Below are 57,671 nucleotides of genomic sequence, written 5' to 3'. Positions count from 1 at the left end.
GAGATCAGGGATGGTTTCCTGAATATACGGATGGAATCCATCATTTTAAGACAGTGAATCATATGATTATTACAAGAGGACTTGGAAGTGATAAGGAAAAACTACCAAGATTTCACAATATTCCAGAGATTGTAGTGATCCGACTTGAAAAACGTTAGAACGAAGAGGGTGAGAGTATGAAGAAATATCAGATTGCAGATTTTATTTTTGGAATTCATATGGAAGAATCGTTAGAAATTCCAGAGAATTTTAAAAAATTTGTGATTGATACCGATGAAGAAGTACAAGTGGAATATTTCCTTGAGGTTGTGGATAAATTACCAGAGTTGGATGGGGAATGTGTATCACAAAGAATTGATCTGAAAGTATATAAGAAAGACAATTTGGAATACCGCCGGATGAATTTTATGGGAATGGAAGAATCCTACGGACAATATGAAGAAATTTCACAAGATCAGGTAAAATTGTACTTAAAACGGGAATTTGTGCATATGATAAATGTTGATACAGTCTTTGTATCTCTTTTTGCGATGGAAAAAAGAATGTTGGCAAAGGATGCGATGGTATTGCATTGTTCTGTACTCAAAGTGAAATCAGGAGTGATCTTATTTAGCGGACCAAGTGGAATTGGTAAGTCAACGCAGGCAGGATTGTGGACGAAGTATCGGAAGGCAAGAGTTATCAATGGTGATAGAACTTTATTAAAAAAAGAGAATGGCAGATGGATGTCTCTTGGATGGCCGATCTGTGGTTCTTCAGAGATCTGTTATAATGAAGCTTATCCTGTGAAAGCAGTCATTTTTCTTGGACAAGCAGAGGAGAATGATGGAAGGAGACTTCGTTATTTTGATGCGATCAAGGCAATGATCAGTCAGATCACAGTGAATGGATGGAATCCGCAGTTCGTGGAGAAAATATGGAATCTTACAGAAGATTTCGCGGCTCAGATCCCGGTGTTTGAGTATGGATGTAACATGGAAGAAGCGGCAGTAGATACTTTAGAGAATCTGCTTTTGGATATTTTAGAATAAAGGAGCATGTGAAGATGAACTTAACCAATGTATTTATAGATATATTAAGAAGTGCTATGACGCAGACTTCCTGTGATATGATAGAGGGACTTTCTACACAAGACTGGGAGAAAATCTATGATATTAGTCAGAAACAGCAACTGGCACCGATGATCTATCAGCAGATTTTTTCAAATGAATCATTTCAAAATAGTGATCCAGGGTTTCAGCAGTTCTGGAAGGGAGATACGATCGATCAGGCAGGAAATCAGGCAAGAAAAAGTATTCTGTTTTTGATGTTGTTTGATAAAATGCGCCAGAATGGATTGACCCCATTAATCGTGAAAGGAATTGTTTGCAGAGATCTATATCCGAATCCAGATCTTCGAACATCCAATGATGAAGATCTTTATATCCCAAGAGATCAGTTTGGGAAGATGGATGAATTTTTGCAGGCAGAGGGATTTATGAGAGAAGAACTGATCAAGGATAAAGTTTATCAGGAAGTTCCATATCAGAATCCAAGGAATGGATTATATTTTGAACTGCATATGGATCTGTTTCCTCAGGAATCCGGAGCGTATGGGCATTTTAATCAATTATTTGAAGATGCGTTTGATACTTGTATGGAAACAGATATTCAAGGGAGTAAAGTATTGACGCTGAATCCAAAACAGCATTTTTTATATCTTGTATGCCACAGTCTGAAACATTTTCTTCATAGTGGATTTGGAGTCAGACAGGCATGTGATCTATTATACTTTGCGAAGAAATACCACGATCAGTTAGACTTTCATGAGATCAGGAATATCATGAAAGAATATCATATGGATTCTTTTGCTATGAATGTATTGGATATTGGAGTCTGCTATCTTGGATTTACTTGGGAGGAGCTAGGACTTTCAAAACCGTCTGATGTAGAAATTGACTGCACAGCATTATTGGATGATATGTTAGATGGTGGTATTTTTGGACAAAATGATATGAATCGTGTACATAGTGCAAATATTACGTTGAATGCAGCAGAGAATGAATCAGTCAATGCAGCTTCCGGGATCCTGGCTTCTTTATTTCCAGAGAAGGAATATATCAAGACGAACTATCCATATTCAAGGAACTATCCGTTTTTACTGCCAGTGGCGTATTTACACAGGATATTTAAATACTTAACTCATCGTAACACAGATGCGATCAATACAGGAGAAAAAAGCAGTGCACAGATTGGGATGGAACGTGTCAAATTATTAGAGAAATATAAGATTGTAGAGAAATAAATATAAAAGTGAAAAGAGGTGATTCCTCATGCTGGATCAGGAGAAATTTTTTAACACATACAAAGTACAGGAAGCATTTGAGGATTCTGGACTTTCCTGGGATACGCTTGAGAAGATTTATGAGGATTATACGAGACGTTTACCAGAGATGAAAAAGATTGCAGATCGTTTACAGGATGAGATATCAAAAGTAATAGATTTTCATGTACATTCAATTCATAACCGATGTAAGGATCCAGAGCATTTGATTGAGAAGATCATACGGAAAGTTGGAGTTGAAAAACGTCAGAAATATAAAAATATTAATGAACGGAATTATCTGAGGATCGTGCGTGATCTTATGGGTATCCGAATTTTGATCTTATCAAAAGAAGAATGGCGTACGGTACATGATTTTTTGCTGAAAGTTGATGAAGATTCCAGATATGATATGCATATGGCGGAGATGCCAAGGGCTTATATCCGTTATGGGGATCGTGACATTTTTAATTATACGATTCATAAAGAATATACAGATAAGGGATATCGTTCACAGCATTATATTTTTAAATATGGGAATTATTATTTTGAAGTACAGGTACGAACGATCGCTGAAGAAGTATACGCAGAATTTGACCATTATGTAAAGTACCCATATCGTGAGAATAATCATTTTCTAAAGCGGTATACAAGTGTTGTGGCAGAATTGTTGAATTCTGTGGATGAGATCATTTCGACATGTTTTCAGTTTGGAGAAGCAGGCTGGCTTGACATTGAGAAATATTTTGCACAAGACAGCTACAGTGACTTGCAGAGAATGTCGAAAGAACCGCATAAGAGAGAACAAGAACAGATTCCAAGAGCCAATGACGGAGTGATCGATGCTCAAAGTTATATGAATCGGATGATCTTAAGAAAGGGATAAACCAGATGGAGAGATATGACGACGGATTCGCAGAAGAAAGACAACGGATCGAACGATTAGTAGAGGAGATCATTGCTGGAGAACATAAGATTGATAAACTGCCGAATTCTTCCGCAGGATTTAGTGGAGCTGCACAGGCAGAATATTTTTCGAAGGCAAGATATCATTTAGAATCGGATGTAAGTAATCTGATCGTGAATCATAAACAGCAACTGGATGAATTACAATTGTTAAAGATGATAAAGGGGCAAGAATGATAGAACACAATTTATTTGAGATGGAAAATTACAGAGAGCTGATTGATGAGGTCGGTGTCGATAAATTCCGTGAACGGTTTGAGGAACTGCAGAAGACAGCGATGGAATTTATTGAAATGGCAGGATTTTCTGAGACATCTTACTGCAATGAAAGAATTTTAATGCAGGTGATCCTTGATTATTTTATGGATGTGATGCGGTTAAAGGAATTTCATAGTATTGAGAGGATCCGCACAGAAAAGCTGTTTGCATACACGATTTCCTGGATCGTTCGGAGAAAACCAATTCAGTTTCGGGATTATTCCGAAGAAGAGAGAGATATTTTTATCAATGAACGTTTTGCTGCATATCTGCTTATCAATGAATGTCTGATGTGTGGAACGAAACATTTTGTACAGGAGGCTTATGCGGAAAAATTAGTAGAATATACAGAAATGCTGCTATATTATTTCAAATACCGTCAGTGCGATCCAAAGACATTAGAACTTTTGATCGAATCATTTAAGATGGGCGGACTTGTGCATTAGAAGGAAAGAAACATATGCTCGTAGCAGCAGAAAAAGTAAACCAGTGCCGTTTATATGATCTTGAAGGAAATCAGGAAGAAGTAATCTGGGAAGGACCGGGAGGAACCATGTCAATGGTTCAGGTCCCTGGTTCCGACGGACAGTTTTTAGCGACACATAAATTCTACTCTCCAAATGATTCTAAAGAAGCAAAGATCATCTTAGCTTACCCGGAAGACGGAGAATGGAAGGTAAGAACACTAGCAGAGCTTCCATTTGTGCATCGTTTTGATATTATTTCAAGAAATGGAGTAAACTATGTGATTGCATGTACTTTAAAATCAGGACATGAATACAAAGAAGACTGGAGAAGCCTCAGGAAAGATTCAGGTATGCGTTCTTCCAGAAGATTTAAGTAGTATTGATGAAGAACATCCATTAAAGTTTGAAGTATTAAAAGAAGGTTTGTTAAAGAACCATGGATACTGCAAAGCAGAAGTTGATGGAGTTTTAAGATCTTATGTTGCAGCAAATGAAGGTGTTTTTGAATGTATACCACCAGAATCAGAAGAAGGAACATGGGAAATCAAACAGATCTTAGATGAAGCAAGCAGTGATATGGCATTTGCAGACTTTGACAATGATGGTGAATTAGATATGAAAAAGATGCTGAATTCGTTCATGGAATCTGGGGTGGAGAGATCGCAGGAACTCAGGGTGTTTTAATTGGACACAGAAAAGGGGAGAGAAATCTGTTATTCTTCCGATGTACAGATCCTGAAAAATTAACATTTACAGCAGACCTTTTAGATAGTGATGTCGGACCAGTAAATGTACTTCATTATACGAATGATGGTGAAGATTATATCTTATCTGCAAACAGAGAAATTGATGAAATCGCATTGTATAAAGTGGAAAAATAACTACAACTGCAGGAAATCTGAGAATGATAATTAACAGATTGTGTACTGGACTGATATATAGCGATGCGGTATAATAAAAAGTGCTTTGGATAATGAATGGGAGGTGGAAAACAATGAAGGAATATGATTCACTTAGCGATAACGAAAAGCGCAACATGTTTGCCAGTGTTGCAAACCTCTATTATAATGCGGAAATGACTCAGAATCAGATTGCGGAACGTTTTTTTACCTCACGTTCTAAGATTTCAAGAATGAAATAATACGATGGTCCTTCAGAAATTGGGTGAAGTTGCAGCATACTATCTAGATAATCTGTTAAATGATAATATGATTCTTGGAATTTCATGGGGGAATACGATGTATCATACTGTCAAAGCGGTCAAGACAAGTAAGAATATCCCGATTACAGTCGTACCGATCATGGGAGCAGCCAATGTAAGGACTCCAGAGAGAGATTCCTTGGATCTTTCGAAAGAACTTGCCTATGCATATGGTGGAACGTATCACTACATTTATGCTCCGCTTTTTGTGAATTCGGAAGAAGTCAGGGACAGTCTTGAACAAGAGCCGAATATTAAAGGATGTTTAGAGCTTGCAAGGAATGCAGATATCATTCTAACCAGTGTTGGTTCTATCGTATATAAGAGTTGGAAATCTTATTTAAGTACCAGAGATTTATATAATCTTGAGAAGAAAGGTGCGATTGGACATATCGGAGGACATTTTTACGATATGGAAGGAAATGAAGTCATAACACCGTTTGTTAATAAGATGATCGGTCTTGGTATTGAGGATATCAAGAATACAGAAAATGTGATCTGCGTTGCAGGACTTGAGATGAAAGCAGAGGCGATTCTTGGAGCTGTGAGAGGCGGGTATATTAATACACTGATCACAGATGAAGAGGCAGCGAAGGCAGTGCTGGCATTATGTAAATAATATTTATATTAAGATGAGGGTGTCAAAAGTATTAATAAAAAAAGACTGTAAAATAAGTTTTTAGTTAGACTTATTTTACAGTCTTTTTTATTACAATTATTTAGCTTTTACACCTTTAGAACCAGACCAGTTAGAATAATAAGTTTTACCATCAGATTTCAATATTGTGCGGATTCTTACATAATATTTTTTCTTGGATTTTAGTTTTTTTATTGTTACACTTGTTTTTTTGTATCCAGAAACTTTCTTGATCTTACTCTTAGAAAAATTAGGTTTTTCACTGTACTGAACCTGATAACCAGAGATTCGTTTTGTTGGCATTTTGGTGGAAAGCTTTTTCCAACGGACAGTGAATGATTTTTTCTTAGCTTTTACAGATTTTAAGCTGCAGTTTTTAGGAAGAATCTGATAAGAAATCATTTTACTTCCCGTATAGTCACCACGGAAATTAATCTGAGCCTGATAGGTACCAACATTTTTTCCAGTTTTCTTATAAATGATCTCATAAGAAGAAGGAGAAAGCTTTTTGCCATTGCGATCTGTGATCGTGACAGATGGTTTTAGAACTTTTCCATTGTAGGTGTTTTTGGTAATTGTATAAACAGCAGGCTTTGCAATTGTCTGTATAAGCTGGCTGTCATTACAAATACTGCATCGTTTTATGATACTTCCATCCTGAGTTGGTGTAGCTTCGGTTCGTATATTTTTATAGTGATGAGATTCACATTTTTCAACATGAATCTTGATGACAGCGGTGGAAGCAAGCTTATCATTTGTCATAAAAATATCTGGTTTTGAAGCTGTTGCATAGCAGTTTTCGTCAATCACATATTCAAGGTAAATCGTTCCAGGTGCTGTTGCATTTAAACTCACTTTTCCAGTACGGTCTGTTGTGAGTGTTGCAATTTTTCCAGAAGTATCTTCATGACCAGTGGCATCGGTTAAGATCCAATGACCCCGATTCTGGTTAAATCCGATATAATCAGTACCAGCAGCATTGATTCCTTTTAGTTTGATATCAGAAACATTCATAGAGGTACCTGCGGGTAAGTTTTTATGATTTGTATTATCAGCAGTCTCAATCCGTGATAATGCGCGTGTAGAGATCAGACCGTCATAAGTAATGTTGATCGTCTTTAAATTAACACTGTAAGTAGCACCTGCGGATGACATAGGAATATACTGGGCAGTATTTGATAAAGCATAATGAAATGCCTGTTTTGTATCAGCATTTGAGGCAAAACTGCTCCATGTAACTCCACGGTTTGTATCTTTGATATTTAAGTTATCGGTAAGATAAGTTTTTAAATCTTCCCTGGCACTGATACTGCTGCTTCCAAAAGTACCTAAAGTTGCGGTTGCAGCATCAGCTTCATCATTGCTTGCATTGAGAACATGTTCTAATAACATCACTTTATAAGTAAGGATCACAGGACAGTTGTAAGTTGTCACTTCTTCGCTGTCAGAAGTGGTTCTCTTCATTTTGATCGCACTGTAAGCAGGAAGGGAAATGGATGATTTGTCTTCTTTTTTCTCTGTTTTGCTGACAGAATCTTCTTTGGACCAGCCTTTTTCTACGGTATTGGAATAATCAAATGTGTAATCCACAGAACCACTTGCAAAGGCTCCAAAGTTTACATTTGTTCCGACAGTTACGGAATGTCCCATTGTGTAAGAAGAACTTCCGCTGATATTACTTGTATGGGATACTGTATTTTCTGTACTTCCGGTATATTCAGCATTGGCACTCTGAGGAGTATCATTCGTAAAACTAGAAACAAAAGATTCGTTTTTATCAGAACCATCACTTCTTGTACGGATATAAGTAGTTCCAGTGTCTTCCTGAAGAACAGGGCTTACCTTGAAATCATAAAAGACAGCGATCAAGGCACTTCCATGTCCGCGTCGCCTGTTATCACCTTCAGATCTGTTCAGGCTCAAAATAGACCAAAAGACATCCTGCGTTGTATTATTTTCAAGAGACTTGAAGCTGTGAGTTGCACTTTTATCACTCCAATCCCAGCCTTTTTTATTGCTGCTGCTTGTATGCTGAGCCAGATAATATTCATATAATTTTTTACGGATATCTGTATTTGCATTACTAAGTGAATTACTATAATTAAAGCCGTTGCGATGAATATGCCATACATAACCGCCCTTATATTCATTATTGGATATTTTACCAGTGTTATTATATTCAGCGATCGTAGAATAACGCATAGCTTCCATTCTTGAGCTGTAATTGCTGGTACCAGACTGCGATTGACGATTTCGGTGAAGTATATAAGCGATGTCAAACCAGTCTTCTGCCGAAGTTGCATTTGGTGCACCAGATTTGGTGGAAGCATTTGTCTTTGTATGACTGCCACTAAGCATATCCTGATAAAATTTCAGCTTACTGGAGTTGAACGCATTCGATCTTACATTAAATGCGACAGAGTTTCCACTACATACTCCAGCAGATTCTTTTAAAGTTAAAGTATCAGGAACAGATGCAGGAGAAGCTGCCGATACATTAAATGCAGGGGAAATCCCGCTTAATAAAAATGATATGGAGAGAAAAGAAGAAAATATCCTCTTACCCCATAAGTTTTTCAGATTCTTTTTCATATATAAGACCTCCTTCACATAAAAATACCTTATTATCTCTGGTTTTATTTTATGAAAAAGATTGTTTGAGAAATAGTAACCGATAGTCACATGTTGATTTTGGAGTTTCGATGAAAAGACGTGACTCTAAGACACTATTTCATAAGGAAAAAAGATTATAAAATAAGATCATAAATAACAACGACGTAAGTATTATATTCAAAAGAATAAGATGCTTACGTCGTTTGTTTTAGGATTTTATCGGAATTTCCTATGCAATAAAATTTATTAATTTGAAATTTCCTGATAAGTATTCAGATCGTCAGGTAAGGTCACAGTCACAGATTTTCCAGGATTATGATAAGTCAGGTTCATTTTTAAAGTGATCGAACCTGTCTCATTGTCACCGCTTTCCATAACCATCTGGATGGATTCTTTCACAGGAAGATCTTTGTCATTCAATGTTTTTGTACCGGTCAAAGAAGAAACCTTAATAGAATTACTTCCACCAGTTACAGTTGTCATCTGGGAGGTAACATCTTTGACGTATTGATTCAATCCATCATTATTGATACTGTATTTAAGAATGGTATTTCCATCCTTTTCACTAAGTTTCAGATCTTTGTAATATTTTGCAGGCAAAGAAGTCTGACCTGTGGTTGACTGAATCTGTTTTTGAAGACCTGCGATATCCATTTTTATTTTCTGCTTTGTTCCATTGGTGTTCATGTAATAATAACCATCAGAATAATACATATTCATATCCATAGTCTGCCCAAGCATGTTTAAGGTAGAAGTCATAGACATTTTTAACTGATCTTTATCAACAGTCTGTAGTTTTGTGTCAAAATTCATCTTGATCGTAACGTTTGAGGATGAAGAAGCCTCACTATTTGCGATCTTATAAGAAGCTTCTCCACTGAAATCAGCATCTTTTAATTTGGAACTTTGTTTAAGACTTGATTTCAAAACTTCTTTCGCAGTACGTTTCTTCTGACAGCCGCTGATCGAAAAAAACAGCATACAGGAAAGAAGCAAAGCAGTCACTTTTTTTATTCTAATTTTCATAATGAATCCCTCCATGAAAGAGTTAATAGTTATTAAGTTTAGTTTACCATATAATCATAATTTTGTGTTAAACTAAAAATAAGAATAGGAACGGAGGTACTTGAAATGAAAAAAACAGTATACCTGACATCAAAACAAGATGGATTAAAGCTACATGTACTGCTTATGGAACCAGAACAATCTCCAAAGGGAATCGTACAGATCTGCCACGGTATGGCAGAACATAAAGAACGCTATGAGCCTTTTATGCAAATGTTGTGTAACAATGGCTATATCAGTGTGATCCATGATCACAGAGGTCATGGTAAGAGTGTCAAAGATGCGGTAGACCTTGGATATTTTTATGATGACAGTGGAAAAGCGATCATAGAAGATGCTCATCAGGTAACAACATGGATGAAAGAACGATATGGAGGAGAACTTCCATATCATTTGTTCGGACATAGTATGGGATCCTTGGTGGTTCGTTGTTATCTGAAAAAATATGATGATGAGCTGGACTCTCTGATCGTATGTGGAAGTCCAAGTGAAAATAAAGCAGCAAAGGCAGCAGGATTTCTTGCAAAAACTGCTTGTAAAATGGGAGCACACAAAAAAGGAAAGTTCTTCCAGAAGATGGCACTTGGCTTATATGGAAAGGCATTAGGAGAAGATGAATCCGAAAATGGCTGGATCAGTTATAACAAAGAAAATGTAAAAGCTTATGATGAAAATCCATTGGATGGATTCGTATTTAGTAATAATGGATTTTTAAATCTGTTTTTACTAATGGATGCAACTTACAACAAAAAAGGATGGCAGGTAAAACATCCGTCACTTCCGATCTTGTTTATCGCAGGAGCAGATGATCCATGCATTGGTTCAAAGAAACAGTATGCACAGGCAATGACAACTTTAAAAAAGCGAGGGTATAATCAGGTACGTGGAATGTTATTTTTAAATCGGAGACATGAGATCTTAAATGAAGATGATGTAGAGAAAGTTTATGATGCGGTATTGCATTTCTTAGAACAGCATTCCAAAAGAGATGACTGATAGTAACTAGGGAGATAAGAAAGAGCGTGATAAACTAGAAGCAAGATCATGAAAGGGGAGGAAAGTTCGTGGAAAAATGGTTTCGTCAGATATTGCAGGGAGAACATTCACTGTTTCGGTTATCTCTTCCATTTCGGGTAAGATTATTTAATGTGCTTGCATTAGTTGGTGGAATGATCAGTCTGATCAATGGGATTTCATCATATGCGAATAATCAGGATAGTGTGATTCTAGGATTGAATTTTGGGATTGCAGTGTTGTCTTTCGTGTTGTTGTTTTATGCATACAAAAGTGGCAGATATCAGTTTTGTTATGTTGTTACGATCATTACGATCTTTCTTGTGATGTTCCCATATTTATTTTTTAAATCCGGCGGTTACAAAGGAGGGATGGTTTCTTTTTATATTTTTGGAATCTTATTTACAGTCTTTATGTTGGAAGGAAAGGCAATGTTTTTTACAGCATTTACGGAAATGGTCGTATATATAGCAACGATCATGATCGCTTATCAAAATCCGCAGATGGTTGTATGGTTCTCCTCTGAAAAAGAAGTTGTGATGGATCTGTTGATAGGATTTTGTGCATCTAGTATTTCGGTGGCAGCAGTGATGTATCTGCATTTTCGGATGTACAACAAACAACAAGAGATCTTAGAAGAAGCAAGGATCGAAGCACAGTCAGCGAACAAGGCAAAGAGTGCATTTCTTGCTAATATGAGTCATGAGATCCGGACTCCGATCAATGTAATGCTTGGAATGAACGAGATGATTCTTAGAGAAAGTGAAACCAAAGAAATCCGTCAATATGCAAAAAGCATTGAACGTTCTGGAGGTTATCTGATCTCATTGATCAATAATATTTTGGATATTTCAAGGATCGAATCCGGAAAAATGGAGATTGAAGAAGGAAAATATGAACTCAGGCAGCTGCTTGATGAAGTGATGTTGATCGCAGAGAAACAGGCGGAACAAAAGTCATTAAAAATGAATCTGATATTTGATAAGACCTTGCCAGCGTATCTGATCGGTGATGTGATACATATCAAACAGATTCTTTTGAACCTGATCAATAATGCAGTAAAATACACTAAAGAAGGTCAGATTGATATTAAAGTCAGTAAAAATGAAGAAGAAACGAAGCTTATTTTCGAGGTAAAAGACACAGGAATCGGAATCAAAGAAGAAAATTTGCCCGTTTTGTTTGATGCATTTATGAGAGTAGACTCTAAGAAAAATAAGAAGATCAAAGGAACCGGATTAGGACTTGCGATCGCAAAACAGCTGGCAGAACAGATGGACGGTATGATCTGGGTAGAAAGTGTATACGGCAAAGGAAGCAGTTTTTTTGTGCAGCTTCCAATGAAGAAGGTATCTGATGGGAAGATTTCAAATGTTGAATGGAAGGAAACGGATGAACGAAAGAGAAGATCATTTGTTGCACCGCAGGCAAAGATTTTAATTGTAGATGATAATCCGGAAAATCTCATGGTGACAAGATCACTTCTGAAGCGTACAGCTGTGTTTGTGGATACAGCAGCCAGCGGAGAGGAATGTGTCCACAAAGTCAGGCAAAATATATATGATCTGATATTACTTGATTATATGATGCCGCAGATGGATGGGATCGATACGATCAGGGAATTAAAGAAAGATGTACAATTTCATATTCCAGTGATCGCTTTAACTGCTGATGTGACGAAAGGAATTGAACAGACATTTTTAAGAGAAGGATTTTGTGCGTATCTTTCAAAGCCGGTGATGTGGAGCAAATTAGAAGACCTGCTGATGAAATATTTGAGAGATGATCTTGTATTTATTCGTGAGGATCTGAAAGAAGAACAAAAGATCAAAGATGAAGAATTTAAGCAGCTGAAGGGGCAGCTAAAAGAAAATGATATAAAGATTGAAGAGGGGCTTAGACTTCTGGATGGAGACTTTATGCAGTATCGTAAACTGATGGAATTCTTTACGGAGTACCAGGAAGAATATATGAGACAGATGCAGCAGTTGATGACACAAAAGGAAGTAAAAGTCGATGAGATCACAAGGATGATGCACACCTTAAAGAGCAATGCAAAAGCGATAGGTGCGATTCATTTGTATGAGATCGCAAAAGAAATGGAAGATAGAGGGAAACAAAAGGATATGGAATACATCATGTCTGCATATAATCTGCTTAAATTGGAGTGGGGACGAGTATTTAAGGCATCACGGGAATTTATTGAACAGACGAAAAATGTTCTGTTTGATAAGAAAAAAGAGGAAGAAAAAGACAAGCAAAGTAAAGAAGAAATCAAAGAAAAATTAAAAATATTTATCACCAGATATCAGGCGAAAGAAGCGAAAGAACAGATTCAGTATTATCGAAAAGGCAAGATATCCGAGGAAGAAAGAAATATCTTGAAAGAGATGGAAATACGGATCGATCAGCTCGATTTTGATGAAGCAGAAATCCTTATGAAACGATGGGAGGGAATGGAATGAGAGAGAATCATATTTTGATCATAGATGATGATCTTATGCTTCTAAAGACAGCAGAAGAGATTTTATCTGACCAATATAATGTCAGTGTCGCAAAGAGTGGAATACAGGCATTAAATCTGTTAAATAAAAATATCATTCCAGATTTGATCTTATTAGACATTGATATGCCACAGATGGATGGATACGAAACATTAGAAGAAATCAAAAAAATCTCAGGATGTGAACTGATTCCAATCATATTTTTGACTGGATTTTCAGAAATGGATTATGAAGTAAGGGGCTTGAAAGCAGGGGCAGTTGATTATATCGTAAAGCCATTTGCAAAAGAAATCTTACTTGCCAGGGTTGAACGGCATTTGGAACGATATCAGCAGAGACAGCACAAAAAATCCATGGAATTATCAGATTATGCCAAGCAGATCAAAAGCCAGTTAACACCAACAGAATGGAAGATCGCAATAGCGATCGCAGAAGGAATGGAAAACAAGGAAATTGCAGAGTCTATGCATTATTCTTATGGGTACGTGAAAAATCTTGTGGCAAGGATCTTCTCAAAATTAGAGATTGAAAAACGACGGGAATTAAAAAAGCTAATGGTCAAGGAATAAATTTTAAGTTGTAGTTGGCTAACTGTAGATTTTGAGTATATGATAAAAAATAAATAAGCAACCGAAAGCACAACGGTGGAATTTTGCTCACATTTTGAACAAATCGCTGATCCGCCCAATTTCCTACGAGAACTCGCTCTGAAGTTTTGTTTCAGACAAAAGTCTTTGAAGCTCAGACACTCGTCCAATTGGGCTGCGAATTTGTTCAAAATATGGCAAAATTCCAATGCTGTGCTTTCGGTTGCTTATTTATTTTTTATCATATACCAGAAGTCTAGAGTGTGGACAATTACAAGATTGATAATTTAAGTAGTTGTGTATGTTGAACGTTATTTGTTTTCAATTTTTGTAGTGATAGACAGAAAGTTATAATATTCCACCAATAATTTCCGTCATTCAAATCAACGCTTTAAAGTTGCGTATCGTCAGAAATTTTGTTATAATTATTAATTATTACGAAAAGGAAAGGAAATTATTTACTATGAAGAAAGAGAATAACAAAAAAAGTGCAAGCGCTTTGATCGGTGCGGCATTTCTTATGGCAACTTCGGCAATTGGACCTGGATTTCTGACACAAACTGGTAAATTTACAGATAGTCTGCATGGAAGCTTTGGATTTGTAATTTTAATCTCCGTGATCTTAGCAGCGATCGTGCAGTTAAATGTATGGAGAGTTCTGTGCGTATCTGGAATGCGTGGACAGGATGTGGCGAATAAGGTACTTCCTGGACTTGGATATGTGATCGCATTTTTAGTTGTAGCAGGTGGTCTTGTATTTAATATCGGTAACGTTGGTGGAGGTGCTTTAGGTTTTAATACACTTCTTGGAATTCCTACTACTGTTGGATATTTTATTGCGGGAGCAATTGCGATCATCGTATTTTTATCAAAGAATGCATTAAATGCTATGGATAACCTTACAAAGATCCTTGGTGGGATCATGATCCTTGTCATCTTTATTGTGATCCTGATCGTACAGCCGCCAGTTGGTATGGCAGCAAAAGAAACAATCATGCCAACAGCATCTATGGGAGATATTTTCCCAGCGATCCTTACATTACTTGGAGGAACAGTCGGTGGATATATTACATTTGCAGGTGCACATCGTCTGATTGATTCAGGAATCACTGGAAAAGAGAACTTAAAAGAGATCAATAAGAGTTCTGTTATGGGAATGGGAATTGCAACGATCGTACGTATCTTCTTATTCCTTGCAGTTTTAGGAGTGGTTGTAGCAACAGCAACTTCACCAGCTCATACATTAGATGCAGCGAACCCAACAGCGGATGCATTTTTACAGGGAGCAGGACAGATCGGTTATAGATTCTTTGGACTTGTGATCTTATGCGCAGCGATCACATCCATCGTTGGATGTGCTTATACATCTGTGTCTTTCCTTAAGACATTCAGCAAAACGATTGAGAAGAATGAGAAATGGTTTATTGTAGGATTTATCGCGATCAGTACTGTATGTATGGCACTTGCTGGACAGCCAGCGGTATTATTAGTACTTGCAGGAGCATTAAATGGATTGATCTTACCGATCACATTAGGAGTTTGCCTGATCGCATCTCAGAAGAAATCTGTTATGGGAGAAGATTATCATCATCCAGTATTATTACTGGTTCTTGGAATCGTGGTAGTTGTTGTTTCAGGATATCTTGGAATTACATCATTAAGCAGCTTAAGTGCATTATTTGCATAAGCAAAATTGTCTGGATAAACAGATAAGTTTAAAACATAGAAGCACAGACTGACCGAAAGGAGTTATGTGAAAAAACATGGAAGAAGTAAAGATTAGTACTGCGGGAGATTCTGCCTTACTCATTGAATTTGGACAGGAAATTTCCCCAGAGATCAATGCAAGGATCACAGCCTTTGTACATCTTTTAAAAGCGCAGCGTATCGAAGGTGTGCAGGATATGATCCCGGCATTTACCAGTCTCTTGATCAATTATGACCCGAGGGTGGTAAATTACAAAACATTAACAAAACGTCTACAGAAGTTACTAAAACTGGATGTCAATGAAGAGACATCGACATCCAGAATTTTTGAAATCCCAGTATGTTATGGAGGAGAATACGGACCAGATATTGAAAATATCGCAAAAAATGCTGGTTTAACGGAAGAAGAGGTTATAAAGATTCATTCTTCCAAAGACTACTTGATCTACATGCTTGGATTTTTGCCAGGATTTTCATATCTTGGAGGACTTGATGAAAGAATTCATACACCAAGACTGGCGAACCCAAGAATCAGAATTCCGGCAGGAAGTGTTGGGATCGGTGGCTCTCAGACAGGAATTTATCCGCTTGATTCACCAGGAGGATGGCAGTTACTTGGTCTGACACCAGTAAAAACCTATGATCCAGAACGAGAGAATCCAATTCTTTTTGAAGCTGGAGATTATATCCGTTTTGTACCTGTTTCAGAAGAAGAGTATTTAAAGATCAAAGAACAGGTTGAAAATGGAACATATGAATGTATCATTCATACAAAGGAGGTGTAGATTATGGGAATTCGTGTATTAAAAGGCGGAATGATGACAACGGTGCAGGATCTTGGAAGAACAGGATACCAGAGTCAGGGATTTAGTGTATCCGGAGTTATGGATGTTCGTTCTTTTAAGATTGCAAATCTCCTGCTGGATAACCCGGAAAATGAAGCAGTTCTTGAATTTACCTTAATAGGACCAACACTTGAATTTACATCCGAGACGATCATTTCAATCACAGGTGGAGATTTCCGCCCGCAGATCAATGGAAAACCTGCCAAGATGTATACAGCAATTTATATGCATCGTGGAGATATTTTGACATTTGGCGGAGCAAGAACTGGAACAAGAGGATATATTGCATTTTCAAGTTATCTTGATGTGCCAGTAGTCATGGGAAGCCGTTCTACGAATATCAAATGTCAGATCGGTGGATATAAAGGCCGGAAACTAGAAGATGAAGATTATATTGCGTTCAGGGCAAAGCGAAGATATCTGCCATATTATTTATCAAGAAGTCTGGATCTTGATGAATTTGATCAGGAAAAGATAACATTAAGAGTTGTCATGGGACCTCAGGAAAAGATGTTTACAAAAGAGGGCCGAGAAACATTTTTAAATTCAGAATATACAGTAACAAGTGAATTTGACCGCATGGGATGCCGATTAGAAGGACCATTTATCGCATATAAGACGACTTCAGACATCATATCTGACGGAATCGCCTTTGGATCTGTTCAGGTACCAAGTCATGGAAAACCGATCATCTTATTAGCAGACCGCCAGACAACGGGTGGATATGCGAAGATCGCGACAGTTGTTTCTGTAGATATTCCGAAACTTGTTCAAAGAAAAACAGAACAAAAAGTAAGATTTCAGGCAGTATCCGTAGAAGAAGCCCAGAAGCTGTTAGCAGATGAGATGAAAGAGCTGAATGACTTCAGAAGCCAGATTTATACACCTTGTAAAGAAGTATTAGATTGCAGACTCGTTGCAAAACGAATCAGCACACTATTTAAATAGAAAAGGAGAATGAAACGGTGAATTTAGATAAAATTGAGAAATTAGTAAAGATCATCGAGAATTCCTCTATGCTTGATTTCAGCATTCAGGAAGGCGATGTAAAGATCAAAATGAGCAGAAGAGGAAGTGTTGGAGCGCCTGCTGCACCGATGTCAGTTTCCACACAGGGTGTTGATACAGTAGAAAGTATTGATTCCGAAGATGAATCATACATCACATCTCCGATCGTAGGTACCTTTTATTCGGCTCCATCCCCAGATGCCAAGGCATTTGTGAAGGTTGGAGACAGAGTCAAGGCAGGACAGACTGTATGTATCCTTGAGGCGATGAAATTAATGAATGAGATCGAAAGTGATTATGACTGTGAGATTGAAGCTGTCTTAGCAAGCAACGAACAGAAAGTTGAATATGGACAGCCATTATTTAAAGTAAAAAAACTTGAAGACTAAAGGAGGCATTGTATGTTTCGAAGTATATTGATCGCGAACCGTGGTGAGATCGCAGTGCGCATTATTCGTGCTTGTCGTAATATGGGGATCAAGAGTATCGCGGTTTATTCAAAAGAAGATAAAGACAGTCTTCATGTACAATTAGCAGATCGAAGAGTATGTATCGGAGAAGGACCTGCAAAAAACAGCTACTTAAACATGGAACGTATCATTTCTGCAGCAAAGAATACGGACGCAGATGCGATCCATCCAGGGTTTGGTTTCTTATCTGAGAATGCTGATTTCGTTCGCTTATGTAAAGAAAATGGTATTGCATTTATCGGACCGAGTGCAGAAGTCATTGACAGCATGGGAAATAAATCAAACGCAAGAAAAACAATGATGGAAGCAGGAGTTCCAGTTGTTCCAGGAACCAAAGAACCTGTCTATGATGCAGCTACAGGGGAGAAATTAGCAGATGAGATCGGTTATCCAGTTATGATAAAAGCATCTTCAGGTGGTGGTGGAAAAGGAATGCGAGTTTCCAGATCCAAAGAAGATTTTGAATTCAATTTCAATACTGCTCAGAGAGAATCTGCCAATGCATTTGGTGATGATACGATGTACATTGAGAAATTCATCGAGAATCCAAGACATGTGGAGATTCAGATCATGGCAGATGGACATGGGAATGTCGTAGCCTTGGGAGAACGTGATTGTTCTGTTCAGAGAAATCACCAGAAACTGATCGAAGAATCACCATCCCCAGCGATCACGGAAAAGATCAGAAAATCTATGAATCACGATGCGATCCTTGCAGCGAAAGCAGTAGGGTATACCAATGCTGGAACCATAGAATTTATCCTTGATCCAAAAGGAACCTATTATTTCATGGAAATGAACACACGTATTCAGGTAGAACATGGGGTCACAGAGATGGTTACGGGAACAGATCTGATCATTGAACAGATCCGAGTGGCTATGGGAATGGAATTAAGTTTTACACAGGAAGATGTGGAGATCAACGGACATGCAATCGAATGTCGTATCAATGCAGAGATTCCAGAGAAAAACTTTATGCCAAGTCCAGGTGTGATCAAACATTTGCATTTGCCAGCTGGAAATGGAGTTCGTGTAGATACCGCAATTTATACAGGGTACTGTATTCCATCCGAATACGATTCTATGATCGCAAAAGTTATCGTACACGCACCAGACCGTGATGCAGCATTACAGAAAATGAGATCAGCTCTTGATGAGATGGTGATATTAGGAATCAATACAAACCTTGATTTCCAGTATCAGCTGATGAATAACCGTGAATTCTGTGAAGGAAAAGCGGATACAGGATTTATCGAGAGACTCTTGAAATTAGATTAAATTCGATAAAACGGAAGAAATGGAGGTATAAATTAAATGTACCAGATAGATTTAAATAGTGACCTTGGAGAAAGTTTTGGACGTTACACGATCGGGAATGATGATAAGATCATTCCATTGATCACATCAGCGAATGTTGCATGTGGTTATCATGCATCCGATCCAGTGGTTATGATGGAGACGATCCAGAGAGCAAAAGAAGCCGGGATCGCAGTTGGAGCTCATCCTGGACTTCCAGATCTGATGGGATTTGGACGAAGAAGCATGGCGGTTTCCAACGAAGAAGCGAAAGCATATACACTATACCAGATCAGTGCGATAGGTGGAATGTGTAAAGCGGCCGGAGTGAAATTACAGCATGTAAAACCACATGGAGCATTATATAATATGGCGGCTAAGGATTATGATCTGTCTAAAGCAATCTGTGAAGCAATTTATGAATATGATAAAGACCTGATCGTTATGGGATTATCTGGAAGCGAGATGATCAAAGCAGCAAAAGACTGTGGATTAAAGTCAGCCAGTGAAGTATTTGCAGACAGAGCTTATGAAGAAGATGGAACACTGGTGAATCGAAGAAAACCAGGAGCTATGATCGAAGATGAAGATGAAGCGATCAACCGAGTTATTCGTATGATAAAAGAAGGAAAAGTGACTTCGATCACTGGAAAAGATATTGATATTAAGGCAGACTCAGTATGCGTTCACGGAGATGGAGAGAAAGCATTATTATTTGTGGAGAAGATCCGTAAGACATTCGGTGAGAATGAGATAGAAATCTGTCATTTATAATGGAGATATTTTTAAGATAATGAAGAAATGGTAGATGGATCTAGAGATGAATTCATCTGCCATTTTTTCATTTCATAGCAATTTGTGACTCTATTGATGCCATGTCATTGAACTGTTGTTATCGAAAAGCAGTACTTGAACATTGGGATTATGTTGTTGGAAATGAGAAAGAGAAGTATAAGAAAGAAGGAGACAAATGCAAGATAAAGTAAGAGATTTAAGAAGTGCATTAAAACGCTTGAAACAAATGGAAGGGCAGTACATAGAAACTGATGTAGAAGTTGATCCAATGGCAGAACTTGCGGGAGTTTACCGCTATGTAGGTGCAGGTGGAACTGTAAAGCGCCCGACAAAAGAAGGTCCAGCGATGGTATTTAATAATGTCAAAGGACATAAAGATGCCAGAGTAGCCATCGGTGTATTAGCAAGCAGAAAGCATGTGGCAGCGCTCTTGGACTGTAAACCAGAAGAATTAGGAAAGAAACTTTATCATAGCGTAGATAATCCGATAGCACCAGTGGAATATCAGGGAGATGCACCATGTCAGCAGGTTGTTCATAAAGTGGAAGATCCAGACTTTAATTTGTATGATCTGGTACCAGCACCAACCAACACACCAGATGATGCAGGCCCATATATTACATTGGGTATGTGCTATGCAACGCACCCAGACACAGGAGTTCATGATGTAACCATCCACAGATTATGCATTCAGGGAAAAGATGAACTTTCTATTTTCTTCACTCCTGGAGCAAGACACATCGGAGCAATGGCAGAACGTGCAGAAGAATTAGGACAGAAACTTCCAATTTCAATCAGTATCGGAGTGGATCCGGCGATCGAGATCGGTTCTTGTTTCGAGGCACCAACAACACCTCTGGGATACGATGAATTATCTGTAGCAGGTGCATTGAGAAATGAACCAGTAGAGCTTTGTAAATGCTTAACAGTTAACGAAATGGCAATTGCAAATGCCGAATATGTCATCGAAGGGGAAGTGATTCCAAATGTCCGAGTACAGGAAGACCAGAACAGCCACACAGGCTATGCAATGCCAGAATTTCCAGGATACACAGGACCTGCAAGTTCACAGTGCTGGCTGATCAAAGTCAAAGCGGTAACACACAGAGAAAATCCGATCATGCAGACATGTATCGGGCCAAGTGAAGAACATGTATCCATGGCTGGAATCCCAACAGAAGCAAGTATTTATGGAATGGTAGAAAAAGCGATGCCGGGACGTCTTCAGAATGTATACTGCGGCTCCGCAGGCGGTGGAAAATACATGGCAGTCTTACAGTTTAAGAAACGAGAAGCCAGCGATGAAGGAAGACAAAGACAGGCAGCACTTCTTGCATTTTCAGCATTCAGTGAACTGAAACATGTATTTTTGGTAGACGAAGACGTCGACTGTTTCGATATGAATGATGTATTATGGGCAATGAATACAAGATTCCAGGGAGATGCAGATATCATCACGATTCCAGGGGTAAGATGTCATCCACTGGATCCATCAAACGATCCAACATGTTCTTCAAGTATCAGAGATCATGGGATTGCATGCAAGACAATCTTTGACTGTACTGTTCCATATGATCAGAAAGAGCGATTCAAGAGAGCAAGATTTATGGAAGTTGATCCGGAACACTGGTTATCATAAAATACAGAATATAAATAGGAAAAGGAAATTTATTTGAATGAAGAAACGACTGATCATAGGAGCAACAGGGGCAAGTGGAATTCCAATCTTGATCCAGTGTCTAAAATTGGTGCAAGAGCAGAAGGATTTTGAATCTTATTTGGTTATGACAGATAGTGCCAAACTGACCTTGGAACATGAAACAAAAATGAAGGTGGAAGAGGTTGAAAAACTTGCTGATCATGTTCTGGATTCAAGAGAGATCGGTGCAGGACCAGCCAGTGGATCATTTCAGACGGAAGGGATGCTCATTGTCCCATGTAGTATGAAGACAATTGCAGGAATTCACAGTGGATATGCAGACAATCTGATACTTCGTGCAGCGGATGTAACGATCAAAGAGCAACGGCCATTGGTGCTTGCAGCAAGAGAGACACCACTGAGTGCGATTCATCTTAGAAATCTTCAGGAATTGGCAATGATTCCGAATGTGCGGATTATTCCACCAATGATGACTTTTTATCATATGCCAGAGAGCATAGAAGAAATGATGTATCATATTGCAGCAAAACTATTAGAACCATTTGGGATAGAAGCAAAAGAATATCGAAGATGGAGCGGATTGTAGAAAGAGAGGTTTCTATGAAAATATTATCATTTGGATCATTAAATATTGACTATGTATATAAAGTTTCTCATTTTGTGAAAAAAGGAGAAACATTGTCTGCAGAAGAGTTGAACGTATATACAGGCGGAAAAGGATTAAACCAGTCCATTGCACTTTCACGTGCAGGAATGGAAACATATCATGCAGGAGCGATTGGCATGGATGGACTATTTTTGTTAGATCAATTAAAAGAAGCAGGAGTAAATACAGATCTTGTTAAGATCCTTGAAGACGTAAGAACAGGAAATGCGATCATACAAAATGATGAAGAGGGCGATAACTGTATTATTCTATTTGGAGGAGCTAATCAGGCAATCAGTAAGGAACAAGTAGATGAAGTCTTTGAACATTTTAAAAACGAAGATTATTTACTGATCCAAAATGAGATCAATGAACTTCCATATATCGTAAAGAAAGCAAAAGAAATTGGAATGAAGATCATTTTAAATCCATCTCCAATGAATGAGAAGATAAAAGAACTTCCACTAGATCAGATCAACTATTTTCTTTTAAATGAAATAGAAGCAATGCAGATTCTTGATATGGAAGAACCAAAAGAAATTGATGGGAAATATATTAGTGGTCTGTTACATCAGAAATTCCCAGAAGCAACCATCGTATTAACTTTAGGAAGTGAAGGATCTGTATGTATATCTGGTGATGAATATGTGGAACAGTCAATTTATAAGGTAAAGATAGTCGATACAACGGCAGCAGGAGATACCTACACCGGATATTTTATTGCAGGTATCTTAAATGGAAAAATGATCAAAGAAGCAATGGATACCGCATCCAAAGCATCAGCAATTGCAGTAAGCAGACAAGGGGCAGCCCCATCCATTCCATGTCTGGAAGAAGTAGAAGAATATAAAAATTAGAAGAAATGAAGGCAGATTTTCTAAGGTATCATATAGAAGATCTGCTTTCATTTTTGTTTGAAAATAAAATAAACGAAAAAATTAAAAATATTAGCACTCACCTCTTGACAGTGCTAATAATGAGTGTTATATTACGAATAGAACAAAAGATAAATGGATATCTTAATATAGATAAATACCCATTCGTAAAGGAGGAAAGAGTATGAACATCAACAAATTTACACAGAAGTCCATTGAGGCAGTCAATCAGTGTGAGAAGATCGCCTACGATCATGGACATCAAGAGATAGATCAGGAACACTTCTTATATAGTTTGCTTACAATCGATGACAGTTTGATCGCAAGCCTGCTTGAGAAGATGGGAATTAACAAAGAAACATTTTTAAGCCAGGTACAGGAGTTATTGAATAAGAAACCGAAAGTATCCGGTGGTCAGGTATATATGAGTAATGACTTGAATCAGGTACTTCTTCATGGAGAAGACGAGATGAAAGCCATGAAAGATGAATATGTATCTGTAGAACACCTATTCCTTGCAATGATCAAGCATCCAAATAAAGCAGTCAAAGAATTATTCCGTGCTTACGGAATTACAAGAGATCGTTTCTTACAGGTGTTATCACAGATCCGTGGTGGACAGAAAGTCACAAGTGACAATCCAGAAGAGACATACGACAGTCTTGAAAAATACGGATATGACCTTGTAAAGAGAGCCAGAGAACAGAAACTAGATCCAGTCATCGGACGTGACAGCGAGATCCGTAACGTTGTTCGTATCTTATCAAGAAAGACAAAGAATAACCCAGTATTGATCGGTGAACCGGGTGTAGGTAAGACAGCCGTTGTTGAAGGATTAGCACAGCGAATCGTTCGTGGTGACGTGCCAGATCAGTTAAAAGATAAGACAATTTTTTCACTGGATATGGGATCACTGGTAGCAGGTGCCAAATACCGTGGTGAATTTGAAGAGCGTTTAAAAGCGGTTCTGGAAGAAGTTAAGAAAAGTGATGGACAGATTATCTTATTTATTGACGAACTTCATACGATCGTCGGTGCAGGTAAGACAGACGGAGCCATGGATGCGGGAAATATGTTAAAACCAATGCTTGCCAGAGGTGAATTACACTGCATCGGTGCAACAACCTTAGATGAATATCGCCAGTATATCGAGAAAGACCAGGCATTGGAACGTCGTTTCCAGCCAGTTATGGTCGATCAGCCAACCGTAGAAGATACAATTTCTATCTTAAGGGGTATCAAAGACAGATATGAAGTATATCACGGTGTTAAGATCACAGATAGTTCCCTGGTAGCAGCAGCAACTTTATCAAACCGTTATATCACAGATCGTTTCTTGCCAGATAAAGCCATCGACTTAGTCGATGAAGCATGTGCCATGATCAAGACAGAGATGAATTCCCTACCAGCAGAACTGGATGAAGTTCAGAGAAAGATCATGCAGATGGAGATTGAGGAAGCCGCACTTAAGAAGGAAGATGACAGATTAAGCAAAGAACGTCTGGAAGAATTACAGAAAGAACTTGCCGAGATGCGAGAAGACTTCAAAGCAAGAAAGGCAAGATGGGAGAATGAGAAAGCTTCCGTTGAGAAAGTCTCCAAATTAAGAGAAGAGATCGAATCTGTAAACAGTGAGATCCAGATTGCCCAGAGAAATTATGATTTAAATAAAGCAGCCGAATTACAGTATGGTCGCCTGCCAGAATTGAAGAAACAGTTAGAAGAGGAAGAAGAACGCGTAGCGAAAGAAGACCGTTCTATGGTCAGAGAATCCGTCACAGAAGATGAGATCGCCAAGATCATTTCCCGTTGGACAGGAATTCCAGTAGCGAAACTTACTGAAAGTGAGAGAAATAAGACCTTACATCTTGATAAGATCCTTCATGAAAGAGTTGTTGGACAGGATGAAGCAGTGGAACTTGTTACAGAATCCATCATCCGTTCCAAAGCCGGAATCAAGGACCCAAGCAAACCAATCGGTTCTTTCTTATTCCTTGGACCAACAGGTGTAGGTAAGACAGAACTTGCTAAAGCACTGGCAGAAAGCTTATTTGATAACGAGCAGAATATCGTGCGAATCGATATGAGTGAATATATGGAGAAACACTCCGTGGCAAGACTGATCGGAGCGCCTCCGGGATATGTTGGATATGAAGAAGGCGGACAGTTGACTGAAGCAGTCAGAAGAAAACCTTACTCTGTAGTCTTATTTGATGAGATCGAGAAAGCCCATCCAGATGTATTTAATATCTTATTACAGGTATTAGACGATGGACGAATCACAGATTCCAAAGGTAAGACGGTAGACTTTAAGAACACGATTTTGATCATGACATCCAATATCGGATCTTCCTACCTGTTAGAAGGAATCGATGAAGATGGCAATATCAAACCAGAAGCACAGGATATGGTTATGAATGACCTTAAGAATCATTTCAGACCAGAATTCTTAAACCGTCTGGATGAAACGATCATGTTCAAGCCATTAACAAAAGCAAATATCACAAATATCATCGACTTACTTGTGAAAAATCTGAACCGCAGATTAGCAGACAAAGAATTAAGCGTTGAATTAACATCAGCAGCCAAGAATTATGTTGCCGACCATGGTTATGAACCAATGTATGGAGCAAGACCATTGAAGAGATATCTGCAGAAGAGTGTTGAGACACTGGCTGCAAGATTGATCTTGAGCGATGGGGTTGATGCAGAAGATACGATTTTGATCGATGTAGAGAATGATCAGTTGATTGCGAAAGTGAAATTTTAATTTGTAGTTGGTCAACTGTAGTCTTTCAGTATATGATAAAAAATAAATAAGCAACCGAAAACGCAGCGGTGGAATTTTGTTCAAAATATGGCAAAATTCCAATGCATCGCTTTCGGTTGCTTATTTATTTTTTTATCATATACCTGAAGTCTATAGAGTGGACAATTACAAGATTGAAAAATTCAAGTGGTGTGTATGGAAGACAGCATTTATCCCACCGATCAAAGCTTTCTTTTTATTCTCTACAGCCGTTCCACAACCACTTTACATTTTTTCTTGCAAAAAGCAATTCCGTATGCAAGAATATCATTTCGTCCTTCATTTCTTAACCGTTCATCATACCTGCGTTCCCTAATCTGCCGCATTGCATTTTCGCAAGCTTTAGAAAGTCCCTGAAATGTTTGGGCATATTTTAGTTCTATTATGATTCCTGCATCTGGATCCTCTGTCTCGATCAGAATGTCTACCAGTCCATCTCCAGATTCTATGTTTGATTGAATCAGCCATTCAGATTCACATCGTAATAATCCTAAAACAATTCCATGATAAAAAATTTCTTTTTCTTCTTTTCTGGATTTCGTATCAAAGATGCTGATCGTATTTACAAGAATCTTCGTTAAGTCTTTTTCAACTGTATCGGCATCGCCTTCTTTGATTGCTTTTAAAAGCTGGTTTATTGGTTCTCTGTTATGCAAAACGCTGTCCTTAAACCATTCTTGAATCTGTAAAATATAAACTTCTCGGATTTCTTTATTCGGAATCACCAGACGATATACTCCTCGTTCTGATTTTCCTTGCTGTGTTAAATATCCTGTTGTAAGTAAAATACTCCAAAGATTATCAATACTGTTATCAATCTCATCATAAGTCAATTCCATTCGAATTGATTTTTCTATCATATCACCCGCAATCAATCGTTCAATTTCATTTCTGGTTGTCTTATCAGCTTTATCAATAAATCTTTTTACAAGATCATTTCCACTTGTGTTGATCCAGTAGGATTGAGGCTCTGCATTCGGATCTTCCAGAAGGCAGTCTACATGATTGACAACATCCCATGGACAGTATACATCGGTATCTCCAAAATGATAACCATCATACCATTCTTTCGTTTCTTCTATATGATCTTTCAAATGATAATCAGCTAATAGCCTTTGAACTTCTTCATCAGTAAATCCAAATTGCTCATCAAAGCGTGAATCTGTAATAGATACGACTTTAAAATTATTAAGTCCTGTAAAAATACTTTCTTTTGAAACACGAAGACAGCCTGTTAATACTGCAAATTGCAAAGAATCATTTGTCTTAAGTGCCTCTCCAAACATTCCTCGGATCAATGTTGTCATTTCTTTGTAATATCCGTTCTGAAATGCCTTATCTAAAGGTACATCATACTCATCAATTAAAAGGATGGTTTTCTTCCCATAATGCTTATATAGCAATTCTGATAATATCTTTAGGGATGAGATCAATACTTCTTCATTCATCGAATACATTCCATCACTCAAAGAAATCATTGCATGATATATTTTTTTATCATCTTCTGTCAGTCGATCACTATCTGATAAAAAATGAAAACGATTAGCTTCCCTTCCAACTAGCTGCATCAATCGATATTTTGCATTTTCGAACGTAAGACCTTCGACTCCTTTTAAAGAAAGAAATATGACTGGAAATTTTCCCATGTATTCTTCTTTTAGCTGCGGATTATCTGAAATATAAAGTCCATCAAATAATGTTTGATCGGTCCCAATCTCAAAGAAATACTTCAGCATACTCATATTCAATGTTTTTCCGAAACGGCGTGGTCTTGTAAATAGATTCACTTCTCCCCATCGTTCAAGAAGTTGTTCGATCAGCTTTGTTTTATCTACATAATAGAAATTTTCTTTTCGAATTTTTTCAAAATTATCAATTCCTATGGGCAGTTTCAGCTTCCTATCCATTTCTGTACACGCTCCTTTCCATTGCCTGTTATGTTGATTTTATCATTTGCATTTATAAATAGCAAGAAATCGATTATAATAGGAACTATCAAGGGACGATGGTTCCAGTTGTAGTATAAAGACAAAGATAACAGATACAAGGAGGAAGACATGAATGTAAGTTCAACGTTTAAATTAAACAATGGAAATGAAATACCAGTGATGGCACTCGGAAGCTGGGACAGCCGCGGGGACGAAGCATATCAGGCATGTCTTGATGCATTATCATCAGGCTATCGTCATATAGACACAGCAGCCTATTACGAGAATGAAGCGCTGGTTGGAGCAGCTGTCAGAGATTGCGAGATTCCAAGAGAGGAAATCTTTGTGACAAGTAAGATGTGGTACGAAGATATGGTAGAAGGAAAACAAGAAGCTGCATTTGAAAAGACATTAAAAGAGCTTGGACTTGAACATGTGGATATGTATTTATTACACTGGCCGATAAATGATGTCAAAGGTTCCTGGAAAGTTCTTGAGAAATATTATGAACAAGGACTGATCAAGAATATAGGAGTCAGCAATTTTCGTCCAAAACATTTAAAACAATTAGAAGTAACAGCTAACATTGCACCAGCGGTTGATCAGATTGAAATCTGCCCATTCCTTGTGCAGGAAGAGACCGTAAATTATTGCCAGGAACATGATATTGTTGTAGAAGCATGGGGACCTCTAGGCAAAGGAAAACAGCTTTCAGAACCAGAAATCGTAGCTATTGCTAAAAAATACAATAAAACACCTGCACAGATCATCTTACGCTGGCATTTGCAGAGAGGGATCGTAAGCCTTCCAAAATCTGTCCACAAAGAACGAATCATACAGAATGCGGATATCTTTGATTTTGAATTATCAAAGGAAGACATGCAGATCATGATGTCGATGGACTTGAGAGAATCAACAGGCAGGGGATATCCTGAACAATACGAGTATTGATTTATGATGCAAATATAAACAAAATAAGAACGAGAAAATCAAGTTATATGGAGATTTTCTCGTTCTTATTTATTTTTATAATTATCTAAACCTGAATTCTTCCAGCAATTTCATTCCCAACAGCATACCGTTTTGATCCAACGCCGATGATCATATAATCGCTGCTTTTACAAACAACTTGCAGTTTACTTCCCTGTTCAATCTTTAGTTCGCGGAGCTTTTCAACAGTTTCAGGTAAGCCTAATGCCCACTTGACAGTGCAAGTCGCTCCCTGCATGACTTTTGTTAATGGTTGCATGATAATCCCTCCTTCGAACTTATATGATGTATTTCTTTCTTATATTTTATTAGTCAAAAGTAAGGTTAGTCAATCGCAACATATAAAAACTGAAAACTTTCTCAATAAAAGTAAATTGAATATAAAATTATTCAGGAATGATCTCACCGCAGATTAGCTGAATGCTTTCCGTGACCATTCCAAGATAATTATCGTCGATCAAGGCAATGATCGTATCGCCAGCATGAATTTCAGTGCTTCCTCGAGCAATGATCTCTTCATCGCCACGATTTAAAGTAACGATCAAGCAATGTTCTGGCCATGGAATATCTTTTACAAGCTGTTTGGCTGCAATGGAACCAGTGCCAACGGCAAATCCACGAAGAACCTTATGATCAGCATCTTCGCTTTCTTTAAAGCCATTTTTAGCAAGAATTCGTCCTAGCAGACTTTCGTAAATTGGTTCACTCTTTAACAGATGTGCAACAAGATAGCTGATGATACAAACAACTGCCAGTGAAAGGAAGTGTTCAAATGTACCAGTCATCTCAGCGATCAGCAGGATACCTGTGATCGGTGCACGTACGATCGCTGTAAAGAATCCAGCCATGGAGATCGTAATAAAGTTCACTAAGTAATAAGAAGGAATTCCACTTGCCTGAATCACCAGTGTTCCATAGATCGCCCCAAGGTATGCACCGAGAATCAACAGTGGAAAGAAGATTCCACCAGGAGCCCCGGAACCAAAACAGAAGGCGGAGAAGAAAAACTTAGCAACTAATAATAATAACATCGTAGAGACAAGTAAAGTATGTCCTGTGATCAGAGAGATCATAGCATGTCCACCTGCTAAGATAGAAGGCAGCGTGTAACAAACGATCCCAGATACTACAAAAGGAAATACGATACGGTATTTTGCTGGGATTTTTTTCATTGCTCCAAATAAATCCTGTCCTTTCAACATGATAAAGTTATAAAAAGCACCACAAAGCCCAAGCAGGATTCCAAGAAGTATTAACATCCAATAATGTACAAGAGGAAGAGCAGCCTTTAAATGAAAATCAAAAACTGGAGATAATCCAAAGACATTTTTTGAAATAAAATCGGAAGTTACACATCCAGAGATGATGCAGACTAACATAGAGCTGTTAAAGTTCTTCTGTAATTCTTCCAGTGAAAACATCACACCTGCAAGCGGTGCATTAAAGGCAGCGGCAAGACCGGCACCTGCACCACAAGTCATCATATAGCGTTCTTTGGTTTGAGATTTTTTTGTAATCTTAGCAATACCCTTTGCAACCATGGCACCAAGCTGTACGGAAGGGCCTTCGCGTCCCAGAGATAAACCTCCAAGAATACATAAAGTTCCACCAATGATCTTAGAACAAAGAACACGGTGCCAGTTCTGATTTAAATAACCTTTCATCTCTCCTTGAACCTGTGGGATACCACTTCCAGAAGCCATGCCTTCCCAAGACATGAGCCATCCAACGATCAGTCCCATAACGATCAAAACGATAAACCAGACAGCTATCCAGAAAGGCCTTGTTTTAGTAAATGCAATGATCGTAAATAATAGTTTTTCAGCGTTATTTAAAAGCAGGCGGTAAATGACAGAAATGCATCCGGCAAAGATTCCGACAAACAGTCCGTCAAATACAAGTGAGACAGAAAATCCGTGGGGATTTTCCAGTAAGCTTTTCATTTGCTTCAAAATAATACCCTCCTTTTCTTTTCATATTCATATCGAATTTTATTTTACTACAAATTATGATATAATGGGAAAAGATTTTAAAAAGGAGGTCGAAAAATGCCGCCAATTACGAATGACTGGGCAGATTATTTAAAAGAAGAATACAAAAAGCCATATTATAGGAAATTATACCAAAAAGTTATGGATGAATATCACACCAAGCTGATTTTTCCACCAGCTGACGATATCTTTAATGCATTTCATTTTACTCCAGTAAAGGATGTAAAAGTTGTGATCTTAGGGCAGGATCCATATCATGGAGATGGACAGGCACATGGATTGTCATTTTCTGTGAAACCTGGAGTGGAAGCGCCCCCATCATTGGTTAATATTTATAAAGAATTGAACGAAGATCTTGGATGCTATATTCCGAATAATGGATATCTAAAGAAATGGGCAGACCAGGGTGTTATGATGTTAAACACAGTATTGACTGTACAGGCACATCGTGCGAATTCTCACAGAGGTATTGGATGGGAGGAGTTTACTGATGCGGCGATCAGAGTGTTGAATCAACAGGACCGTCCGATCGTATTTATGCTTTGGGGACGTCCAGCACAGAGTAAGAAAGCATTACTTGATAATCCGAATCATTTGATATTAGAAGCACCGCACCCGAGCCCGTTATCAGCGTATAGAGGATTTTTTGGATGCCATCATTTTAGTCAGGCAAATGAATTTTTGAAAGAACATGGACTAGCGCCAATTGATTGGCAGATAGAGAATATTTAATGGAGAACAAGGAAAACAATGAGTAAGATAATATTTTTTGACATCGATGGAACATTATATGATTCTAGAATCGGAATTCCAGAATCAACAGTTAATGCATTGAATCAGTTGATCGCAAATGAGCACAAGATCGTTATGTGCACGGGAAGAAGCAAGGGAATGATTCCAGAAGAATATTTCCATATGGGATTTGATGGAGTGATCTTAGGGGCAGGAACTTATGTAGAGTATGAAGGCAAGATCCTGCATCAGGAACTGATGACACCAGAAGAAGTACAGACAGTGATCGACTGGGGAAAGAAACAGAAGATTGGAATCATCTTAGAAGGAGAAAAATATGGATATTATGATCCGGAGAACACAGATGATTATTATATTGCGATGAAGAATAAAACAGAAGCAGACTGTAAAACAATATTATATCCATTAAATGAAGCAGTGGATGTTCCAAAATGGACATACCATCATATGGAGCTTTCAAAGAAACCAGAGATCGAAGAGATCCTTGGACACAAATACAAAGGAACATATCATGAGCCTGTAAATTCAGTAGAATTTGTACCATTAGGTGTTAATAAGGCGAAGGGAATAGAAGTGATCCTTGATCATACAGGAATTTCAAGAGAAGATTCTTATGCATTTGGTGACAGTGCCAATGATATCGATATGATCAAATATGTAAAATATGGTGTTGCAATGGGTAATTCTGTACCAGAATTATTAGAAATCGCACCATATCAGACAGCAAGAGTTGATGAAGATGGAATTGAAAAAGGCTTGAAGAAATTTGGTCTGATCTAACATACAAAGGAGAGAAAATCATGAAAAAGATCATCAAGAAAATTACTGTAATGGCGGTCATGTCATTGTTTGCAGCGACACAACTTCAGACACCACAGGTGAATGTTCAGGCAGCAGATGGTGTTGCAACAGCAGAAAAAACAACGGCAAAACAGCCAAAGATCTATGGAAGATCAGGAATCGTCATTGATGCGAAATCAGGAAAGATTTTGTATGCAAAGAAGGTAGATGACCGTCATTATCCAGCAAGTATCACAAAGATCCTAACAACATTGGTTGCGATTGAGAATAACAAAGATTTATATGATGAAGTTACATTTTCAAGTTATGCAGTTAACAGCATTGAGCCAGGAAGTACACATATCGGAATTAAGGCAGGAGAGAAGATTCCATTGATCGATGTACTGAATGCGATCATGTTAGAATCTGCGAATGAGGCATGTAACGGAGCAGCAGAACATACAGCAGGAACTACAAAGAAATTCGTAGAACTGATGAATAAAAAAGTAAAAGAACTTGGATGTACAGGTTCTCATTTTGTAACAACCAACGGATTGCATGATGATGATCATTATGTAACAGCAAGAGATATGGCAAAGATTTCAAAAGCAGCACTTGAAAATGAAACATTCCGTTATGTTGCATGCAAACCTAATTATTATATTGCACCAACGAACAAAGATAAACATGGAAAAGAGCTTTGGAATCATCATAAGATGGTGAAACGAACAATGTTTAACTATGATGGTGTTGAAGGTGGTAAAACAGGATATACAACAAAAGCAGGAGGGACTCTTGTAACATTTGCCAAGAGAGGAGATCAAGAACTGATCGTAGTAGATCTTTGTGCACATGGATATGAGTTATATGAAGATACGATCAAGATGTTAAATTATGGATTTAACAATTATAAGACAATCGCACCATTTAAGACAATGAATACAGTACTGAAAGATGATACATATGGTTTCTTAAAAACAGGAAATGAATTATCTCCATATAAGATTCCATTAAAACATTTAAATGACGTGACAGTGATGTTAGAAAAAAACCAATCTGCTTCCAAACTTACATATAAATGTAAAGATAATAAATATATCATAAGTTATGATGGAAAACAGATTGGTTCTGTGAAACTTCATTAATTATTAGTACAGATTAATTAGTTGTACGTAAAATGATCAGATTAAGGGCTTCTGGTACGATAGAGATATCGACTGGGAGTCCTTCTTCTAATATTTCACCATCATAATCGATGGCGATCCCGGCAGTTTGTTCTGTTGGAAGAACAGATAATTCCTTCGTCTGGAAATATTCGATAGAAGGATGCTTTGGATGTTCTCCCTGGAATAATTTAAAGATTAGATCTGGTGCTTCTGTAAGAAGTGCCATTTTCTTGATGATCATAACATCTAAATATCCGTCAGAAACAGATGCAAGAGGGGCCGCGTCTGCAAAACCTCCGACACTCTTTGAGTTTGCGACCAAGAACAACATGATATCTTCAGTTCCAGAATACTCCTTACTGTTAAATGTTAAAGTCATATTTTGTGAAAGCTGTTTTGGAAATTCTTTTACACCTTCCAGATAATAGGCCATCTTACCAAGAACGGCTTTCTTATCTTTTGGAACTTTGTAAGCGATATCTGTTAACATACCTGCAGCCAGAACATTGATGAAGTATTCGTTATTGACACGTCCAACATCAACCTTCTTTGTCTGGAAGTCTTTGATCATCTGACAGAAACCATCCGCAGTCTGAGGAAGTTTCATATATGTAGCAAAATCATTGACTGTTCCAGCGGAAATGATTGCCATAGGAATATTACTTTCACTTAAAATCAGACCGTTCGTAACTTCATTTAATGTACCGTCACCACCAACAGATACAATAAAATCATAATCTCCTGGTTTTAATTCGGCAGCACGATTTTTCGCATCATCCTTGCCTTTTGTGTAAAAAACATCAACATGGGAACAAATTTGATCAAGGATCAATGTTGCCATGATCTCTCGTAACATAGAATCAATATTTTGTTTACCGGATGATGGGTTGATAATAAATAAACCTTTCATTGAGATTCCTCCTTATAAACATAAAGTGCCGGAAACGAGGCATAAGTCTCCGGCACATGAAGTGTTCCCGAGGTGATTCGAACACCCGGCCTACCGCTTAGGAGGCGGTCGCTCTATCCAGCTGAGCTACGGAAACATACATATAATTTATCGAAATCTATTTTACCGATTCTTAACGAAAATGTCAATTGAAAATAGAAAAGAAATACCAGTAAGGCTAAGACGGGTTGACTTTTTACCATTTTTTCTTTAAAGTTATTGTAATAATAAAGAAGAGGAAGAAAAGAAGAACGATGTTATAATATAGAAAGAATAAAGGAGAAGAATTATGATGGGAAAAGTTTTTGTATTTTTAGCAGATGGATTTGAAGAAATCGAAGGTTTAACTGTAGTTGATATGCTGCGACGTGCGGAGATTCCAACAGTTACAGTCTCTATCGGAAGTTCCAGAAATATCATTGGTGCACATCGTATTGAAGTAGAAGCAGATATCATGTTTCATGAAGTATTAGAAGCGGAGGGAGCAATGTATGTACTTCCAGGAGGAATGCCAGGAACGCTTCATCTAAAAGATCATGAAGGACTTGGAAAATTACTTCAGAAGGCGTATAAGAACGAGAAGTATCTTGCAGCCATCTGTGCAGCACCAACAGTATTTGAAAAATACGGATTTCTAGAAGGAAGAAAGGCAACTTCATATCCAGCGATGGAAGAAGAATTAAAATCCGCAGATTACCAGACAGATAAAGTTGTAGTAGATGGAAAAATCATTACAAGTCGTGGAATGGGAACAGCGATTGATTTTGCAGCCAAATTAGTAGAAATCATCAAAGGAACAAAAGAGAAGGACGAATTACTGAAAAGTATTGTATACGGAGAATAATCATTTATGGACAAATCAGAGAAAATCAGCTGGTTTGAGCAGTTTAAGATCGCCTGCTTAAAACCAAGCCAGTACAAAAGACTTCTTAATCTTGCAAAAGGGAAAGTTATTTTATTTCTTGCAGCGATCACATTGATCACAACGATTCTCGGATATGGAATGGATGTTGCAGGATTTACAGTCAGTGTTGGTGGATGGAAGAATTTTATTTTAAACAGACTGCCTGCATTTGAATTAAAAGATGGAACATTATCTGTTGATCAGGAGATGGATTTTGAGATCGGCGGTGTACATTTTGTGGCAGATACATCCAAGGATAAAGTATCAACTGAAGATTTAAGCAATAAGTATCAGATGGAACTGGTATTTGCTAAGAATGAGATGGTGGTAAAGAATACAGCTGTTGGAAACATGATGAATACTTTTTCATTTAAGAATATGAAGAATGTTGAATTCAATAATCAGGCAATGCTATCTATGGTGCCGATGATCCGTATTTTTATCGTGATCATGTTCTTTACACAATGGATCGCAAATATTATTTCTTATTTAACAGTCTGTATTTTTATTACAATGCTCACATATTTTAATCAGAGAACAAGAATGGACCGTAAGAATCGAGAAGATGTATCCTTTGGAAAGATCTTTAAGCTGTCTATTTATGCCAGAGTTATATTTGAGCTGGTGGAAACGATTGGTGTTACTGCCGGTTCTGCGATATTTACAGGAATGGCGTGGATGTTTATTTCTTATTTTGGAAGTTATCAACTTTTACTCGCAGGATTTATGCGTCCGGAAGACCGTCAGAAACCAGACGAAATGCTGTAAAACAATCGGAATTGATCTAAAAATGTATACAAAGAGAAAGGCCTCGGACATTTGTCCGAGGCTTCTCTAATGTCATATGTAGTTTGGGTATTGTGCTGGGTCTTACTTTTAAGTTTCAAAACTAGTCATTATGATTCGTCTCATTCTAGTCTCGTTCTAGTCGCCATTGTCAGTCTCATTCTAGTCGTCATTGTTAGTCTCATTCTAGTCAACATAGCAAGTCTGTGTTCAAGTCAATGATGTGTCCGTTACTCTTGTCTGCAAGATGCCAAAAACTTGTCAAAAACTAGTACGCGGTTATGTATAAAGTCTTAAGAAAGAATTTCGTATATCGATGGAGAAGACCCAAGGAATTACCATTGATATACAAAAAAAGGCGCTCCAATCCTATGATCGGAACGCCTTTGTTCTTGAACAATCTTAATTATACACATACTATAGAAAATGTCAATAAAATCATTTGTACATTTTCAAAAACATTAAAGATAAATAGTAAAAAGAGCAGATAGAGAAATCTGCTCTTTTTGAGGGGAGTATAAATAAATTAATAAGGGGTTATAATCGAAAATAAACATATCCTCGATAAGTTCATGATATATGATTGGTTGAAAAAAATCAAGTGATTTTTTTAAAAAAAGTAAAATAAAAGTAAAATAATTTTTTTTGTGTATATATGAAAGAGATTTCGCACAAAATAATGCTGTACTAAAAAGAAAGGAGAATGAACATGGCAAAGAATTGTTCGAATTCAAGTAACAAAAATCAGTCTTCCAATACAAGCAATAGCGGAGGATCTAACAGATCAAAGAACCAGAATAAAAACAAAAGTCAGAATAGTTCAACAAACAGCAACAAAAATGCAAATGATGAGTACTAATTAGAAGAGAGGAATCCTTGTGAAATCGGCATAAGGATTCCTCTTTTCTATAGAAAATACTTGTTAGTTCCAAGAGTCTGTGATGTGCATATGCTAACAAAAAGAGGACTTTTATGGAATTTGAAAATATATCATTAAAAGAAGGGATCAAGCTTTCAAAAGATAAAAAGCATTATATTTTGATGGATGTCAGAGAGGAAGAACGGTACAAAGAAGGGCATTTAGAAAATGCGATCAGCTGTCCCTATGGAATCTTAAAAGAGTGTTATGAACAGATGGATGGGAAAAAGATCATTGTGTATTGTGATTTCGGCGGACAGAGTATGATGGCAGCCAGACACTTGAGGAAAGATGGATTTGAAGTTTATAATATCATCGGTGGTGTCTATTATTATATGAAAGAAAAAGAACAAAATAAGTCAGAGGCTTAGCATGTTACAAAAGTTGACAGTTGACGAAAAATAAGGAAAACGGTAGAATAGGAACAGAATAAAAATACAAAGGAGAATTGAGTGAAGACAGTTGAACTGATTGCACCATGCCATTTTGGGCTGGAAGCAGTATTAAAAAGAGAGATCCTGGACTTAGGATATGAAATTGTTAAAGTAGAAGACGGGCGAATAACATTTCGTACAGATTTAGATGGGATTGCCCGTGCGAATATATTTTTAAGAACAGCAGAAAGAATCTTATTAAAAATAGGTTCTTTTAAAGCATATACATTTGATGATCTGTTTGAAGGAACAAAGAAACTTCCATGGGAAGATTATATTCCAGAGAATGGACGTTTCTGGGTAAAGAAGGCATCAACAGCGAAGAGTAAATTGTTTAGCGCACCGGATATCCAGTCAATTGTCAAGAAGGCTATGGTTGATCGTATGAAGTCTAAATACAAAGTATCATGGTTTAATGAAGATGGAGATGATTATCCGGTCCGCGTATTTATTTTAAAGGATCAGGTGACGATTAGTTTAGATACAACAGGTATACCGCTTCATAAGAGAGGATACCGTAAGTTGGTCAGTGAAGCACCGATCCGTGAGACACTGGCAGCAGCTCTTCTTATGCTCACACCATGGCATAAGGATCGAATCTTAGTCGATCCATTCTGCGGAAGTGGAACATTTTTGATCGAAGCGGCAATGATGGGGATGAATATGGCACCAGGAATGAACCGTTCTTTTGAATCTGAACATTGGAGCAATTTCCTGCCAAAGAAAGCATGGTATGATACCATTGATGAGGCAAATGATCTGGTCAATCATGATATAGAGATGGATCTTCAGGGATATGACAAAGATCCAAGAATGTTAAAGATCGCAAGACAGAATGCTCAGGATGCAGAAGTTGATCACTTGATTCATTTTCAGCAAAGAGAGGTCAAAGATTTACGACATCCAAAGCCATATGGATTTATCATTGCTAACCCTCCATATGGAGAACGACTGGAAGATCAGGAGACTCTCCCACAGCTATATACAGAGATGAAAGAAGCATTTGACCGCTTGGATACATGGTCTAAGTATGTCATCACTTCTTATGAGGATACAGAAAAATATCTTGGAAAACCAACAAAGAAACGTAAAGTTTACAATGGAATGATCCGAGGAGAGTTTTACCAGTACCTTGGACCGAAACCGCCAAGAAGGAGAAAATAATGAAACAGAGATTAATCTTTGCCACGGGCAACGAACATAAGATGAAAGAGATCAGAGAGATCCTTGATGAATCCAAATACGAGATCATTTCTATGAAAGAAGCAGGAGTAGACATTGACATCGTAGAAGATGGAAAAACATTTGAAGAAAATGCGTTGATCAAAGCAAAAGCGGTGATGGAAATCACAGGACAGTTAACACTTGCAGATGATTCAGGATTAGAAATTGATGCACTAAATGGAGAACCTGGAATCTATTCTTCCAGATATCTTGGAGAAGATACTTCTTATGTGAAGAAAAACAGTGTGATCCTTGAAAGATTAAAAGATGTACCAGAAGAGAAGAGAAGTGCAAGATTCGTTTGTGCGGTCGCAGCTGCATTTCCAGATGGACAAACGAAGGTGATTCGTGGTACTATGGAAGGGATTATAGGATATGAGATCAAAGGAGAGAATGGATTTGGATATGATCCGATCTTCTATTTACCACAATATGGGAAGTATAGTGCCGAACTGAGCAGTGATGAGAAGAATGCGATCAGTCACAGAGGCGAAGCACTGAGACGTATACGAGAAGTTTTGTAAATAAAACAAGGAGAAAGTTTATGAGGATATTGGTGATCAGTGATTCCCATGGACGCAATGATGATATCGAGGGAGTTTTAAAACAGGTAGGCGACATCGATATGATGATCCATTGCGGAGATGTGGAACGTGGAGATTCATACATACGAGAAATAGCGGACTGCCCAGTAGTTATGGTCGCAGGCAACAATGATTACTACTTAGATCTGCCAAGCGAAGAAGAAGTGAGAATTGGCGATTATAAAGTATTAGTGACTCATGGACATGGCTATTATGTAAACTCAGGTGTGGATTATTTAAGAGAACATGCTTTGGAATATGGATATGATGTTGTAATGTATGGACATACTCATGTGCCATATATTGAGATTGGGGATGATGTAACGATCTTGAATCCAGGAAGTATATCTTATCCTCGTCAGCCAGGAAGGAAGCCAACATTTCTTATTATGGAGATTGACGAAGAAGGACAGGCACATTATGCCCATGGATATTACAAAGAACAGTTTGACGAATTAATGCTATAATATGAATGATGGAAGTATCGTAGGTGGTATTTCCATCTTTTTTCTGCGATAGGTTTGATTTGATAAGATAAGAAAGGGATGACAATGAAGAAAAAAGATATCATTGAAGGAAAGATCATAAAGACAGAGTTCCCAAATAAGGGAACATTTATCTGCGAAGATCAGAAAGTTACAGTCAAAGGTGTCATTGATGGGCAGACGATTAAAGGGCAGGTTACCAAGAAGAGAAAAAGTGGCTGTGTGGTAAGATTGTTAGATGTATTAGAGAAATCTCCATTAGAAGATGCAAAACCAGTCTGTCCACACTTTGGAATATGCGGTGGATGTTTTTATCAGACGGTATCTTATGAAAACCAGTTAAAGATCAAAGAGGGAATGGTACGTGATCTGTTAAAAGATTATGTCAATGATGATATATGGGAAGAAATTAAAGGAAGTCCCAAAGTGCATGGGTATCGCAATAAAATGGAATTCTCTTTTGGGGATGAGGTAAAAGACGGTCCATTAGCATTGGGAATGCACAAAAAGAACACATTCCATGATATTGTAAACATCACAGACTGCCAGATTGTAGACAATGATTACAATCTGATCGTAAAATGTGCATTAAATATCGCACAACAGATGGAGCTGCCATTCTATCATAAGATGCGTCATGAAGGATATTTCAGACATTTAGTTGTAAGAAGAGCAGAAAGTTCTGGAGATATTTTGGTAAATATTGTAACGACATCGCAGGTAGAAGCAGATCTTACCAAACTTCGAGATGCATTATTAGAATTACCATTGAGTGGAAAGATCATTGGGATTCTTCATACAACAAACGACAGCCTTGCAGATGTGGTACAGGCAGACAAAATAGATATTTTATATGGACAGGATTATTTCTATGAGGAAATTTTAGGATTAAAATTCAAGATTTCACCATTTTCATTCTTCCAGACAAACACATTAGGGGCAGAGGTACTTTATAAGACTGCCAGAGATTTTGTTGGGGAGACAAAAGATAAAGTGATCTTTGATCTGTATAGTGGAACTGGAACGATCGCGCAGATGTTAGCACCAGTTGCTAAGAAAGTTGTTGGAGTCGAGATCGTTGAGGAAGCGGTAGAGGCAGCGAAAGTCAACGCAGAATTAAATGGATTGGATAATTGTGAATTTATTGCAGGAGATGTATTAAAGGTTGTGGATGAATTAGAAGATAAGCCAGACTTTATCGTACTTGACCCTCCTAGAGATGGAATCCATCCAAAAGCGATTCAGAAGATTATTGATTTCGGGGTTGAACAGATGGTATATATCAGTTGCAAACCGACAAGTCTTGCGAGAGATCTGGAGGTGTTTGAGGCAGCAGGATATAAAGTTAAGCGAGCTACAGCGGTAGATCAGTTCCCGAATACGGTTCATATCGAGAGTATGGTGTTGCTACAAAAGGACAATATCTAAAAATCCTTGAATTTAAGCGGTTTGTGAAGCATTTTAGTTTTAAGAAAATAAGTGAAAGTAAATCATCGGACAGATGATAAATTATAGGGATACTTTAATTACAAAGTATCTCTATTTTTTTATACAAAATTTATAAAGAAGAATTGAATACACGTTGTGATATGTTTTTGCGATACTCAGAAGGCGATATTCCTTTTGTCTTTTGAAAAACACGGCTAAAATACAGAGGATTGTCATAACCAATAATCTGTGCGATTTCATTGATATTATATTGTGTATTTTGAAGTAATGCCTCTGCATTATATATTCTTTTTTTTAGAATATACTGTTTTGGTGTAATCCCAGTGTATAATTTAAAATTACGGATAAACCAACTAGTACTAAAATGATTTTCTTTGGCATAATCATCAATATTAATTGGTTCATTATAATGTTCACAAAAGTAAGAGATTGCGTTATCTATTTCTTCGAAAGCATGTGAATTATCAGAATTGAGAGATGATTTAAAATGTCGCTGAAGTCTGATAAAAATCTGTCGTAAATATATTTCAAGCATTTCTTCATAACCATCTTGGCACATTTGCAATTCTTTTATCATAGAACAAAACAGATTTTGATATTCTGCACCGGATCCACAGTGAAAAACTTTTTTATTAGTAAGTCCATAAGAACGAAGCAGGTTCGTGACATTGTTTCCAGTAAAGTGAACCCAGTAAACTTCAGTTTGATCTTTTGCGTAATATTCGTATTTTTGTGGTTCTTTTGGACGATATAGAACCATATGACCAGCATGAACAATAGTTTCTTCATCATTGTTATCAAAATGAAAATGTGCTTTTCCAGCAGCAATATAGAGTAATTGAAAATCTAGTCTACCACGAGGTCGCCATGTGGGGAGTTTGGGACGTGTATATAATTTATAAGTTCCACACATAGTTATGACAAGAGGTTTGGATTTGTCTTTTCGGTCAATGGTTGAATTGTTTAGATATGCATTATTTGTATACATTATAGCTCCTTACATATAGAATGAATCGAAAATATGAAAGATCGATGCAAAAATTCACTTATATTTACTATATAATTTTACCATTTTACAACTATACTGTCTATTTTAATTTGAAATGATAAAAAATATCTCTATATTTATGTAAATTTGATAGAATTTCAATGAAAGTTCAAAAAAGTGTATGTTAAAAATAATAAAAAACAAAAAAATATATACATTTTTTTGTTGATAGTGTTGTTTTGTGTATGTTTTGAATAATTTATGAAATGGTCTTTGACAATAATTATATATATACTATGTATAAAGAAATTGAGAAAACATTATGGTAAATGAAAGGAGAAATTTTTACATGGAAGAGAGGAAATACCTAAAATGGTATAACAAAGTGGGTTATGGATCAGGCGATATTGCAGGAAATGTTGTATATGCATTTCTGACATCTTTTGTAATGATTTATTTGACAGACACCATAGGCTTAAATGCAGGTATTGTCGGTACATTAATTGCTGTATCGAAATTATTTGATGGTGTATCAGATATTTTCTTTGGTTCTATGATTGACAGAACAAAGAGCAAGATGGGAAAAGCCAGACCATGGATGTTTTATGGATTCTTTGGATGTGCTGTAACATTGTTTGGTGTATTTGCTATTCCAACCAGTCTGGGCAAGACTGCACAGTATGCATGGTTCTTTATTGCATACACATTATTAAACGCAGTATTCTACACAGCAAATAATATTGCTTATGCAGCATTGACATCGCTTGTAACAAAGAATGCGAAAGAGCGTGTTGAAATGGGTTCATTTAGATTTATGTTCTCATTTGGTACCAATCTTTTGATTCAGTCCATCACATTTGGACTTGTAGCATCATTTGGCGGTGGGGCAGCAGCATGGAGAATTGTAGCAATCATATACTGTATCGTTGGTATCATATCAAATACATTGTCATGCTTTTCGGTTAAGGAACTTTCTGATGCGGAGCTTAGAGATGGAAAAGAGGAAGAAGACAGTAAGCTTACATTGGCAGAAACATTTAAGCTACTTATATCTAATAAATATTTTGTCATGATTTGCGTTGTATATATTCTTCAGCAGTTAAGAGCAGCTATGCTTAGCGTTGGAACTTACTTTATGACGTATGTGCTTTTTAATCAGAAACTCTTCGGTGTATTCTCGTGGGCAATTAATATTCCATTGATTATAGCACTTGCTATCACACCTACATTGGTTGCAAAAGCAAGAGGAATGTACAAGCTTAATAAGTACAGCTATGTATTTGCTACAATCTGTCGTTTGGGAATTGTTGTAGCTGGATATTTAGGAAGCATTCCTCTTATGTTAGTGTTTACCGTATTAACATCTCTTGGTGAAGGACCTTGGCAAGGTGATGTTGGAGCAGTTATCGCAAACTGTTCAGAGCATACATATCTTAAGACTGGTAAGAGAATTGATGGGTCTATGTTTTCGTGTACATCTTTTGGTACAAAGCTTGGTGGTGGTATTGGTGTAGCACTTTCAGGATGGTTACTGGATGCAAGCGGATATGTTAATAATGTAGCTGTTCAGTCAGCAAGCTGTATCAGTATGATGAATGTTATGTACTTGTGGTTACCATTTGCGTTTGATTTGATTATCACAATCATTCTTTCATTCATGAATATTGAAGGTGCAAACGAACAGTTAAAAGAAAGTATGGAATAAAGAAATAGCCTCCAGAGTGAATATTTACTTTTGGGGCTAAATGTAAAATTAGAAAGCGAGGTATGAAAATGAACGCAGATATCAGATGGATTGATAATCCGGAAATATTCAGAGTGAATCAGATTGCAGCACATAGCGATCATGACTATTTCACAAATTATGAAGCGTTGAACAGCAATTCACATAACTTAATACAATCATTAAATGGACAGTGGAAATTTTGTTTTAGCAGAAATGCGATGAGCAGACCGGCTGATTTTTATAAAGAGGATTATGATACATCATATTTTGATAAGATTATGGTTCCGGGTCATATTGAGCTTGCCGGTTATGATCAGATTCGTTATATCAATACCCTGTATCCTTGGGAAGGTAAGAACTACAGAAGGGGTGCTTACAGTATAGAGAGTGCAGGAGATGGAACAGGAATGTTCAGCGAAGCTGAGTATAATCCGGTTGGTTCGTATATTAAAAAATTTGACTTGGATAAGGAGCTTTGTGGTAAGAGAGTTAGACTGTTCTTTGAAGGTGTGGAGCAGGCGATGTATGTATGGTTGAACGGTGAATTTATAGGCTATGCAGAAGACAGCTTTACACCATCCGAATTTGATCTGACACCATATATCAGGGAAAAGGATAATGTGCTTGCAGTTCAGATTCACAAGATGTGCAGTGCAGCATTCTTAGAGGATCAGGATTTCTTCCGCTTCTTCGGTATCTTCCGAAATGTATCTCTTAGAGCACTTCCGGAAGCACATGTGGAGGATATGTGGTTGAATCCGGTGCTGAATGAGGATAATGTGAGCGGAACATTAAATACAAATATTCGTGTATCTGCTACAGAAAATCAGGATGTGTGTGCACGGATTATATTAAAAAATGTGGATGACCAGGTTATCTTAGAAAGAAATATTGAATTAGAAGATAAAGATGGAGACTTTGTTGGCAGCATATCAGACGATATCAAAGACATTAAAAAGTGGGATGATCATACGCCATATCTTTACAAGGCTTACATCGAATTATTAAAAGCAGATGGAGAAATCATAGAAGTTGTTCCGTACAGAATTGGATTTAGAAGAATTGAAATCAAGAACAAGGTAATGCTTTTAAATGGAGAACGACTGATTATCAATGGTGTTAACAGACATGAGTGGAATCCAAAAACCGGAAGATGCATCGGCTTGGAGGATATGGTTTCTGATATAAACTGTATGACAAGAAACAACATCAATGCAGTAAGAACCTGCCATTATCCGGATCAAATTCCGTGGTATTACATGTGTGATGATGCTGGAATCTATGTGATGGCGGAGACAAACTTAGAGAGTCATGGCTCATGGCAGAAGCTTGGTGCGGTTGAGCCGTCAGTCAATATCCCAGGATCCATTTCACAGTGGAGAGAGGTTGTAGTAGATAGAGCCAGAACAAATTATGAGACGTTTAAGAATCATACATCTATTCTTTTCTGGTCACTTGGAAATGAATCCTATGCAGGTGATGATATTAAGGCTATGAATACTTACTTTAAGGAGAGACAGGATGGAAGACTAGTTCATTATGAAGGCTCCTTCTATACAAGACAGTATGAGGATACCATATCTGATGTAGAAAGTCGTATGTATGCAAAGCCTTATGAGATAAGGGAATATCTGAGCAACCATCCGAAGAAGCCATATCTTCTTTGCGAGTATATGCATGATATGGGAAACTCCTTAGGAGGATTTGATTCTTATATTAAACTGATTGATGAATTTGAAATGTATCAGGGTGGATTCATATGGGATTTTATTGATCAAGCAATTTTAGTAAAAGATCATGTAACAGGAAAAGAAGTTCTACGCTATGGAGGAGACTTTGATGACAGGCCATCAGACTACGAATTCTCAGGAAATGGAATCGTATTTGCTGATCGAAAAGAAAAACCAGCAATGCAGGAAGTGAGGTATTACTATGGCTTATACAGATAAAAGTAAATTAAGAGTTGTATATGGTGATTATACACTTGGTGTACATGGTAAAGAATTTAATTATATATTTTCTTATGCACAAGGTGGATTAGAATCTATAGTAAAAAATGGATATGAATGGTTATATCGCTGTCCAAAGCCTACTTTTTGGAGAGCCTTGACAGATAATGATCGAGGAAGTAAATTTCATATTAAGAGTGGAAGCTGGCTTTCAGCCGATATGTTTATCGATTGTAAAGATGTTCAGGTTTTTATGGATGGTGAAGTACAAAAAATATATGCACCAGATAATAATAGTTATGAAGGAGATGTTTCAGCTGATGAGATCAGGGTTCAATATACTTATGAAACAATCAATACTCCTTCTACAACGGTTGTTGTAACATATACGGTAGATATTACAGGAAAAATTCAGGTGAATGTGCATTATAATGGTGTTAAAGGATTACCTGAATTCCCAGTCTTTGGTATGAGGTTTGTTATGCCAACGTTGGCAGATAAATATTTATATAAAGGATTATCAGGAGAAACTTATCCAGATAGAAAAGCAGGAGCAATAGAAGGAGTCTATGAAGTTTCTGATTTGAGCCTAACACCATATCTTGTTCCACAGGAATGTGGTATGAGAATGGATACAGAATGGGTAGATATTGTAAGACATACGAGTCTCGATAATAGCAGGACAGATTATTCATCTCAAACACTTCGTATTGAGAAAAAAGATGAGCCATTTGCTTTTTCATGCTTACCTTATACAGCATCTGAAATTGAAAATGCATTGCATCATGAAGAATTGCCACCAGCAAGAAGAACGATTCTTTGTATTTATGGAGCAGTTCGAGGTGTTGGAGGCATTGACAGTTGGGGCAGCAATGTAGAAGATGAATATTGTATCAGTGCAGAAGAAGATATAGATTATTCATTTACTATCTGTTAAGCAAAGTAGGGACACATATGAATGTTAAGATTACTAGAGATTGGATAAAAAGCTTTTTTGATTAGGACCAACGGTAGATTTAGTCGGTAAACTCATTAAATCACGAAGTGTTACCGAGAGAAGTGCAACATAGATTATAAAGAGCAGTTGCAAAAAAAATCAATATAATAAAGATAAAATTTGTTTAATATGCATATTTTGTCTTTTTATATATAAACAACTCAAATATTTTTATTATGCCTTGAACATTTTGTTCAGGGCATTTTTAATGAAGACGATAGATAATCGAAAAAAGATTAAAAGAAATTTTTAATCTGAATCATTAATATATCATAATTTTTTATTTGCAATAGTAATTTCTGGGGATAGTTTGCAAAACTAACTTCTGGCTTTGACTTAAATGGACTGGAATTTAGTTTTGCAATTCAACAAAGAATTTTAAAGAAAAAGAGTTAGAAGAATCTTTAGAGAAAGTTGGAATATCTGGGACATAAGGTTTGCGAATTAAGTGGTGGAGAACAACAAAGAATAGCAATTGCAAGAACGATGTTAAAACCATGAAAGATTATACTTGCAGATGAACCAACGGGAAATCTTGATACAAGCAATAAGGAAAAAATTACTCATTAAGACAAATATGCATTAATTAGTTAAAAACTTGACATTAAAATATAAACATATTATAATTACTATACAATTAAATAAAAAACTTCAGGGCAGGGTGTAATTCCCTACCGGTGGTAAAGCCCACGAGCCGTAAGGCATGATTCGGTGAAATTCCGAAGCCGACAGTATAGTCTGGATGAAAGAAGAAAAAAACATGAAAAAGTTTCTTTAACTATGATTAATTGCTCTGGGATATTTTTATTCCAGAGCAATTGATTTATATATAAACAATTCAAATATTTTTATTATGCCTTGAACGTTTTGTCCAGGGCATTTTTTAATGGAGGCGGTATAGGATAATCAATAAAAGAAATCATCAACAAAAACTTTAGAACAATGTTAGGAGGAAACAAGATGGTAACGTTTCATACAATTAAAGAAGCATTAGAAGATTTAAGAAGAGGGAAGATTATTTTGGTAACAGATGATGAGGATCGAGAAAACGAGGGAGATTTTATTTGTGCAGCACAATTTGCAACCACAGAAAATATTAATTTCATGGCAACACATGGAAAAGGACTGATCTGTATGCCAATGTCAGAGGAATATGTAGAAAAACTAAAACTGCCACAGATGGTAGAAAATAATACAGACAATCACGAAACAGCATTTACAGTATCCATTGATCATATTACAACAACGACAGGAATTTCAGCGGTAGAACGTTCGATTACAGCTCTTGCATGTGTTAAGGAAGATGCAAAACCAGAAGATTTCCGAAGACCAGGACATATGTTTCCATTAAAAGCAAAGAAAAATGGAGTATTAGAAAGAAACGGACATACCGAGGCAACGGTAGATTTATGTAGATTGGCAGGTTTAAAAGAATGTGGATTGTGTTGTGAGATTATGAGAGAAGATGGAACAATGATGAGAACGGAGGAATTATCAAAATTGGCACAACAGTATCAAATGAAATTTATAACAATAAAAAATTTGCAAGATTACCGAAAATGCAAGCAAATATAAAAGAAATGTTAAGATATAGGTTAAATAATTGTCATTGATATGTTGGAATGATACTACATGTATATAATTACAGCTACAGTCCATGGACACATCAGCTGAATATATTGTTCAACCTGAGAAACCACTTAGAAATAAGTGGTTTCAGACTGTAGACAAAGTCCCGGTATTTGCCGGGACTTTTACTATGAGCACTGTTTTTCTGGTATAATAAAATTATCAGAAAGGCGGTGTTTTTTATGATGACGAAAAATGCAGACAAGAAACGAGAACAGATGATGATGTTCTCAATGGATTCCATGGTTCCGCAGGATCATATGCTAAGATTGATTGATAAAGCAATCAACTGGAACTTTATTTACGATCTTGTAGAAGATAAATATTGTCAAAACAATGGTCGTCCAAGTATGGATCCTGTTATGCTCGTTAAAATTCCATTTATTCAATATCTTTATGGAATCAAAAGTATGCGTCAGACGATCCGAGAGATTGAAGTAAATGTTGCCTACCGTTGGTTTCTTGGTCTGGATATGCTGGATCCTGTACCGCATTTTTCAACGTTTGGAAAGAACTATTCCCGCCGATTTAAAGACACGGATCTTTTTGAACAGATATTTTCAAAGATTCTGGAAGAATGTATGAAGTATAAGTTGATCAATACGGACGAGATCTTTGTTGATGCAACTCATGTAAAAGCATGTGCCAACAGTAAAAAAATGCGAAAAAGAGTTGCTCATGAACAGGCACTCTGGTATGAAGATGAATTACAAAAAGAGATCAATGAAGACCGACAGGCACATGGGAAAAAACCTCTAAAAGATAAAAATAAGAAGAATCCGCCAACACCTCCCACATCTGGGAATGATCAACATAATGAGCTTGAACAGATACCAGACGATATAAAAACCAAAAAGAGCAGTATTACAGATCCAGAAAGCGGATGGTTTCGCAAAGGAGAACATAAACATGTTTTTGCATATGCAGTAGAAACGGCATGTGATGAACACGGATGGGTCCTTGGATATAGTGTTCATCCTGGAAATGAACATGACAGCCGAACATTTCAAACAATCTATGAAAAGGTGAAAAGTTTTGAACCAGAAATGATCGTGGCAGATGCAGGATACAAGACACCAGCGATTGCCAGACAACTTCTGAAAGATAGGATTGAACCATTGTTTCCATATAAACGACCTATGACAAAAGAGGGATTTTTTAAGAAATATGAATATGTTTATGATGAATACTATGATTGTTACATCTGTCCAGAAAATCAGATTCTAAGATACAGTACAACAAACAGGGATGGATACAGAGAATATAAAAGCTGTGGATATCAATGTGAAAAATGTCCACAGATATCCAAATGTACAGAAAGCAAGAATCATGTAAAAGTGATAACACGTCATGTTTGGGAAAAATATATAGAAAAAGCAGAAGATATCCGACATGTAAGAGGGAATAAAGCAATCTATCAGAAACGAAAAGAAACGATAGAAAGAATCTTTGGAACAGCAAAAGAACACCATGGATTTCGATATACACAATACATAGGAAAAGCACGGATGGAGATGAAAGCCGGGCTTACTTTTGCATGTATGAATCTAAAAAAACTGGCAAGATTTCTTGGTAAGAACGGATTGCTAAATGGACAAAAGCGAAGATTTCTAAGAAATTTTTGGATACAATTTAACTTTAAAGGAAAAAATGGTGCTGGGATGATCCCAGCACCTAGTTTGTCTACAGTCTGAAACCACTTAGAAATAAGTGGTTTTTTGTATAAAAAACACTAGTTTACAACGTTATAAATGACAGACTTGTTGACAAATCAACTGTTTTAAAGCCTTTATCATAGTCTCTGATTTTATATGTGTTTCGATATTTTTCACGAAAGTGGCAAAAAATATCTGTTTACGGATTTCCTGATTTAATTCAAAACGAAACTCCTGTACACTTTTTGTACGGTATTTAGAAAAATATTTATCCTGATAAGGCAGGATCTTCATAGCACAGTAACTGATATTAATCAGGTTTACCAGCATTTCTATTCCCTTGCGACTCCGTACCATATAGTCGCAAAAAGACCAGAACGTTTTCTGGTCATAGTAGCCGATTTCGATCTTCCATCGAAAGGCATATAGTAACAGCGGAATATAGTTTACTGGATCATGATCTGTCTGGTCAGAAGATGAGTGTTCCTCCTCCGTACAAAATACCTTCAGATCTTCTGAAAAGATTGTGCTGAAAAACAGACGTTTTGTGCCGTTTCCTTTTTCAGTATCCGTGACATAAGCAAGAACTTCCCGGTCGCCAAAGATCTTTGTGAAAACCCGGCGGACACCAGTATAATAATCACCGATCTTTTCCTTGGAAAAAGTAAAATCTGTTTCAACGCAAAGCCGTTTTCCGTGCTTGGCAGGACGTCCTCTGCGCCCAGTCCGTGCAGGAGCGAGATCATACATGACAGAATCAATCCTTGCATTGCCAATGAGATCAAGGTTTGGATATTCATCAATAATAGAGACCAGATTTTTCTTTGTATACCAGCTGTCACAGAGAATAATGACATGTTCTTTGCTGAGGAATTCAGGCATGACCTGACGGATCATGGAAGCTGCCAGTTCCAGTTTAGATTCTTTTTTCTGCCACATACGATAGCCAAGAGGAACAGACAGGTAAGATATCTTATCATGATCCAAAACAGGCACGCATAGCATGATACTTACAAAACAGTGTCCATTGAGATAGTTGGAACCATTTTGTGCAGCATGATCAAACAGTTTTGAAACATTTTCAAATTTTTTGCCAAACTTGGATACCATGGTATCATCAACACATAGAAAAACCGGATGTGTTTTCAATGGATCAGTATCAGCTTTAAAGCAGTACGGGCTGTAATATTCATAAAGTTTGAATAATCAACCTTTGCATAGGAACAGGCATAATAAAAAACATTCAATGATCTTTTTGTAATGCCAGATAAAAAATAGTGATACAAAAAGCGAATGGAATGTGCGGATTCCAATGCAAGTATTGACAATATCAGTAGAAAAAGAGAATCCGCTGTAGGTACAGAAAAAGTTTCAAAATAAATCAAAAAATATTGGCGAAGTCTACCAATCAGAGTTTTTTCGTTGTATAATGTTTTTATCGTACAGAATCACTTTCCTCTGTAATGTTTTTTTGTCAAACTCATTATACATCAGAAAGTTCTGTACGATATTTTTTTATGAAAAAAGTTGTAAAGTGGTGTATTACGTAGATACTGTAGGGAAAATGCAAAGAAGATACAAGAATATATTCAAAATCAGTTACACTGGTCGATTGATTTATGCATACTCTCATTATAATATGTGTGCAGGATGTGGATATATGTATCAGATAAAACAGTTATCAAATGGGAACGTGGTCTTAGTATGTCCAATGTTGTATTACTCATACCAATAGCTGATGAGTATTGAACTTAAGAGATAATTGAATATGGAATATGATACGGACACCTTGCAGTAATGCAGGGTATTTTTGTCTTTTATAGAAAATTTACAGTTCTATATATTGATAAGTGTGAATGTATATGATAGAATAAGTGTAGTTTTGCAGGAAGGAGTGGATACTATGAGTTATAAAGAAGATGTTCGTATGATTAAGGCCTTGGCAGATGAAAACAGACTTCGTATTTTGGAATGTTTGCATCATGGAGAAAAATGTGCCTGCGTTATACTTGAAGAGTTATCCATTACCCAATCAACTCTTTCTCATCATATGAAATTGCTTTGCGACTGTGGACTTGTCGATTCGAGAAAAGATGGGCGATGGATGCACTACTCAATTTCAGAGGAAGGGAAAAAACGTTTTAAGGATATGTTTTCTCATTATCTTGAAACCACTGATTCAGATGGTGGATGCAGCTGCGATAAGTGCGAATAATATATACATTAGGCAATCAGGTAAGATTGCCTTTCTCTTAAACGCATACATTGATATATGTAAATCTATAAAACTATCAGGAGGTTAAATATGCAATTTTTGAGTACAATTTGGATATTCATACAAGATCAAATTTTAGGAATGAAATGGCTTAGTTCATTGATTGGTAAGTTCTTATACGCTATTGGTCTTGATACATCCGGGAAGATTGGAGGCAGTGTTCAGTTTTTATCTATGATGTGATAAAAATTGTTTTCTTGCTTTGTGTGCTGATTTTTGTCATTAGTTATATTCAGAGTTTCTTTCCGCCAGAAAGAACTAAGCGGATACTTGGAACATTTCATGGAATTGGCGCAAACGTCTTAGCGGCATTACTAGGAACAGTTATCGAAAAACTTCACCTTGAAAATCAGGTAGAAGAATTTATAAGAAATGCAAAGCAAATCGATATTCTACAGGAAGAACTAACGGTTAAAGACAGAATAAAATATGCGTGGGAGCAGGTTGTTGAAACATTAAAAAAAGTCTTCCCATATATTCTTGTTGGTGTTGGAATAGGAGCCTTTATTCATAACTGGATACCGGAAGATATTATAGTGAGATTTCTTGGTACTGGTAATCCATTTGGTGTCATTATTGCCACAATTGTGGGGGTTCCAATGTATGCAGATATCTTTGGATGTATTCCTATTGCAGAAGCACTGCTTGCTAAAGGTGCAAGATTGGGCGTTGTGTTGTCATTTATGATGGGAGTAACCACACTGTCTCTTCCATCCATGATTATGCTGAAAAAGGCAATCAAACCAAAACTCTTAGGTCTGTTCATTGGAATCTGTATCGTAGGAATTATTATTGTTGGTTATGCATTTAATGCATTTCAATATTTACTTATTTAACAGGAGGAGGAAAAGATCATGTCATTATTTGGATTAGGAAAGAAAAAAGAAGAAGTTAAGGTAGAGCCAGCTTGTGCTTGCAATGGAGAAGTAGCTACTTATGAAGCATCATCATGTTGCTGTGGCGGTCAACAAGTAGAAAACTGTTGTGGTGGAGATAATAAGGTTACAAGCATTAAGGTGCTTGGTGCTGGGTGTAAAAGCTGTCATGATCAGTATGAAAATGTTAAAAAGGCCATTGAAGAACTAGGGTTAGGAATTGAAGTAGAATATATCACAGATATGGAAAAGGTTATGGCTTACGGTGTTATGAGTATGCCTGCCATTGTTGTGAATGAAACAGTTGCTTCAATGGGGAAAGTATTAAAGAGCGCTGAAGTAATTAAGCTGTTTGGAAAGTTGGGATTTTAATGGCAAAGAAAAAGAGTGAAGGGATTAATTTTTTCCAAAAGTATCTTACAATCTGGGTATTTATATGTATGGTAGTCGGAGTAATCATTGGTAAGTTATTACCGGCCATACCTAACGCACTCGGTAATCTTGAAATATCTGGGATTTCTATTCCGATTGCAATACTTATCTGGATTATGATTTATCCAATGATGCTTAAAGTTGATTTTCAGAGTATTAAACAAGTTGGAAAGAATCCAAAAGGGCTTTTCATTACATGGATTACAAATTGGCTAATAAAACCATTTACCATGTATGGAATTGCAACATTGTTCTTGTTTATAGTATTTAAAGGATTTATTGCACCAGAACTTGCTACTCAGTATCTTGCAGGAGCAGTGCTTCTTGGAGCAGCACCATGTACAGCAATGGTATTTGTATGGAGTACTCTTACAAAAGGAAATCCTGCTTATACTGTGGTACAGGTAGCAACAAACGATTTAATCATACTGATTGCATTTGTGCCAATTGTAAAGTTTTTGCTTGGAGTATCAAATGTATCAGTACCCTACGGAACATTGTTTTTCAGTGTGATTCTGTTTGTGGTGATTCCACTTGTTGGGGGTGTATTAACAAGAATAGTTGTAGTTAAAAATAAAGGAATAGAGTATTTTGAAACCACTTTTGTTCATAAGTTTGATAACGCAACTACAGTTGGTTTGCTTCTTACTTTGGTTTTAATATTTGCATCACAAACAGAAGTTATCTTATCAAATCCTTTGCACATAGTGTTGATAGCAGTGCCGCTCACGGTTCAGACTGTTCTTATTTTCTTTATTGCTTATTCAGCGTCAAAGATATTTGGAATGTCACATGACATAGCAGCACCGGCAGGAATGATAGGGGCATCAAACTTCTTTGAGTTAGCTGTAGCCGTAGCTATTGCATTATTTGGTACAACGAGTCCGGCTGCACTTGCAACAACAGTAGGTGTATTAACAGAAGTTCCTGTTATGCTTGCGCTTGTAAAGGTGGCCAATAGTACAAGAGGATGGTTTAAGAAATGATAGATGGAAGAAAAAAGGTAGCATTTATCTGTGTTCACAATTCCTGTAGAAGTCAGATTGCCGAGGCACTTGGAAAACATCTAGCATCTGATGTGTTTGAAAGCTATTCTGCCGGGACAGAAACAAAGCCACAAATCAATCAGGATGCTGTTCGTATAATGAAAAAACTCTATGGAATTGATATGGAAACAAATGGTCAATACAGTAAGTTAATTACAGATATCCCAGACGTAGACATCGCAATTTCAATGGGATGTAATGTTGGATGTCCTTTTATCGGCAGAACTTTTGATGATAACTGGGGACTAGATGACCCTACAGGAAAAGATGATGTGGATTTTATTAAAGTGATTCGTGAAATTGAAGAAAGAATTATTAAATTGAAGAATAGTTTATAATCATTAGCACCTTGCAGCAATGCAGGGTGTTTTTGTCACTTTATAGGAAAGTTCGCCTTTGGCTCCTTTCCAAAAGAAAAATAGCCCACATAAAAGTGGGCAGAGCAAACAGATGATCATGGTTTTAGAAAATATAAAAACCTTCTTCACCAAAATCATCACCAAACACATCTTCATAAATAAGAACTACAGTCATTATTGTTGGAATTATAATGATAGGTATTGGCTGGTATAAAAAATCAAAGAATGATAAAAAGGTATTTCAATATATGAAAGAACAGGATTAAATGAACTATGAACGAAGCTTGTGAGATAGAAAATAATGTTATAGTTTTTCGTTGCAAAAAATTTGTGCTAAAATAGATATCAGAAAGAAAAATGGAGGACAATAATATGATTTCATTTGCAAGTGACTATATCGCAGGGGCACACCCGGTAATTATGCAAAGATTACTAGAAACAAACATGGAAAACTTAAGCGGATATGGAACGGACCAATATTGTGCGCAGGCAAAAGAAAAGATCAAACAGGCATTTCAATGTCCAGATGGAGAAGTCTTTTTCTTAGTCGGAGGCACACAGACAAATCAGGTGATCATCAGCACAATGCTTGCTCCTTACGAAGGCGTGATCGCAGCAAAAACAGGACATGTCAGTGTTCATGAAGCAGGAGCGATTGAATATAGTGGACATAAAGTGATCGAATTAGAAGAAAAGGACGGAAAATTAGCAGCAGAAGATATTAAGAAATGTATCGAAGATTTTTATTCAGACGATAATCACGAACATATGGTATATCCTGGAATGGTTTATATCTCATTTCCTACAGAATATGGAACATTGTATTCGAAACAGGAACTAACAGAGATCTCAAATGTCTGCAGAAACTATGGAATTCCATTATTCATTGATGGGGCGAGATTAGGTTACGGAATTGAAAGTAAAGAAAATAATCTGAGACCAGAAGAAATTGCAGAACTATGTGATGTATTTTATATTGGGGGAACCAAAGTAGGAGCATTATGTGGAGAAGCAGTCGTATTTCCACATCATAATACACCAAAACATTTTGTGACACAGATCAAGCAAAGAGGCGCATTATTAGCTAAAGGAAGATTGCTGGGAATCCAGTTTGATACCCTGTTTACAGACAATCTTTATTTTGAAATCAGTAAACATGCGATTGAGATGGCAGAGAAATTAAAAGAAGTCTTCCATAAGAAAGGATATACATTCTTCTTAGAGTCTCCAACGAATCAGCAGTTTATCATCCTTGAGAATGAGAAGATGAAAGAACTGAGCGAGAATGTAGAATTTGGTTTCTGGGAGAAATACGATGATAACCATACGGTTGTGAGATTTGCAACAAGCTGGTCAACGGATGAAAATTCGATCGATCAGCTGGAAGAATATCTGTAATAAATTTTATTATAGAAGAAATGCAGTTTTGTATGTAGGAAATGCAGAACTGCATTTTTGTTTTATAGGAAAATTTTATGAACGAAAAGTAAAAAAAGTTGATGGATAAATATAGAAATGATATAATGAAAATATGGTAGGTTAAAACAATAAAGGCAGGATAGGAAAGGAAAGTTAACTATGAAGAAATTTTTATCTATGACAGTGTTACTTCTGATCATCGTACTTGCAGGATGTCAGAAGGATCAGACAACAAAGCCAAAGCAGAAGACGAATACAAATGATGCAAAGGTTGTAAAAACAGAGAAACTAGAGACGATGAGCTACGAGGATTTTTACGAGAATCTAAAAGAGGAAGAATTGAACGACTTGGATATCATACAAGTTGCTGATCAGAAAATCACAGCTGTGATAGGTAATTACTTTCTTGTGCTGAATGAGAACAAGAAGAATCATACATATAAGATCAATAAGATCATAGATTTGCATCCATATGGAATGAATTATTATTATAATGAAGAATCAACAATGTTTTATCCATCCAAAGATGGAGAAAAATATCTGATTTATAATGAATGCAGATATAATTCAAAAGATCAAACAATCAATGCTAAAGATGATAAAGAACTTAAGAGTATAGTCATTGATTTAAAGAAAGATGAGGTAACATACCGAAAGGGAAATCATCTGGAAAATTTGAAGAAGAAGGAAGGCGTATCCGAAAATAATTATCCAAAGATAGCAAAATTTTCAAAGGATATGAAGCAGTATGCAAAAAAGAAAAAATATGAGCTGATGACAAACTTCTATTTAAAATCAGGAAAAGACAGATTCTGGGTAATGAAACCATTCTATGAAGAAAATATTTTAGAAGGCAGGATTTTTAGATATCATGAAGGAAAAATACAGTGCGTATTTAAATTTCGGGAACCATAAATATAACGTATCTATTATAAAATGAAAAATGCCATCCATATATTGTAGCTTTGATAAAGAAAAACACAATATATGGATGGCAAAAATAATTGTCGAAAAAACATAAAAAAGCTGTTGACATACTGTATACAGCTGTGGTAAGATAGTCAACGTCGCTGAAAGAGTGGCAGGAAAATATAACATCGGAGCTGATCTGGCTTCTGAAAAGAATAAAAAAACTTCTTGACACAAGTGATCAGATGTGATAATCTATAAAAGTTGCTGACGGAGAACGATCAGAACAATAGAGATCAGATCTGAAAGAAAAGTTAAAAAGTTCTTGACAGATAAGGTCAGAAA

53 protein-coding genes, 1 tRNA gene, 2 pseudogenes and 1 riboswitch (1 of these 57 running past the window's edge) are annotated in these 57,671 nt (G+C 36.9%); of the genes and pseudogenes, 47 read left to right on the top strand and 9 right to left on the bottom strand.

Going from position 1 to position 57,671, the window contains the following annotated elements; translation table 11 throughout:
* The 10 genes from QUE18_RS10430 to QUE18_RS10385 all read left to right on the top strand — a co-directional run.
* Positions 1–158, top strand: the final stretch of a protein-coding gene (locus QUE18_RS10430) for a metallophosphoesterase (RefSeq protein ID WP_242852712.1). 715 nt of this gene lie to the left of the window's left edge; 158 of the gene's 873 nt are visible here — the last part of the coding sequence; its start codon lies off the left edge, out of view; it ends in the stop codon at positions 156–158.
* A gap of 18 nt (positions 159–176) precedes the next feature.
* Positions 177–1,031, top strand: a complete 855-nt coding sequence (locus QUE18_RS10425) for a hypothetical protein (protein WP_009203560.1) — start codon at positions 177–179, stop codon at positions 1,029–1,031.
* Between the two features lie 14 nt (positions 1,032–1,045).
* Positions 1,046–2,284, top strand: coding sequence for a nucleotidyltransferase domain-containing protein (locus tag QUE18_RS10420; protein ID WP_009203561.1), 1,239 nt, complete (start codon positions 1,046–1,048; stop codon positions 2,282–2,284).
* Between the two features lie 28 nt (positions 2,285–2,312).
* Positions 2,313–3,188: a RelA/SpoT domain-containing protein gene (locus QUE18_RS10415; protein ID WP_008392645.1), complete on the top strand. Its 876-nt coding sequence runs from the start codon at positions 2,313–2,315 to the stop codon at positions 3,186–3,188.
* Positions 3,189–3,193: 5 nt separating this feature from the next.
* Positions 3,194–3,445 carry a hypothetical protein gene (locus tag QUE18_RS10410; RefSeq protein WP_008392647.1) on the top strand — a complete coding sequence of 84 codons (252 nt, stop codon included), beginning with the start codon at positions 3,194–3,196 and terminating at the stop codon, positions 3,443–3,445.
* Complete coding sequence (locus QUE18_RS10405; protein ID WP_009203562.1) at positions 3,442–3,972, top strand: hypothetical protein; 531 nt, start codon at positions 3,442–3,444, stop codon at positions 3,970–3,972. The genes QUE18_RS10410 and QUE18_RS10405 overlap by 4 nt, the downstream gene beginning before the upstream one ends.
* Positions 3,973–3,986: 14 nt before the next feature.
* Positions 3,987–4,370: a hypothetical protein gene (locus QUE18_RS10400; protein WP_009203563.1), complete on the top strand. Its 384-nt coding sequence runs from the start codon at positions 3,987–3,989 to the stop codon at positions 4,368–4,370.
* Positions 4,300–4,677, top strand: a complete 378-nt coding sequence (locus QUE18_RS10395; protein ID WP_242852713.1) for a hypothetical protein — start codon at positions 4,300–4,302, stop codon at positions 4,675–4,677. The genes QUE18_RS10400 and QUE18_RS10395 overlap by 71 nt, the downstream gene beginning before the upstream one ends.
* A 310-nt stretch (positions 4,678–4,987) precedes the next feature.
* Positions 4,988–5,134: a hypothetical protein gene (locus QUE18_RS10390; protein ID WP_242852714.1), complete on the top strand. Its 147-nt coding sequence runs from the start codon at positions 4,988–4,990 to the stop codon at positions 5,132–5,134.
* Between the two features lie 4 nt (positions 5,135–5,138).
* Complete coding sequence (locus tag QUE18_RS10385; RefSeq protein WP_009203566.1) at positions 5,139–5,813, top strand: sugar-binding transcriptional regulator; 675 nt, start codon at positions 5,139–5,141, stop codon at positions 5,811–5,813.
* A 96-nt stretch (positions 5,814–5,909) separates the two neighbouring features.
* Here the strand turns inward: QUE18_RS10385 and QUE18_RS10380 are convergent, their stop codons facing one another.
* Both QUE18_RS10380 and QUE18_RS10375 read right to left on the bottom strand, forming a co-directional pair.
* Positions 5,910–8,423, bottom strand: coding sequence for a fibronectin type III domain-containing protein (locus tag QUE18_RS10380; protein WP_009203567.1), 2,514 nt, complete (start codon positions 8,421–8,423; stop codon positions 5,910–5,912).
* Between the two features lie 267 nt (positions 8,424–8,690).
* Positions 8,691–9,470, bottom strand: coding sequence for a DUF6612 family protein (locus QUE18_RS10375; RefSeq protein WP_242852715.1), 780 nt, complete (start codon positions 9,468–9,470; stop codon positions 8,691–8,693).
* A 105-nt stretch (positions 9,471–9,575) separates the two neighbouring features.
* Here QUE18_RS10375 and QUE18_RS10370 point away from each other — a divergent pair, with 105 nt between their 5' ends.
* The 13 genes from QUE18_RS10370 to clpB all read left to right on the top strand — a co-directional run bounded on the left by QUE18_RS10370 (position 9,576) and on the right by clpB (position 25,686).
* Positions 9,576–10,505: an alpha/beta hydrolase gene (locus QUE18_RS10370; protein WP_009203569.1), complete on the top strand. Its 930-nt coding sequence runs from the start codon at positions 9,576–9,578 to the stop codon at positions 10,503–10,505.
* A 68-nt stretch (positions 10,506–10,573) separates the two neighbouring features.
* Positions 10,574–12,988 (top strand): ATP-binding protein, encoded by a 2,415-nt coding sequence (locus QUE18_RS10365; RefSeq protein WP_009203570.1) that lies wholly within the window; start codon positions 10,574–10,576, stop codon positions 12,986–12,988.
* Positions 12,985–13,596 (top strand): response regulator, encoded by a 612-nt coding sequence (locus QUE18_RS10360; protein ID WP_015530845.1) that lies wholly within the window; start codon positions 12,985–12,987, stop codon positions 13,594–13,596. Before QUE18_RS10365 ends, QUE18_RS10360 begins: the two co-directional genes overlap by 4 nt.
* A gap of 481 nt (positions 13,597–14,077) precedes the next feature.
* The gene (locus QUE18_RS10355) at positions 14,078–15,301 is read left to right on the top strand and encodes an NRAMP family divalent metal transporter (RefSeq protein ID WP_008392665.1); all 1,224 of its coding nucleotides are present in this window, start codon (positions 14,078–14,080) and stop codon (positions 15,299–15,301) included.
* A gap of 76 nt (positions 15,302–15,377) precedes the next feature.
* Complete coding sequence (gene pxpB, locus QUE18_RS10350; RefSeq protein ID WP_009204325.1) at positions 15,378–16,106, top strand: 5-oxoprolinase subunit PxpB; 729 nt, start codon at positions 15,378–15,380, stop codon at positions 16,104–16,106.
* A gap of 3 nt (positions 16,107–16,109) precedes the next feature.
* A complete protein-coding gene (locus QUE18_RS10345) occupies positions 16,110–17,114 on the top strand; it encodes a 5-oxoprolinase subunit C family protein (protein WP_008392667.1) in 1,005 nt (334 codons plus the stop codon).
* 17 nt (positions 17,115–17,131) lie between these two features.
* Positions 17,132–17,563 (top strand): acetyl-CoA carboxylase biotin carboxyl carrier protein, encoded by a 432-nt coding sequence (accB, locus tag QUE18_RS10340; RefSeq protein WP_008392668.1) that lies wholly within the window; start codon positions 17,132–17,134, stop codon positions 17,561–17,563.
* Positions 17,564–17,575: 12 nt separating this feature from the next.
* Positions 17,576–18,922 carry an acetyl-CoA carboxylase biotin carboxylase subunit gene (gene accC / locus QUE18_RS10335; protein ID WP_008392669.1) on the top strand — a complete coding sequence of 449 codons (1,347 nt, stop codon included), beginning with the start codon at positions 17,576–17,578 and terminating at the stop codon, positions 18,920–18,922.
* 36 nt (positions 18,923–18,958) lie between these two features.
* A complete protein-coding gene (locus tag QUE18_RS10330) occupies positions 18,959–19,714 on the top strand; it encodes a LamB/YcsF family protein (RefSeq protein WP_009204324.1) in 756 nt (251 codons plus the stop codon).
* A 196-nt stretch (positions 19,715–19,910) separates the two neighbouring features.
* Positions 19,911–21,374 carry a UbiD family decarboxylase gene (locus QUE18_RS10325; RefSeq protein ID WP_009204323.1) on the top strand — a complete coding sequence of 488 codons (1,464 nt, stop codon included), beginning with the start codon at positions 19,911–19,913 and terminating at the stop codon, positions 21,372–21,374.
* Positions 21,375–21,411: 37 nt separating this feature from the next.
* Positions 21,412–21,981 carry a UbiX family flavin prenyltransferase gene (locus tag QUE18_RS10320; protein WP_008392672.1) on the top strand — a complete coding sequence of 190 codons (570 nt, stop codon included), beginning with the start codon at positions 21,412–21,414 and terminating at the stop codon, positions 21,979–21,981.
* Between the two features lie 14 nt (positions 21,982–21,995).
* The gene (locus QUE18_RS10315) at positions 21,996–22,898 is read left to right on the top strand and encodes a ribokinase (RefSeq protein ID WP_040344471.1); all 903 of its coding nucleotides are present in this window, start codon (positions 21,996–21,998) and stop codon (positions 22,896–22,898) included.
* A gap of 202 nt (positions 22,899–23,100) precedes the next feature.
* Complete coding sequence (gene clpB, locus QUE18_RS10310; RefSeq protein ID WP_009204320.1) at positions 23,101–25,686, top strand: ATP-dependent chaperone ClpB; 2,586 nt, start codon at positions 23,101–23,103, stop codon at positions 25,684–25,686.
* A gap of 242 nt (positions 25,687–25,928) precedes the next feature.
* Here the strand turns inward: clpB and QUE18_RS10305 are convergent, their stop codons facing one another.
* On the bottom strand, positions 25,929–27,632 hold the full coding sequence (locus QUE18_RS10305) for an AAA family ATPase (RefSeq protein WP_009204319.1): 1,704 nt from the start codon (positions 27,630–27,632) through the stop codon (positions 25,929–25,931).
* Between the two features lie 150 nt (positions 27,633–27,782).
* Between QUE18_RS10305 and QUE18_RS10300 the strand changes: the two genes are divergently transcribed.
* Positions 27,783–28,604, top strand: coding sequence for an aldo/keto reductase (locus QUE18_RS10300; RefSeq protein WP_009204318.1), 822 nt, complete (start codon positions 27,783–27,785; stop codon positions 28,602–28,604).
* Positions 28,605–28,689: 85 nt separating this feature from the next.
* On the opposite strand, the gene QUE18_RS10295 is transcribed toward QUE18_RS10300, so the two are convergent.
* Both QUE18_RS10295 and QUE18_RS10290 read right to left on the bottom strand, forming a co-directional pair.
* Positions 28,690–28,902 (bottom strand): FeoA family protein, encoded by a 213-nt coding sequence (locus QUE18_RS10295; RefSeq protein ID WP_008392680.1) that lies wholly within the window; start codon positions 28,900–28,902, stop codon positions 28,690–28,692.
* 127 nt (positions 28,903–29,029) lie between these two features.
* Positions 29,030–30,586: a ClC family H(+)/Cl(-) exchange transporter gene (locus tag QUE18_RS10290; protein ID WP_009204317.1), complete on the bottom strand. Its 1,557-nt coding sequence runs from the start codon at positions 30,584–30,586 to the stop codon at positions 29,030–29,032.
* A gap of 105 nt (positions 30,587–30,691) precedes the next feature.
* Here QUE18_RS10290 and ung point away from each other — a divergent pair, with 105 nt between their 5' ends.
* From ung to QUE18_RS10275, 3 genes are read left to right on the top strand one after another with little or no spacing between them, the layout of a single operon-like run.
* Positions 30,692–31,366: a uracil-DNA glycosylase gene (gene ung / locus QUE18_RS10285; RefSeq protein WP_008392682.1), complete on the top strand. Its 675-nt coding sequence runs from the start codon at positions 30,692–30,694 to the stop codon at positions 31,364–31,366.
* An 18-nt stretch (positions 31,367–31,384) separates the two neighbouring features.
* Entirely contained in the window at positions 31,385–32,167 is a 783-nt protein-coding gene (locus QUE18_RS10280; protein ID WP_009204316.1) for a Cof-type HAD-IIB family hydrolase, read from the top strand.
* Positions 32,168–32,187: 20 nt separating this feature from the next.
* Positions 32,188–33,312, top strand: a complete 1,125-nt coding sequence (locus QUE18_RS10275; protein WP_009204315.1) for a D-alanyl-D-alanine carboxypeptidase family protein — start codon at positions 32,188–32,190, stop codon at positions 33,310–33,312.
* Positions 33,313–33,325: 13 nt separating this feature from the next.
* Here QUE18_RS10275 and QUE18_RS10270 read toward each other — a convergent pair whose 3' ends face one another.
* Both QUE18_RS10270 and QUE18_RS10265 read right to left on the bottom strand, forming a co-directional pair.
* The gene (locus QUE18_RS10270) at positions 33,326–34,243 is read right to left on the bottom strand and encodes a diacylglycerol/lipid kinase family protein (protein WP_008392685.1); all 918 of its coding nucleotides are present in this window, start codon (positions 34,241–34,243) and stop codon (positions 33,326–33,328) included.
* Positions 34,244–34,305: 62 nt separating this feature from the next.
* Positions 34,306–34,379, bottom strand: a tRNA-Arg gene (locus QUE18_RS10265).
* Positions 34,380–34,574: 195 nt separating this feature from the next.
* Between QUE18_RS10265 and QUE18_RS10260 the strand changes: the two genes are divergently transcribed.
* The 8 genes from QUE18_RS10260 to rlmD all read left to right on the top strand — a co-directional run bounded on the left by QUE18_RS10260 (position 34,575) and on the right by rlmD (position 41,046).
* Complete coding sequence (locus QUE18_RS10260; RefSeq protein ID WP_015530847.1) at positions 34,575–35,126, top strand: DJ-1 family glyoxalase III; 552 nt, start codon at positions 34,575–34,577, stop codon at positions 35,124–35,126.
* 6 nt (positions 35,127–35,132) lie between these two features.
* Complete coding sequence (locus QUE18_RS10255; RefSeq protein WP_009204314.1) at positions 35,133–35,954, top strand: DUF1189 domain-containing protein; 822 nt, start codon at positions 35,133–35,135, stop codon at positions 35,952–35,954.
* Between the two features lie 727 nt (positions 35,955–36,681).
* Entirely contained in the window at positions 36,682–36,831 is a 150-nt protein-coding gene (locus QUE18_RS10250) for a hypothetical protein (RefSeq protein ID WP_009204312.1), read from the top strand.
* A gap of 113 nt (positions 36,832–36,944) precedes the next feature.
* Positions 36,945–37,262: a rhodanese-like domain-containing protein gene (locus tag QUE18_RS10245; RefSeq protein ID WP_009204311.1), complete on the top strand. Its 318-nt coding sequence runs from the start codon at positions 36,945–36,947 to the stop codon at positions 37,260–37,262.
* 81 nt (positions 37,263–37,343) lie between these two features.
* Positions 37,344–38,489 carry a THUMP domain-containing class I SAM-dependent RNA methyltransferase gene (locus QUE18_RS10240; RefSeq protein ID WP_009204310.1) on the top strand — a complete coding sequence of 382 codons (1,146 nt, stop codon included), beginning with the start codon at positions 37,344–37,346 and terminating at the stop codon, positions 38,487–38,489.
* Positions 38,489–39,073: an XTP/dITP diphosphatase gene (locus QUE18_RS10235; RefSeq protein WP_009204309.1), complete on the top strand. Its 585-nt coding sequence runs from the start codon at positions 38,489–38,491 to the stop codon at positions 39,071–39,073. Before QUE18_RS10240 ends, QUE18_RS10235 begins: the two co-directional genes overlap by 1 nt.
* 20 nt (positions 39,074–39,093) lie before the next feature.
* Entirely contained in the window at positions 39,094–39,600 is a 507-nt protein-coding gene (locus QUE18_RS10230) for a metallophosphoesterase (RefSeq protein WP_008392693.1), read from the top strand.
* 84 nt (positions 39,601–39,684) lie between these two features.
* Entirely contained in the window at positions 39,685–41,046 is a 1,362-nt protein-coding gene (rlmD, locus tag QUE18_RS10225; RefSeq protein ID WP_040344469.1) for a 23S rRNA (uracil(1939)-C(5))-methyltransferase RlmD, read from the top strand.
* A 130-nt stretch (positions 41,047–41,176) separates the two neighbouring features.
* Here the strand turns inward: rlmD and QUE18_RS10220 are convergent, their stop codons facing one another.
* A complete protein-coding gene (locus tag QUE18_RS10220) occupies positions 41,177–42,055 on the bottom strand; it encodes a helix-turn-helix transcriptional regulator (protein ID WP_009204307.1) in 879 nt (292 codons plus the stop codon).
* A gap of 349 nt (positions 42,056–42,404) precedes the next feature.
* On the opposite strand from QUE18_RS10220, the gene QUE18_RS10215 reads away from it, so the two are divergent.
* From QUE18_RS10215 to QUE18_RS10190, 5 genes and pseudogenes are all read left to right on the top strand, one after another.
* On the top strand, positions 42,405–43,760 hold the full coding sequence (locus QUE18_RS10215; RefSeq protein ID WP_009265762.1) for an MFS transporter: 1,356 nt from the start codon (positions 42,405–42,407) through the stop codon (positions 43,758–43,760).
* A 68-nt stretch (positions 43,761–43,828) separates the two neighbouring features.
* Complete coding sequence (locus tag QUE18_RS10210) at positions 43,829–45,730, top strand: glycoside hydrolase family 2 TIM barrel-domain containing protein (protein WP_040344480.1); 1,902 nt, start codon at positions 43,829–43,831, stop codon at positions 45,728–45,730.
* Complete coding sequence (locus QUE18_RS10205) at positions 45,714–46,667, top strand: beta-galactosidase small subunit (protein WP_008392742.1); 954 nt, start codon at positions 45,714–45,716, stop codon at positions 46,665–46,667. The genes QUE18_RS10210 and QUE18_RS10205 overlap by 17 nt, the downstream gene beginning before the upstream one ends.
* Before the next feature lie 703 nt (positions 46,668–47,370).
* A riboswitch (FMN riboswitch) is annotated at positions 47,371–47,485 on the top strand.
* A 202-nt stretch (positions 47,486–47,687) separates the two neighbouring features.
* Positions 47,688–48,287 (top strand): annotated as a pseudogene (gene ribB / locus QUE18_RS10195) (3,4-dihydroxy-2-butanone-4-phosphate synthase); the annotation flags it as partial.
* Positions 48,288–48,538: 251 nt separating this feature from the next.
* Positions 48,539–50,050: an IS1182-like element ISClsp3 family transposase gene (locus QUE18_RS10190; protein ID WP_055073297.1), complete on the top strand. Its 1,512-nt coding sequence runs from the start codon at positions 48,539–48,541 to the stop codon at positions 50,048–50,050.
* A 51-nt stretch (positions 50,051–50,101) separates the two neighbouring features.
* Here QUE18_RS10190 and QUE18_RS10185 read toward each other — a convergent pair whose 3' ends face one another.
* Positions 50,102–51,160 carry an IS701 family transposase gene (locus QUE18_RS10185; protein WP_330377885.1) on the bottom strand — a complete coding sequence of 353 codons (1,059 nt, stop codon included), beginning with the start codon at positions 51,158–51,160 and terminating at the stop codon, positions 50,102–50,104.
* A 754-nt stretch (positions 51,161–51,914) separates the two neighbouring features.
* Here QUE18_RS10185 and QUE18_RS10180 point away from each other — a divergent pair.
* From QUE18_RS10180 to QUE18_RS10150, 7 genes and pseudogenes are all read left to right on the top strand, one after another.
* Entirely contained in the window at positions 51,915–52,226 is a 312-nt protein-coding gene (locus QUE18_RS10180; protein ID WP_040344333.1) for an ArsR/SmtB family transcription factor, read from the top strand.
* Between the two features lie 90 nt (positions 52,227–52,316).
* A pseudogene (locus tag QUE18_RS10175) lies at positions 52,317–53,122 on the top strand (permease).
* A gap of 18 nt (positions 53,123–53,140) precedes the next feature.
* Positions 53,141–53,533, top strand: coding sequence for a thioredoxin family protein (locus QUE18_RS10170; RefSeq protein WP_009203824.1), 393 nt, complete (start codon positions 53,141–53,143; stop codon positions 53,531–53,533).
* Entirely contained in the window at positions 53,533–54,579 is a 1,047-nt protein-coding gene (arsB, locus tag QUE18_RS10165; protein WP_009203825.1) for an ACR3 family arsenite efflux transporter, read from the top strand. Before QUE18_RS10170 ends, arsB begins: the two co-directional genes overlap by 1 nt.
* Positions 54,576–54,977, top strand: coding sequence for an arsenate reductase ArsC (locus QUE18_RS10160; protein ID WP_008392763.1), 402 nt, complete (start codon positions 54,576–54,578; stop codon positions 54,975–54,977). Before arsB ends, QUE18_RS10160 begins: the two co-directional genes overlap by 4 nt.
* 393 nt (positions 54,978–55,370) lie before the next feature.
* A complete protein-coding gene (locus QUE18_RS10155; protein ID WP_040344334.1) occupies positions 55,371–56,396 on the top strand; it encodes a threonine aldolase family protein in 1,026 nt (341 codons plus the stop codon).
* Between the two features lie 180 nt (positions 56,397–56,576).
* The gene (locus QUE18_RS10150) at positions 56,577–57,332 is read left to right on the top strand and encodes a hypothetical protein (protein WP_009203828.1); all 756 of its coding nucleotides are present in this window, start codon (positions 56,577–56,579) and stop codon (positions 57,330–57,332) included.
* The last annotated feature ends 339 nt before the right edge of the window (positions 57,333–57,671 follow it).

The organism is Anaerostipes hadrus ATCC 29173 = JCM 17467 (assembly GCF_030296915.1).
Classification (GTDB): Bacteria; Bacillota; Clostridia; order Lachnospirales; family Lachnospiraceae; genus Anaerostipes; species Anaerostipes hadrus.
Note: the sequence above shows the minus strand (reverse complement) of the source record. Positions and strands in the feature narration are given on the sequence as shown.

What these genes read in the sequence shown, in the direction of transcription:
- QUE18_RS10425 (WP_009203560.1), top strand. Translation starts at nt 177, where the DNA reads ATGAAGAAATATCAGATTGCAGATTTTATTTTTGGAATTCATATGGAA.
- QUE18_RS10420 (WP_009203561.1), top strand. Translation starts at nt 1,046, where the DNA reads ATGAACTTAACCAATGTATTTATAGATATATTAAGAAGTGCTATGACG.
- QUE18_RS10415 (WP_008392645.1), top strand. Translation starts at nt 2,313, where the DNA reads ATGCTGGATCAGGAGAAATTTTTTAACACATACAAAGTACAGGAAGCA.
- QUE18_RS10410 (WP_008392647.1), top strand. Translation starts at nt 3,194, where the DNA reads ATGGAGAGATATGACGACGGATTCGCAGAAGAAAGACAACGGATCGAA.
- QUE18_RS10405 (WP_009203562.1), top strand. Translation starts at nt 3,442, where the DNA reads ATGATAGAACACAATTTATTTGAGATGGAAAATTACAGAGAGCTGATT.
- QUE18_RS10400 (WP_009203563.1), top strand. Translation starts at nt 3,987, where the DNA reads ATGCTCGTAGCAGCAGAAAAAGTAAACCAGTGCCGTTTATATGATCTT.
- QUE18_RS10395 (WP_242852713.1), top strand. Translation starts at nt 4,300, where the DNA reads ATGAATACAAAGAAGACTGGAGAAGCCTCAGGAAAGATTCAGGTATGC.
- QUE18_RS10390 (WP_242852714.1), top strand. Translation starts at nt 4,988, where the DNA reads ATGAAGGAATATGATTCACTTAGCGATAACGAAAAGCGCAACATGTTT.
- QUE18_RS10385 (WP_009203566.1), top strand. Translation starts at nt 5,139, where the DNA reads ATGGTCCTTCAGAAATTGGGTGAAGTTGCAGCATACTATCTAGATAAT.
- QUE18_RS10380 (WP_009203567.1), bottom strand. Translation starts at nt 8,423, where the DNA reads ATGAAAAAGAATCTGAAAAACTTATGGGGTAAGAGGATATTTTCTTCT.
- QUE18_RS10375 (WP_242852715.1), bottom strand. Translation starts at nt 9,470, where the DNA reads ATGAAAATTAGAATAAAAAAAGTGACTGCTTTGCTTCTTTCCTGTATG.
- QUE18_RS10370 (WP_009203569.1), top strand. Translation starts at nt 9,576, where the DNA reads ATGAAAAAAACAGTATACCTGACATCAAAACAAGATGGATTAAAGCTA.
- QUE18_RS10360 (WP_015530845.1), top strand. Translation starts at nt 12,985, where the DNA reads ATGAGAGAGAATCATATTTTGATCATAGATGATGATCTTATGCTTCTA.
- QUE18_RS10355 (WP_008392665.1), top strand. Translation starts at nt 14,078, where the DNA reads ATGAAGAAAGAGAATAACAAAAAAAGTGCAAGCGCTTTGATCGGTGCG.
- pxpB (WP_009204325.1), top strand. Translation starts at nt 15,378, where the DNA reads ATGGAAGAAGTAAAGATTAGTACTGCGGGAGATTCTGCCTTACTCATT.
- QUE18_RS10345 (WP_008392667.1), top strand. Translation starts at nt 16,110, where the DNA reads ATGGGAATTCGTGTATTAAAAGGCGGAATGATGACAACGGTGCAGGAT.
- accC (WP_008392669.1), top strand. Translation starts at nt 17,576, where the DNA reads ATGTTTCGAAGTATATTGATCGCGAACCGTGGTGAGATCGCAGTGCGC.
- QUE18_RS10330 (WP_009204324.1), top strand. Translation starts at nt 18,959, where the DNA reads ATGTACCAGATAGATTTAAATAGTGACCTTGGAGAAAGTTTTGGACGT.
- QUE18_RS10325 (WP_009204323.1), top strand. Translation starts at nt 19,911, where the DNA reads ATGCAAGATAAAGTAAGAGATTTAAGAAGTGCATTAAAACGCTTGAAA.
- QUE18_RS10320 (WP_008392672.1), top strand. Translation starts at nt 21,412, where the DNA reads ATGAAGAAACGACTGATCATAGGAGCAACAGGGGCAAGTGGAATTCCA.
- QUE18_RS10315 (WP_040344471.1), top strand. Translation starts at nt 21,996, where the DNA reads ATGAAAATATTATCATTTGGATCATTAAATATTGACTATGTATATAAA.
- clpB (WP_009204320.1), top strand. Translation starts at nt 23,101, where the DNA reads ATGAACATCAACAAATTTACACAGAAGTCCATTGAGGCAGTCAATCAG.
- QUE18_RS10305 (WP_009204319.1), bottom strand. Translation starts at nt 27,632, where the DNA reads ATGGATAGGAAGCTGAAACTGCCCATAGGAATTGATAATTTTGAAAAA.
- QUE18_RS10300 (WP_009204318.1), top strand. Translation starts at nt 27,783, where the DNA reads ATGAATGTAAGTTCAACGTTTAAATTAAACAATGGAAATGAAATACCA.
- QUE18_RS10295 (WP_008392680.1), bottom strand. Translation starts at nt 28,902, where the DNA reads ATGCAACCATTAACAAAAGTCATGCAGGGAGCGACTTGCACTGTCAAG.
- QUE18_RS10290 (WP_009204317.1), bottom strand. Translation starts at nt 30,586, where the DNA reads ATGAAAAGCTTACTGGAAAATCCCCACGGATTTTCTGTCTCACTTGTA.
- ung (WP_008392682.1), top strand. Translation starts at nt 30,692, where the DNA reads ATGCCGCCAATTACGAATGACTGGGCAGATTATTTAAAAGAAGAATAC.
- QUE18_RS10280 (WP_009204316.1), top strand. Translation starts at nt 31,385, where the DNA reads ATGAGTAAGATAATATTTTTTGACATCGATGGAACATTATATGATTCT.
- QUE18_RS10275 (WP_009204315.1), top strand. Translation starts at nt 32,188, where the DNA reads ATGAAAAAGATCATCAAGAAAATTACTGTAATGGCGGTCATGTCATTG.
- QUE18_RS10270 (WP_008392685.1), bottom strand. Translation starts at nt 34,243, where the DNA reads ATGAAAGGTTTATTTATTATCAACCCATCATCCGGTAAACAAAATATT.
- QUE18_RS10260 (WP_015530847.1), top strand. Translation starts at nt 34,575, where the DNA reads ATGGGAAAAGTTTTTGTATTTTTAGCAGATGGATTTGAAGAAATCGAA.
- QUE18_RS10255 (WP_009204314.1), top strand. Translation starts at nt 35,133, where the DNA reads ATGGACAAATCAGAGAAAATCAGCTGGTTTGAGCAGTTTAAGATCGCC.
- QUE18_RS10250 (WP_009204312.1), top strand. Translation starts at nt 36,682, where the DNA reads ATGGCAAAGAATTGTTCGAATTCAAGTAACAAAAATCAGTCTTCCAAT.
- QUE18_RS10245 (WP_009204311.1), top strand. Translation starts at nt 36,945, where the DNA reads ATGGAATTTGAAAATATATCATTAAAAGAAGGGATCAAGCTTTCAAAA.
- QUE18_RS10235 (WP_009204309.1), top strand. Translation starts at nt 38,489, where the DNA reads ATGAAACAGAGATTAATCTTTGCCACGGGCAACGAACATAAGATGAAA.
- QUE18_RS10230 (WP_008392693.1), top strand. Translation starts at nt 39,094, where the DNA reads ATGAGGATATTGGTGATCAGTGATTCCCATGGACGCAATGATGATATC.
- rlmD (WP_040344469.1), top strand. Translation starts at nt 39,685, where the DNA reads ATGAAGAAAAAAGATATCATTGAAGGAAAGATCATAAAGACAGAGTTC.
- QUE18_RS10220 (WP_009204307.1), bottom strand. Translation starts at nt 42,055, where the DNA reads ATGTATACAAATAATGCATATCTAAACAATTCAACCATTGACCGAAAA.
- QUE18_RS10215 (WP_009265762.1), top strand. Translation starts at nt 42,405, where the DNA reads ATGGAAGAGAGGAAATACCTAAAATGGTATAACAAAGTGGGTTATGGA.
- QUE18_RS10210 (WP_040344480.1), top strand. Translation starts at nt 43,829, where the DNA reads ATGAACGCAGATATCAGATGGATTGATAATCCGGAAATATTCAGAGTG.
- QUE18_RS10205 (WP_008392742.1), top strand. Translation starts at nt 45,714, where the DNA reads ATGGCTTATACAGATAAAAGTAAATTAAGAGTTGTATATGGTGATTAT.
- QUE18_RS10190 (WP_055073297.1), top strand. Translation starts at nt 48,539, where the DNA reads ATGATGACGAAAAATGCAGACAAGAAACGAGAACAGATGATGATGTTC.
- QUE18_RS10180 (WP_040344333.1), top strand. Translation starts at nt 51,915, where the DNA reads ATGAGTTATAAAGAAGATGTTCGTATGATTAAGGCCTTGGCAGATGAA.
- QUE18_RS10170 (WP_009203824.1), top strand. Translation starts at nt 53,141, where the DNA reads ATGTCATTATTTGGATTAGGAAAGAAAAAAGAAGAAGTTAAGGTAGAG.
- arsB (WP_009203825.1), top strand. Translation starts at nt 53,533, where the DNA reads ATGGCAAAGAAAAAGAGTGAAGGGATTAATTTTTTCCAAAAGTATCTT.
- QUE18_RS10160 (WP_008392763.1), top strand. Translation starts at nt 54,576, where the DNA reads ATGATAGATGGAAGAAAAAAGGTAGCATTTATCTGTGTTCACAATTCC.
- QUE18_RS10155 (WP_040344334.1), top strand. Translation starts at nt 55,371, where the DNA reads ATGATTTCATTTGCAAGTGACTATATCGCAGGGGCACACCCGGTAATT.
- QUE18_RS10150 (WP_009203828.1), top strand. Translation starts at nt 56,577, where the DNA reads ATGAAGAAATTTTTATCTATGACAGTGTTACTTCTGATCATCGTACTT.